49 protein-coding genes and 2 pseudogenes (2 of these 51 only partly in view) are annotated in these 57,671 nt (G+C 69.3%); 32 read left to right on the top strand and 19 right to left on the bottom strand.

Translation table 11 applies throughout. The annotated features are described in order from the left end of the window. The 10 genes from HW130_RS17290 to HW130_RS17245 form a co-directional block, all read left to right on the top strand. A protein-coding gene (locus HW130_RS17290) for a hypothetical protein (protein ID WP_177150492.1) crosses the window boundary here: on the top strand, positions 1 to 188 show its 3' portion. 244 nt of this gene lie to the left of the window's left edge; 188 of the gene's 432 nt are visible here — the last part of the coding sequence; its start codon lies beyond the left edge, outside the window; its stop codon occupies positions 186 to 188. Continuing rightward, entirely contained in the window at positions 185 to 1,369 is a 1,185-nt protein-coding gene (locus HW130_RS17285; RefSeq protein WP_177150491.1) for a hypothetical protein, read from the top strand. Before HW130_RS17290 ends, HW130_RS17285 begins: the two co-directional genes overlap by 4 nt. Positions 1,370 to 1,396: 27 nt before the next feature. Next, positions 1,397 to 1,924 carry a hypothetical protein gene (locus tag HW130_RS17280; protein ID WP_177150490.1) on the top strand — a complete coding sequence of 176 codons (528 nt, stop codon included), beginning with the start codon at positions 1,397 to 1,399 and terminating at the stop codon, positions 1,922 to 1,924. Positions 1,925 to 2,029: 105 nt separating this feature from the next. Further along, positions 2,030 to 4,258, top strand: a complete 2,229-nt coding sequence (locus HW130_RS17275; protein WP_177150489.1) for a hypothetical protein — start codon at positions 2,030 to 2,032, stop codon at positions 4,256 to 4,258. Between the two features lie 218 nt (positions 4,259 to 4,476). Further along, complete coding sequence (locus HW130_RS17270; protein WP_177150488.1) at positions 4,477 to 4,698, top strand: hypothetical protein; 222 nt, start codon at positions 4,477 to 4,479, stop codon at positions 4,696 to 4,698. A gap of 91 nt (positions 4,699 to 4,789) precedes the next feature. After that, complete coding sequence (locus HW130_RS17265) at positions 4,790 to 5,200, top strand: hypothetical protein (protein WP_177150487.1); 411 nt, start codon at positions 4,790 to 4,792, stop codon at positions 5,198 to 5,200. Positions 5,201 to 5,284: 84 nt separating this feature from the next. Next, positions 5,285 to 5,470: a hypothetical protein gene (locus HW130_RS17260; RefSeq protein ID WP_177150486.1), complete on the top strand. Its 186-nt coding sequence runs from the start codon at positions 5,285 to 5,287 to the stop codon at positions 5,468 to 5,470. 90 nt (positions 5,471 to 5,560) lie between these two features. Further along, the gene (locus tag HW130_RS17255; RefSeq protein WP_256356141.1) at positions 5,561 to 6,175 is read left to right on the top strand and encodes a hypothetical protein; all 615 of its coding nucleotides are present in this window, start codon (positions 5,561 to 5,563) and stop codon (positions 6,173 to 6,175) included. A 436-nt stretch (positions 6,176 to 6,611) separates the two neighbouring features. Next, positions 6,612 to 7,178 (top strand): hypothetical protein, encoded by a 567-nt coding sequence (locus HW130_RS17250; RefSeq protein WP_177150485.1) that lies wholly within the window; start codon positions 6,612 to 6,614, stop codon positions 7,176 to 7,178. 76 nt (positions 7,179 to 7,254) lie between these two features. Next, on the top strand, positions 7,255 to 9,231 hold the full coding sequence (locus HW130_RS17245; protein WP_177150484.1) for a YfjI family protein: 1,977 nt from the start codon (positions 7,255 to 7,257) through the stop codon (positions 9,229 to 9,231). A 917-nt stretch (positions 9,232 to 10,148) separates the two neighbouring features. Here HW130_RS17245 and HW130_RS17240 read toward each other — a convergent pair. Next, on the bottom strand, positions 10,149 to 12,962 hold the full coding sequence (locus tag HW130_RS17240) for a helix-turn-helix domain-containing protein (RefSeq protein ID WP_218183624.1): 2,814 nt from the start codon (positions 12,960 to 12,962) through the stop codon (positions 10,149 to 10,151). A gap of 125 nt (positions 12,963 to 13,087) precedes the next feature. Between HW130_RS17240 and HW130_RS17235 the strand changes: the two genes are divergently transcribed. The 5 genes from HW130_RS17235 (at position 13,088) to HW130_RS17220 (ending at position 18,619) form a co-directional block, all read left to right on the top strand. Continuing rightward, a complete protein-coding gene (locus HW130_RS17235) occupies positions 13,088 to 13,285 on the top strand; it encodes a hypothetical protein (RefSeq protein WP_177150483.1) in 198 nt (65 codons plus the stop codon). 267 nt (positions 13,286 to 13,552) lie between these two features. Further along, positions 13,553 to 14,344, top strand: coding sequence for a hypothetical protein (locus tag HW130_RS17230; RefSeq protein WP_177150482.1), 792 nt, complete (start codon positions 13,553 to 13,555; stop codon positions 14,342 to 14,344). A gap of 1,719 nt (positions 14,345 to 16,063) precedes the next feature. Continuing rightward, entirely contained in the window at positions 16,064 to 16,678 is a 615-nt protein-coding gene (locus HW130_RS17225; protein ID WP_218183623.1) for an ABC-three component system protein, read from the top strand. Next, positions 16,645 to 16,929, top strand: coding sequence for an ABC-three component system middle component 6 (locus HW130_RS36990; protein WP_375256544.1), 285 nt, complete (start codon positions 16,645 to 16,647; stop codon positions 16,927 to 16,929). Before HW130_RS17225 ends, HW130_RS36990 begins: the two co-directional genes overlap by 34 nt. Further along, the gene (locus tag HW130_RS17220) at positions 16,919 to 18,619 is read left to right on the top strand and encodes an ABC-three component system protein (RefSeq protein WP_177150481.1); all 1,701 of its coding nucleotides are present in this window, start codon (positions 16,919 to 16,921) and stop codon (positions 18,617 to 18,619) included. Before HW130_RS36990 ends, HW130_RS17220 begins: the two co-directional genes overlap by 11 nt. 222 nt (positions 18,620 to 18,841) lie before the next feature. Here the strand turns inward: HW130_RS17220 and HW130_RS17215 are convergent, their stop codons facing one another. From HW130_RS17215 to HW130_RS17205, 3 genes and pseudogenes are all read right to left on the bottom strand, one after another. After that, positions 18,842 to 19,183 carry a hypothetical protein gene (locus HW130_RS17215; protein WP_177150480.1) on the bottom strand — a complete coding sequence of 114 codons (342 nt, stop codon included), beginning with the start codon at positions 19,181 to 19,183 and terminating at the stop codon, positions 18,842 to 18,844. Positions 19,184 to 19,299: 116 nt separating this feature from the next. Then, positions 19,300 to 20,502, bottom strand: a pseudogene (locus tag HW130_RS17210) (IS110 family transposase). Positions 20,503 to 21,111: 609 nt separating this feature from the next. Continuing rightward, entirely contained in the window at positions 21,112 to 21,465 is a 354-nt protein-coding gene (locus HW130_RS17205) for a hypothetical protein (RefSeq protein WP_218183622.1), read from the bottom strand. A gap of 479 nt (positions 21,466 to 21,944) precedes the next feature. On the opposite strand from HW130_RS17205, the gene HW130_RS17200 reads away from it, so the two are divergent. The 5 genes from HW130_RS17200 (at position 21,945) to HW130_RS17180 (ending at position 26,874) form a co-directional block, all read left to right on the top strand. Continuing rightward, positions 21,945 to 22,211, top strand: a complete 267-nt coding sequence (locus HW130_RS17200) for a hypothetical protein (RefSeq protein WP_177150479.1) — start codon at positions 21,945 to 21,947, stop codon at positions 22,209 to 22,211. Beyond that, positions 22,208 to 22,654, top strand: coding sequence for a hypothetical protein (locus HW130_RS17195; RefSeq protein WP_177150478.1), 447 nt, complete (start codon positions 22,208 to 22,210; stop codon positions 22,652 to 22,654). Before HW130_RS17200 ends, HW130_RS17195 begins: the two co-directional genes overlap by 4 nt. A 642-nt stretch (positions 22,655 to 23,296) precedes the next feature. Then, positions 23,297 to 25,729: an N-6 DNA methylase gene (locus HW130_RS17190; RefSeq protein ID WP_177150477.1), complete on the top strand. Its 2,433-nt coding sequence runs from the start codon at positions 23,297 to 23,299 to the stop codon at positions 25,727 to 25,729. Then, positions 25,726 to 25,986: a hypothetical protein gene (locus tag HW130_RS17185; protein ID WP_177150476.1), complete on the top strand. Its 261-nt coding sequence runs from the start codon at positions 25,726 to 25,728 to the stop codon at positions 25,984 to 25,986. The genes HW130_RS17190 and HW130_RS17185 overlap by 4 nt, the downstream gene beginning before the upstream one ends. 600 nt (positions 25,987 to 26,586) lie before the next feature. Then, positions 26,587 to 26,874 (top strand): hypothetical protein, encoded by a 288-nt coding sequence (locus HW130_RS17180; protein ID WP_177150475.1) that lies wholly within the window; start codon positions 26,587 to 26,589, stop codon positions 26,872 to 26,874. 1,259 nt (positions 26,875 to 28,133) lie between these two features. Here HW130_RS17180 and HW130_RS17175 read toward each other — a convergent pair. Both HW130_RS17175 and HW130_RS17170 read right to left on the bottom strand, forming a co-directional pair. Continuing rightward, positions 28,134 to 28,841: a maleylpyruvate isomerase family mycothiol-dependent enzyme gene (locus HW130_RS17175; protein WP_177150474.1), complete on the bottom strand. Its 708-nt coding sequence runs from the start codon at positions 28,839 to 28,841 to the stop codon at positions 28,134 to 28,136. A gap of 155 nt (positions 28,842 to 28,996) precedes the next feature. Beyond that, a complete protein-coding gene (locus tag HW130_RS17170) occupies positions 28,997 to 29,647 on the bottom strand; it encodes a TetR/AcrR family transcriptional regulator (RefSeq protein ID WP_177150473.1) in 651 nt (216 codons plus the stop codon). A gap of 81 nt (positions 29,648 to 29,728) precedes the next feature. Here HW130_RS17170 and HW130_RS17165 point away from each other — a divergent pair, with 81 nt between their 5' ends. Continuing rightward, positions 29,729 to 30,136 carry a RidA family protein gene (locus tag HW130_RS17165; protein WP_177150472.1) on the top strand — a complete coding sequence of 136 codons (408 nt, stop codon included), beginning with the start codon at positions 29,729 to 29,731 and terminating at the stop codon, positions 30,134 to 30,136. 63 nt (positions 30,137 to 30,199) lie between these two features. Here HW130_RS17165 and HW130_RS17160 read toward each other — a convergent pair whose 3' ends face one another. The 7 genes from HW130_RS17160 to HW130_RS17130 form a co-directional block, all read right to left on the bottom strand. After that, positions 30,200 to 30,844: a dihydrofolate reductase family protein gene (locus HW130_RS17160; RefSeq protein ID WP_177150471.1), complete on the bottom strand. Its 645-nt coding sequence runs from the start codon at positions 30,842 to 30,844 to the stop codon at positions 30,200 to 30,202. Positions 30,845 to 31,129: 285 nt separating this feature from the next. Continuing rightward, positions 31,130 to 31,705: a hypothetical protein gene (locus tag HW130_RS17155; RefSeq protein WP_177150470.1), complete on the bottom strand. Its 576-nt coding sequence runs from the start codon at positions 31,703 to 31,705 to the stop codon at positions 31,130 to 31,132. A gap of 354 nt (positions 31,706 to 32,059) precedes the next feature. Then, complete coding sequence (locus HW130_RS17150) at positions 32,060 to 32,830, bottom strand: DUF2637 domain-containing protein (protein ID WP_177150469.1); 771 nt, start codon at positions 32,828 to 32,830, stop codon at positions 32,060 to 32,062. 488 nt (positions 32,831 to 33,318) lie between these two features. Beyond that, a complete protein-coding gene (locus tag HW130_RS17145) occupies positions 33,319 to 33,645 on the bottom strand; it encodes a GYD domain-containing protein (RefSeq protein WP_177150468.1) in 327 nt (108 codons plus the stop codon). Between the two features lie 175 nt (positions 33,646 to 33,820). Next, a complete protein-coding gene (locus HW130_RS17140; RefSeq protein WP_177150467.1) occupies positions 33,821 to 34,585 on the bottom strand; it encodes an adhesin in 765 nt (254 codons plus the stop codon). A gap of 179 nt (positions 34,586 to 34,764) precedes the next feature. Then, positions 34,765 to 36,669: an MFS transporter gene (locus HW130_RS17135; protein ID WP_177150466.1), complete on the bottom strand. Its 1,905-nt coding sequence runs from the start codon at positions 36,667 to 36,669 to the stop codon at positions 34,765 to 34,767. A gap of 181 nt (positions 36,670 to 36,850) precedes the next feature. Further along, a complete protein-coding gene (locus tag HW130_RS17130) occupies positions 36,851 to 39,868 on the bottom strand; it encodes a D-alanyl-D-alanine carboxypeptidase (RefSeq protein WP_256356140.1) in 3,018 nt (1,005 codons plus the stop codon). Between the two features lie 245 nt (positions 39,869 to 40,113). Here HW130_RS17130 and HW130_RS17125 point away from each other — a divergent pair, with 245 nt between their 5' ends. The 3 genes from HW130_RS17125 to HW130_RS17115 all read left to right on the top strand — a co-directional run bounded on the left by HW130_RS17125 (position 40,114) and on the right by HW130_RS17115 (position 42,332). After that, positions 40,114 to 40,842, top strand: coding sequence for a GPP34 family phosphoprotein (locus HW130_RS17125; protein WP_177150465.1), 729 nt, complete (start codon positions 40,114 to 40,116; stop codon positions 40,840 to 40,842). 233 nt (positions 40,843 to 41,075) lie between these two features. Then, the gene (locus HW130_RS17120) at positions 41,076 to 41,957 is read left to right on the top strand and encodes a helix-turn-helix transcriptional regulator (RefSeq protein ID WP_177150464.1); all 882 of its coding nucleotides are present in this window, start codon (positions 41,076 to 41,078) and stop codon (positions 41,955 to 41,957) included. Positions 41,958 to 42,122: 165 nt separating this feature from the next. Beyond that, positions 42,123 to 42,332, top strand: coding sequence for a DUF397 domain-containing protein (locus tag HW130_RS17115; protein WP_177150463.1), 210 nt, complete (start codon positions 42,123 to 42,125; stop codon positions 42,330 to 42,332). 110 nt (positions 42,333 to 42,442) lie between these two features. On the opposite strand, the gene HW130_RS17110 is transcribed toward HW130_RS17115, so the two are convergent. Continuing rightward, the gene (locus tag HW130_RS17110) at positions 42,443 to 43,285 is read right to left on the bottom strand and encodes a hypothetical protein (protein ID WP_177150462.1); all 843 of its coding nucleotides are present in this window, start codon (positions 43,283 to 43,285) and stop codon (positions 42,443 to 42,445) included. 84 nt (positions 43,286 to 43,369) lie between these two features. Between HW130_RS17110 and HW130_RS17105 the strand changes: the two genes are divergently transcribed. Both HW130_RS17105 and HW130_RS17100 read left to right on the top strand, forming a co-directional pair. Further along, entirely contained in the window at positions 43,370 to 44,152 is a 783-nt protein-coding gene (locus HW130_RS17105) for an SDR family oxidoreductase (protein ID WP_177150461.1), read from the top strand. Between the two features lie 16 nt (positions 44,153 to 44,168). Continuing rightward, positions 44,169 to 44,483, top strand: a pseudogene (locus tag HW130_RS17100) (Na+:solute symporter); the annotation flags it as partial. A 121-nt stretch (positions 44,484 to 44,604) separates the two neighbouring features. On the opposite strand, the gene HW130_RS17095 reads toward HW130_RS17100, so the two are convergent. From HW130_RS17095 to HW130_RS17085, 3 genes are all read right to left on the bottom strand, one after another. After that, positions 44,605 to 45,738 carry an ADP-ribosylglycohydrolase family protein gene (locus HW130_RS17095; RefSeq protein WP_177150460.1) on the bottom strand — a complete coding sequence of 378 codons (1,134 nt, stop codon included), beginning with the start codon at positions 45,736 to 45,738 and terminating at the stop codon, positions 44,605 to 44,607. A gap of 141 nt (positions 45,739 to 45,879) precedes the next feature. Next, a complete protein-coding gene (locus tag HW130_RS17090; protein ID WP_177150459.1) occupies positions 45,880 to 48,648 on the bottom strand; it encodes a tetratricopeptide repeat protein in 2,769 nt (922 codons plus the stop codon). Positions 48,649 to 48,653: 5 nt separating this feature from the next. Beyond that, a complete protein-coding gene (locus HW130_RS17085) occupies positions 48,654 to 51,248 on the bottom strand; it encodes a bifunctional FO biosynthesis protein CofGH (protein ID WP_256356139.1) in 2,595 nt (864 codons plus the stop codon). A 120-nt stretch (positions 51,249 to 51,368) separates the two neighbouring features. Here HW130_RS17085 and HW130_RS17080 point away from each other — a divergent pair, with 120 nt between their 5' ends. The 3 genes from HW130_RS17080 (at position 51,369) to HW130_RS17070 (ending at position 53,690) form a co-directional block, all read left to right on the top strand. Further along, a complete protein-coding gene (locus tag HW130_RS17080) occupies positions 51,369 to 51,995 on the top strand; it encodes a hypothetical protein (RefSeq protein ID WP_177150457.1) in 627 nt (208 codons plus the stop codon). A 332-nt stretch (positions 51,996 to 52,327) separates the two neighbouring features. Next, positions 52,328 to 52,948 carry a hypothetical protein gene (locus HW130_RS17075; RefSeq protein WP_177150456.1) on the top strand — a complete coding sequence of 207 codons (621 nt, stop codon included), beginning with the start codon at positions 52,328 to 52,330 and terminating at the stop codon, positions 52,946 to 52,948. Between the two features lie 217 nt (positions 52,949 to 53,165). Further along, positions 53,166 to 53,690, top strand: a complete 525-nt coding sequence (locus HW130_RS17070; protein WP_177150455.1) for a hypothetical protein — start codon at positions 53,166 to 53,168, stop codon at positions 53,688 to 53,690. Positions 53,691 to 53,779: 89 nt separating this feature from the next. Here HW130_RS17070 and HW130_RS17065 read toward each other — a convergent pair whose 3' ends face one another. Continuing rightward, positions 53,780 to 54,607, bottom strand: coding sequence for an LLM class F420-dependent oxidoreductase (locus HW130_RS17065; protein ID WP_177150454.1), 828 nt, complete (start codon positions 54,605 to 54,607; stop codon positions 53,780 to 53,782). 174 nt (positions 54,608 to 54,781) lie between these two features. Here HW130_RS17065 and HW130_RS17060 point away from each other — a divergent pair, with 174 nt between their 5' ends. The 3 genes from HW130_RS17060 (at position 54,782) to HW130_RS17050 (ending at position 57,522) form a co-directional block, all read left to right on the top strand. Further along, positions 54,782 to 56,290, top strand: a complete 1,509-nt coding sequence (locus tag HW130_RS17060) for a CehA/McbA family metallohydrolase (RefSeq protein WP_177150453.1) — start codon at positions 54,782 to 54,784, stop codon at positions 56,288 to 56,290. A 60-nt stretch (positions 56,291 to 56,350) separates the two neighbouring features. After that, complete coding sequence (locus tag HW130_RS17055) at positions 56,351 to 57,103, top strand: IclR family transcriptional regulator (protein WP_177150452.1); 753 nt, start codon at positions 56,351 to 56,353, stop codon at positions 57,101 to 57,103. 86 nt (positions 57,104 to 57,189) lie between these two features. Beyond that, complete coding sequence (locus HW130_RS17050; RefSeq protein WP_177150451.1) at positions 57,190 to 57,522, top strand: putative quinol monooxygenase; 333 nt, start codon at positions 57,190 to 57,192, stop codon at positions 57,520 to 57,522. Here HW130_RS17050 and HW130_RS17045 read toward each other — a convergent pair. Further along, on the bottom strand, positions 57,519 to 57,671 hold the 3' portion of the coding sequence (locus HW130_RS17045) for a hypothetical protein (RefSeq protein ID WP_177150450.1). The gene runs 213 nt beyond the window's last position; the window shows 153 of its 366 coding nt (coding positions 214–366); its start codon lies beyond the right edge, outside the window — the gene reads right to left on this strand; the stop codon is at positions 57,519 to 57,521. The genes HW130_RS17050 and HW130_RS17045 overlap by 4 nt on opposite strands.

Genomic DNA, 57,671 nt, shown 5'->3' with positions numbered 1-57,671 from the left:
AGTTCTACGACACCACTGCTGGTTGCCCTGCCTTCGAGAGCCACAAGGCCACGGTCGAGGTCGACGGCGTCGAGGTGGAGATCGCATGCACCCGCAGCCTGTCGGACGACGAGGCACAGACGTGGCGCACCGGCCAGGACCTGGCGAACGCCGGGGAACCCGGGGGCCAGTCGGGAGGTGCCCGGTGAGCGTCACCGAGTTGCACCCTGATCAGTCCGGCGGGTCGTACGCCGAAGGCCTGGCTCGTGCCGAGCAGCTGCAAGCCGAGGCCGAGGCCCAGCGCATCAAGAACGAGGGTGAGCGAGTCCGCCAGGAGCTGGCGAACGAGCGCGCCCGGGCCAAGGCGCAGAAGGACATCCAGCGCGACCTCGACGACGCGGCCGAGGAACGCCGGCGCCGCGAGGAGACCCGCAGGGAGGAGGCCGCCGCCAAGGCCAAGGCCGAGAAGTCGGCCGCGACCTGGCGGAAGGCCGCGAAGACCATCGCGATCGTGTGCGTCGTCGTCAGCCTGCCGATGCAGGTCATGGCGTTCTGGGACCCGCACGCCTGGTTCCTCGTCGCCGCGCCCTTCGTCCTGGAGGGCGTCGCCTGGGCGCTGCTGTGCGGGGCGCAGGCCGCCATCGACGAGGGCCGCCCGTCCTGGCACTACCGGCTCGGGGCCCTGGTCCAGGCGCTCATCGCCGCCGGCATCAACTTGGCGCACGGCAGTGCCGAGTACGGCATCGCCACCGGAATCGGCGGCGCGCTGTGCTCCGTCATCGGTCCCGCGATCTGGGACCTGCACGAACACGGCCGGATCACCAAGCGCGAGGGCCGCACCCCCCGCTCCGTCCGCCGTGCCGAGCGCCGTACGGCCCGTGCCGAGCTGCTGCGCCTGGACGCGGTCAACGCCGCCCGGGCCGCCGGGGACCCGGCCGCGTGGGAGCGGGCGATCGACCTCGCGACCGCGCTGGGCGAGGTCCGCCCCGGGCGCCGCCGGAGCCCGTTCGGACTGCGACGACCGGAGGGGCCGGAGGTCATCCCGAGCGAGAAGACCTACGCCCGCGCGTGCCTGGAAATCCACGGCGCGGAGCCCGGCTCGACGGCCGACCGGATCGCCCACATGCGGGCCGCCAAGCGCGCCGTCCGCCTCGCCCAGAACGGCCCCCTGGACGCCCCCGAGAAGGACGCAAAACCGCAGGTCGATTCCCAAACGCCCCCCGCCGCCGACGAGCCGTCCACGGCCCGCGTGCAGGCGTCGAAGAAGCCCGGCGAAGACGGCCGCAAGCGCAACGGCGGAACCCCGCCCCGACGCCGCCCCGGCACGGTCAAGTACCACCCCGCCGCCCGCCGCCAGATGGCCGTGACCGCCTCCCGCCCCACCGACTGACACCGCCCCGCGAAGGAGAACACAACCATGGCCCGCACCATCCGCACCCTCGCCCTGACCGGTACCGCCGCGGCCGCCCTCCTGGGCACCGCCGGGACCGTCCACGCCGACACCCCGGAGAAGGCCACCACCGTCGTCCAGGCCGCCGTCGACCGCGCGGCCGGCGCCCCGGTCACCCTCCCGTCCGGCAAGACCGTCCACATCCGCGGCCTGGACACCGCCGCCTACCGCGCCGACGCCGGACACCGCACCACCATCGTCCAGCTCGCCGCAGGCGGCGTCGGCTCCCCGATCCAGCAGCAGCCCGGCTACAACCCGCAGCAGGTCCATACCCAGGCCGGAGACGGCGCCGCGCTCGGCACCGGCGCCGTGCTCGCCCTGGTCCTCGGCATCGTCCTGTTCTTCGGAATCAAGGGCGGCAAGGTCTCCAAGGGCTGGGCCTTCACGTCCATGGCCCTCGGGATCGTCCTCGCCGGAACGTTCGTCGGCCCGCTCGTCACCCAGCTCGGCGGCACCGGCGTGACCGCCTTCGGGAACATCTTCGGCGGCCTGTAGCCCCGGACTGACCACCGAACTCCAGTGATACGGCTCGCACGAGTGCGAGGAATCGCACCCGTGCGAGCCGTGAGACCCGTCGCACTTCAACCCTCGGAGGACACCATGGCCCTTGAGGTCAGCAGCACCCCGCCGGTCAACGACGGCGGCATCGTCGACGCGGAGGAAGTCGGCCGCCTGGAGCAGCTCCGCGGCGTGGCCAAGGCCCGCGCGGCGCAGGCCGGTGTCGTGCTGGAGCGGCAGCGCGCCAACGTCGCCCGGCGTCTGGGCGAGTGGTTCACCACCGCCGACGTCACCGACGAGCACCTCGCCCGCGAGATCGAACATAAGCGCCGCCAGGCCCAGGACCAGGGACAGCGGGAACTCAAGGGCCGCATCAACGTCCTGCGCTCCCAGCTCCGTACCTCCGAGGGAGACACGGCGACCGGCATCGCCATGCAGCTCGCCGGACTTGAGGCCCAGCTCCAACTCCGCCAGGGAGAGGAAGCCGACCGGATGAAGGTCGCGGGCAAGGACCTCATCCGAGCCCGCTGGACCAAGAAGGCCAGCCGCGCCGGCGCCGTGGCGCTCGGAGCCGTCGCGTACCTCAACGGCGTCGCCGTCGAGCCGCTGCTCGCCCTCGCCTCCCTCGGGGCCGCCCCCGTCTCCTGGTGGTACCTGGGCCGCGACTTCGCCGCCGACGAAACGCCCGCGGCCGCCGTCGTCGTCCCCGGCCAGGCCACCAGCCCCGAAGCCGCCGACCCCACCGCGCCGTTCGTACCGGACACGCTCGCCGCCATGGGCCGCGTCAGCCTCATCAAGCCCGAGTCCGGCCGCGTCCAGGGCGAGAAGGACCTCGTCACCGCGCTCATCAAGGCACGGATCATCACCGAGGCCCAGCGGGATGAGACCCACCTCGCCGGAGTCATCCAGCCGTCCGGGCCCGGCTGGACCGCCACCGTCGAACTCCCCCGGGGCGTCAAAGCATCAGCCGCCGTCAGCCGGGTCGAAGAGCTCGCGTCCGCGCTGCGCATCAAGAAGTCCCGCATCGAGATCGCCGCCGACACCAGCAACGACGGCCACGACGGCCGGTTCGTACTCTGGGTCGCCAACGAGGACAACCCCTACGGCAGCCACAAGACCCCGTCCCGGCTCATCGAGATGGAGCGCTGGGACTTCTGGAACCACGGCGTCCCGCTCGGCGCCGACGCCCGCAACACCCGCCACGAGATGCACCTGCTGTGGTCTTCGCTGCTGATCGGCGGCCTCATGGGCTACGGCAAGAGCTACATGGCCCGCCTGGTCGCCGCCGCCGCGGCGCTGGACCCGACCGTCCGCATCATCGTTGTCACCGGCAAGACCGGCCCGGACTGGGCCCCGCTGCGGCACGTCGCCCACCAGTGGATCGCCGGGGCGACGCCCGACATCATCCGCCGTGTCCTCCGGGTGATGGAGCGGACCATCGGCGAGATGCAGGACCGGGGCACCGAGCTGGACCGCCTCTACGAGGAGGACCCGGACACCGTCCCCGAGGGGAAGATCACCCTGGACCTAGCGAAGAAGGGCATGGGCCCGGTGCTCCTGGTCGTCGACGAGCTCCAGGAGCTCCTGGACGGCGCCGCGCTGGTCCAGGTCGCCATCGAGGACGAGCCCGAGGGCGGTGGCCGGCCCAAGTCCCGCTCCGGCCGCGACCTCATGGTGGAGGCCTTCGCCCGCTACGTACGTGTCACCCGGTTCGTCGGCGGCATGGGCGTCTTCATCACCCAGCGCCCGGACGCCGACTCGGTCCCGACCAAACTCCGCGAGGTCTGCGCCAAGCGCGCCAGCTACCGGGTCAAGGGCGACAACAGCGCCAAGATGGTCCTCGGTGACGACGCGGTGGCCAACGGCGCCGCCCCGCACCTGCTCACCGAGGCGTCCAAGGGCGTCGTCGTCCTGGACCAGGGCGGCGAGCAGGGCCACGTCACCCTCAAGGCCGACGTCATCGACCTCCCTGACTTCCGGGAGATCTGCCTGCGCGGCCGCCAGCTCCGCACCGACGCGGGCACCCTGACCGGCGATGCGGTCGAGTACGGCAAGGAGGACGCGGCCGCGGCCGCCGTCGCGCAGCTGCTCGAGGACTGCGTCGCCGTCCTCGACCAGGCTGGATTCGACCGGGCCCGCACCGAGGTCCTCCTCAAGCTCCTCGTCGACCACCGCCCCGCCCCTTACGGGGAGATGACCACCGCTCAGCTCCAGGCAAGGCTCCGCGACGCGGGCGCCGGCCGCACGCAGAAGCTCGGGCCGTGGGACGGCATGGCCAACCCCAACGGCTACCTCCGCGACCAGCTCACCGCCGCCCAGACCGATAAATAGGGCCATACCAACCCAGTCGGCATCCCGGTCACCCCCCGGTCGCCGCCCATATTGCACCGGTTTGTCCTACGGTCGCGCGGACCCCCGACCCGGGCGGCAGACCACCCAGACCGCCCGCGCGACCACCCGGCAAACCAGGACAAACGCACCGCCCACCGGGGGCCACCACCCCTCAAACCGCCCCTCGAACCCTCACAGACCGACCAGCAGGAGGACCGATGCCGCAGAGGACCGGCAGCCGCTACCGCACCGCTGGCGGCCGCACCGTCACCGCCGTTCTCGACCTCCCGCTCCTGCACAACGGCCACCAGTGCGACGACTGCTGGCACACGCACTCCGAGATCGGAGACCCCGAGGGAATCGACGAGAAGGCCCGCGCCCACGCCGCCGCGTGCACCTGGACCGGTGCCACCCGCCGCCCGACGTACTGGGGCCTGTAGCCCAACTCCCCAGGGGCGCTCCCTCCGCCTGGACAGCACGGAAGCGCCCCGCCCGCCCAACCACCGGCACTACCAACCAGGAGGACCCGTCATGGCCAGGGACGTCTACCAGCGCACCGCCAGCGACGCCAAGCGCGCCGGCCGCGAGCTGAAGAAGGGCGACCGCTTCTACGTCGTGCGCAGCGTCGCGACCAACGTCGCCCCGTACGAGGACGACCGCCTCTACAGCGAGTTCACCGTCACCGGCCAGCACCCGCTACTCGGTGGCGCGATGGTCGGCGGCATCTCCGTCGAAGGCATCTGCCTGCGCGAGGGCCCTATCCACCTCCAGCGCCCGACCGGCATCCGAAACATCGCCACCCCCGGCCCGCAGGTCGCAGGCCCCCTCCCCGCAGGCGAGGAGTTCGACCGCCCGCTGGACGCCGACGAGATTGCCCACCTGGAGAAGCTCGCCGACGAGGCCCGCCAGGCCCGGACGAAGCGCAAGTCCAACTGGTGGTGACCTAACCGCTGCCCGATCCGCCCGTCCCGTACGAGCGGTGAGGGGAGCCGGTCAGACCAACCGACTCCGGAAGGAGAACCCGAGATGGCCACCAAGGAAGAGCTCATCGCCAAGGCCGCCGACCTGGTCAACGAGTACGCGGAGAACGGCATGGCCGGTGACCCGCACAAGGTCTGCGACGCGATGAAGGCAGTGCTCGATGCGGGCGGCACCCACGAGGACATCGCCGCCTACAACCGGGCCCGCCGCCGCGAGACCCAGCACCAGTAGCAAGACCGGGGCGCTCCCTCCGCCTGGACAGCACGGGAGCGCCCCACCCGCCCACCTACCGGCACCGAGACCGAAGGAAGGCACCACGAGATGACCACGACCACGACGGCCAGAGCAAGCCGGGAACCGGCCACCGACAACCTGGGGTTGTCGATCGACGCGGACGCACTGGTCGTCGAGATCGAGCGCTACCTCGCCGCTCGCGTCCGTACGACCGCGCACCCGCTGGTCACCAAGACGACCAACGAGCTGGTCGCCGAAGCGCTCGCCCAGCTCGACACCGCCCCGCCGCCCCAGGGCGAGCAGGCACCGCGGTTGCGACCCCCGGCGCGCATCCTGCGCCGCCTGCCGGACTGGGCGCTCTCGCTCCCGCTGATGCGGGCCTGGCACGGAGGCGGCCGCATCATCCCCGCTGCGGAGAACCTGGAGCTGGTCGCGCTGCTCATCGAGCGGCACGGCTGGAGCCAGGGCACCCAGCGGGACGAGAAGGGTCGGCGCTGCATCATCGGCGCCCAGTACGCCCTCCACCGCCTCGGCTACGGCGACGTCCACACGCTCCGCGAGGCCTCCGCCCACCTGCAGGACGCCCTTGGACCCGAGGCCGGCTCCTACGTGGTCTGGAACGACCAGCCGGCCCGCACCCGCGACCAGGTCCTGCAGTTCGTACGCACCGCCGCCGCCAACGCACGGAAGGCAGGCCACTGATGGGCATCAACGTCAGTCACGGCTCCGACCTCTACGGCCAGGAACGGCGCTCAGCCACCACCATTCACAACCTCGGCAAGCACCTCGCCCACGTCCTGCCTGCCAGCGGCTGGGCCGCCATCCGTGCCCTGTTCGACGGCTCCGTCCGCACACCGGTCTCCATCGAGCCCACCCGAGCCCGAGTCATCGCCGCCGTCCTCCGCCGTGGTGCCTCCGAGTGGCGCATGCCCGCGACCGGGAACAGGGGGCGAACCTCTTCGCCGACGCCGCAGACCACGCCGCCGACGCGAACGATCCCTAGGCCTGGAGGTAACTGCGGCCTCACAAGTCCAGCCCTGCACGTAAGACGCGGGGAGAAACCGCTCACCTCCCACAGCGACGGCCTCGCCCCGCAGCACCCCTTTCCCACTGAGCGATGCGAAGGAGTACCTACATCATGTCCGTGCGCAACGAGCTCTGGACGCCCACCATGCTCACCCTCATCGATGAGGAGCACGATCACCGCAGCGCCTCAGACGGCCATTCGCGCTACGGCGCGTACCTCGGGCAGCGTCTCAACCGGTTCCACGAGTACGACCGGCCGGACCAGCCGCTGCCCGTCAACGAGTTCGCTGCCGCGGCCTGGGGAGTCGCGACCTCGCCGGTGATGTCGCCCGGCTACGTCGAGATCCGCCCCGACCTTCGTGGCATCACCCCAACGTTCGCGGAGGATGGCGACGGCAGTCTCCTTATCGACGTACACGTCCCGCTGTACCGCCAGGCGCTGCGTGCGAATCGCGACGTCCCATCCGGCTTGCAGGACTGGAGCGCCGAGCGCCACTGCCTCTCCTCGTACGCGACCTTCTACGAGCCGAGCTCGGAGCGGCCGGCCCTGCTCACCACCACGGTCGTATGCCTGGTAGTGGATGGCAGCTGGGGCCTTGCTCCGCAGGAGCACACCCGCGGTCACGACCTGGTCGCCGACGCCAAACGCACCGTCGCCGCGCTGCGAGGCAAGTCTTGATTCCCATCCGCACCGGCTGGCACGCCAGGCGCCTGGCCATCCTCCCCTTCCACACCACCGCACTGAGAGGAGCGGCGTGAGCACGCCCCAGCACGCCCACGGCGAAAACGTCATCCCGATGACGGAGGCGCCGAACAGCATTGAGGCCGAGCAGATCGTCCTCGGTGCCGTCATGGCCGACGCCGCCGTCCTGCCCGAGGTCGAGGAGGAGCTCGGGCAGGACACCGCAGTCTTCTACCTCCCCGCCCACGAGACCATCTGGCGCGCAATCCTGGAGCTCGTGGCGGCCAGCATCCCGCCAACCCCGATCGTCCTCACCGACCATCTCGCGAACTCCGGCGACCTGCAGCGTGTCGGCGGGGCGCCATATCTGCACACCCTCTACAGGGCTGCTCCAACGGCCAGCTCCGGGTTCTGGTACGCGAGGATCGTGCGGAGGCACGCGAAGCGCCGCCAGATCGCTGAGCTCGGCACCCGGCTGATGCAGGCAGCGCGTGATTCGGGCGAAGACCACGACGAGCTGCTCGCCACAGCACGCCACGCGCTCGATCTCACAGAAGCCGAGGAACGCTGGCCTGCGCCGACACCACTCGGTCAGCAAGGCCCGCTGCCCACCTTCCCAGTCGATGCCCTCCCTGCCTGGGCAGCCGAACAGGCTTACGCGGTCGCCGAGTTCACGCAGACCCCCACCGACATGGCCGCGACCATGGCTCTCGCCGTGCTCTCTACGGCCGCCGGCGGGCGCGTCCATGTCCAGATCCGCGACGGCTGGGTCGAGCAGACGAACCTCTACCTGGTCGTGGCCATGCCCCCGGCCTCCCGCAAGTCCGACGTCTTCGCCGCCATGACCCGGCCGATCTACGACATCGAAGCGGCCTTGCAGGAGGGTGCGCGCGCGTCCATCATCGAGGCCGAGGTCGCCAAGGAAGCCGCGGAAGCCCGTGCCGAAGCCATCATGACCAAGGCCCGCAAGGCCGACGACGCGACCGCTTCCACGTCCCTGGTGGCCGAGGCCGCGGGCCTCCGCATGGAGGCCGAGTCGATTGTCGTCCCGCCCAATCCCCGTCTGACCGCCTCCGGCGACGTCACCCCCGAGACCCTGACCAAGCTCCTGAGCACACACGGCCGCCTCGGCGTCCTGTCCCCGGAAGGCGATCTCTTCGACATCATCGCGGGCCGCTACAGCTCACGCCCGAACCTCGGCGTCTTCCTCCAGGGGCACAAGGGCGAACGGCTTCAGGCCGAACGCATCACGCGTGAAACCGACTTGGGTGAGAAACCTGCCCTCACCATCGGCATCACGTTGCAGCCCCCCGTCCTGTTGGACCTCGCCCAGACGCCCGGGGCTCGTGGTCGCGGCCTGCTGGCGCGCTTCCTCTTCTCGCTGCCCGCCTCGACCCTCGGCTACCGCCAAATCGTCGTCCCACCGGTCCCAGAGCAGGTGTCCCGCACATACCAGTCCCGTCTCACGACGCTGGTCCATACCCTGACGGACCTCCCCGAGCCGGTCACGATCAAGTGCTCGGGCCCCGCCGACCAGGCCGTCATCAAGCTGCAGGAAGCAATCGAGCCCCAGCTACGCCCCGAGGGCGCCCTGGCCCACATCGACGACTGGGCAGGAAAGTACGTCGGCGCCGTGGCCCGCATCGCCGGCCTTCTGCACCTCGCCGAACGTGCAACGGGCCGCTGGGGCGATCCCATCGAGGCCGCCACGATCGAGCGCGCCGTCGCCATCGGCGAGTACTACACCGCTCACGCCCTCGCGGCCTTCGACCTCATGGAAACGGACGCAGACAGCGAGAAGGCTCAGCTGGTGCTCGACTGGATCCGCCGCACGAAGACAACCAGTTTCAAGGCCCACGAACTCGTCACGGCTCGGCGCCGCGCCTTCCCCACGGTGAGCTCGGCAGCTCCGGCGCTGAGGCTCCTCGAGGAGCACGGCTACCTTCGCCGCCTCCACGAGGCGCGAGCTGGAGGGCGGGGACGCCAACCGGCTGCGGTATTTCGAGTGCACCCTTCGGCTACGGGGACCGACGACGCCTCAGTCCGATGATTCAAGGAGCTAGGCGTTGGCACGGCCCCCACCCTCTCTTCGCGAACTACGGGCGGGACGGTCGCTGAGGGCTGCCGGGCTGGCTGCTCGGCTTCTCGGTGCGGTGAGGGCCAGCGTCGGTCATCGTGGTTGCTGTACTCCGCTGGTGTACGGAACGAGCAACGGCCGCACGCTGCAAATGACGCAGCTCGAAGCGCGGGCGTACTGCACTGAGCTCGCAGGCAAGGCGTGGCCCGAGTCAAAGAGCGAAGATCCTACCCTGGACGAGCTGACCAGCTCATATACCACGACGCAGCGGGACAAGGCATTCAAGCAGTGCATGAGCGATGAGGGCTGGCCTCAGCCGTAGGCGTGTCCGTCGCCGAACGATGAACATCTGCTTTGTAAGCGTGGCGCCGACCTCAAAGCGGTCGTGCCAGGTCAACAGGCCCGCAGCGGTGCTGAACCTGTCGGCGGGTGCATGCACCTTTGATGGGGCTCTTTTGAATTCGGCCACCCTGTGATCGGCACCGCCTCACAGTTGCTCGGCTTGATTCCTCAGGCGAACCCTGCGTGGCTACGACGACGTTCAGCGGCCCCACCGAGACGGCTCCAGCTGGCCCCGTCTTGTGAAGCCTCCGTCGGGGCGGCCTGAAACGGCCCCGCCAATGAGCAGCGACGACGGCTGGATGGGGCCATCTCAGGCCAGCCTCACGGTCCTGGATCTTCACGAAACCGGGCCAGCTGGAGCCGTCTTGGTGCAGCCGGTTGACGTCGTCGTAGCCACCTGCGCCGGGCGTCATAGGGAGGGGCGCCCGATAGCAAGCCAGCACCAGGGCCGTGACGGCCCGAACGACACCAGGCACTTCCATTCGGGCGGAGCGGGTGGGGCACGGGTGGTGGGCTGGGGCAGGCATCGTGGCCGGTGGGGAGGGGGGTTACTGCCAGGGGGATGTGGGGGTCCCGTCTGGGTCCAGCCCGTAAGGCCACCGCTCTTCGGCCGGGAACTGCGTCCCGGGCCGCGTCGGGTGGGTGAGGCCGACATTGGCGGCCTGGCGGTAGAGGGTCTCGGCACTCTCCGCGTCCCCCGCCCTCTCCCGCATCTCGGCCAGGTTGATCAGAGCGTAGGCGTCGCCGACGTCGGCGGCTTGGCGGGCCATGGCTTCGGCCCCTTCTCGGTCCCCCGCCCTCTCCCGCATCTCGGCCAAATGGATCAGGGCGATGGTGTCGCCGGCGTCGGCGGCCTGGCGGTAAAGGGTCTCGGCGCCCTCCCCGTCCCCCGCCCCCTCCCGCATCTCGGCCAAGCCGATCAATGCGGCGGAGTGCCCGGCGTCGGCGGCCTCGCGGTAAAGAGCCTCGGCACCCTCCCCGTCCCCCGCCTCCTTCCGCATCTCGGCCAGGTTGATCAGAGCGTAGATATGGCCGGCGTCGGCGGCCTGGCGAGCCATGGCCCCGGCACCCTCGCCGTCCTCGGCCCTCTCCCGCATGTAGGCCAAGAAGACCAGGGCTTCGGGGTGACCGGCATCGGCGGCCTGACGGGCCGTGGCCTCGGCGCCTTCTTGGTCCCCCGCCCTCTCCCGCATCTCGGCCAGGTAGATCAGAGCGTAGGTGAGACCTGCGTCGGCGGCCTGGCAGGCCATGACCTCGGCGCCCTGTCGGTCCCCTGCCCTCTCCCGCATCTCGGCCAGGCGGTTCAGAGCGTCGGCGACGCCAGCGTCGGCGGCCTCGCGGTATAGGGCCTCGGCACTCTCCGCGTCCCCCGCCATCTCTCGCATCTCGGCCAGGTAGAACAGGGCGGTGATGTCGCCGGCGTCGGCGGCCCGGCGGGCCAGGGCCTCGGCGCCCTCCGCGTCCCCGGCCGTCTCCCGCATCTCGACCAGGTAGAACACGGCGTGGGTGTCGCCGGCGTCGGCGGCTTGACGGTAAAGGGCCTCGGCAACCTGCCCGTCCCCGGCCGTCTCCCGCATCTCGACCAGGGAGAACACGGCGTGGGTGTCGCCGACGTCGGCGGCCTGGCAGGCCATGACCTCGGCGCCCAGTCGGTCCCCTGCCCTCTCCCGCGTCTCGGCCAGGCGGTTCAGAGCGTCGGTGTCGCCGGCGTCGGCGGCTTGACGGTAAAGGGCCTCGGCAACCTGCCCGTCCCCGGCCGTCTCCCGCATCTCGGCCAGGTAGAACAGGGCGGTGATGTCGCCGGCGTCGGCGGCCCGGCGGGCCAGGGCCTCGGCGCCCTCCGCGTCCCCGGCCGTCTCCCGCATCTCGGCCAGGTAGAACAGGGCGCCGGGGTGCCCGGCGTCGGCGGCGCGGTAGCGGAGGTGGTGGGCCCACTGGAGGCGATGCCGGTCGTCGGCTGCTCGGGCGAGGTTGTCCAGGTCCTCGGGGCGGGTGAGGTGGGTGTGGGCGGCGTGCCAGAAGGATGCGGGCGGGCACAACTGCCCTCGCGTGGTGCGGCCATGTTGTTCGAGGTAGTCGGCCAGCCTGAATACCGGGCCTGCTGGCGGACTGGGCGGCGTGGGGGGTGGTGGTGTTCCTGGCGGGCGCCGTGTGGGGCGGGCGGTGGTGTGGCGCATGGGCGCTTGCTTGCCGTGGACGGTCTGGGCGAGCTCGGCGAATGCGGCCTCCGCCCAGTTTTCGGAGAGGTCTTCGTGGTCGGTGTCGTTGAGGTAGTCGGGTGCGGCGTCGGTGAGAAAGGAATGGGGCAGGTGCAGGCCGACGCCGAGACGGCGGGCGTCCATCGCCGCCTCCAGCAGCGCCCGGGCCGCCGGGGTGCCGCATGCGTAGCGGCGTAAGAGTTCGGGAGCACCGGCCAGGTCTTGTGTCACCTGTCCGTGGGCGCAGGCCCTGGTGAGGGCGTCGGCCAGCAGGCGGTCCCCGTCCTTCGCCAGGGCGGAGGCGGCGCGCAGCGCCTGCGCGTCGAAGCTGGACGGGATGTAGAGAGTGCGTCCGGCCAGGAGCTCGCGTACCCGGCTGTGTGGGTCCGGCTCGCCGGGCGAGGGCAGCGCCGTGAACTGGCGGTCGTACTCGGGCCACAGGGTGCCCAGCACCACGACTGGCCCCCGCTCCGGATCGGTGAGCAGCGCGTGCAACGCGGCGGCGATCCGCTCGCCGGCCCGGGCGTCGCCAAGGTAGTGCTGGGCCTCGTTCAGCCACACCACCGTCCGCGGCCGGACACGTTCCAAGTCGTCGAGAGCGGCCTCAGCCCGGGTCGGGTCGAAGGGGTGCCACAGCCGCCACTCGAGCTCGGCAAGCGGCTGGACTGCCTCCCAGCAGGCCCTCGTCTTCCCCGTCGAGGAAGTGCCGACCAGGACCACCATCCGGCTACCGCCCGCCTGGGCGTCCTGCACCGCCTGCGCCAGCACCCGGTCATGCGCCCGCCGCACATAGCCTGGCAGCACCCGCTGCCGCGACGAAGGCAGGGCGGGCCCGGCCGGGTGGACCTCCAAGTCATGCGGCTCCCACTCGCCGATCGGCTTACCCGGCCCCGGATCGTCCTGCACAACCGGACCCGCCGCGGCGCGCCGCAACGCCAGCAGCTCCTCCTGTGGCAGCTTCAGCACACGGGCCAGCGCCGCCACCGTCTCCGCCGACGGAACAGACCCATCGGGCCGAAACGCCTCCGACACGGTCGTCCGCCCCAGTCCCGTCTGGACGGCGAGTTGCGACTTGTTCAGTCTGGCGCGTGCCAGCCCGTCGCTCAGCCTGTTGTGCAGTTCGATCATCGCCGCACTGCGGTCGCTCCGCTCGTCGTCATGCACGTGCTCGTCCCCCCGGGGCGGTGATGTGTTCGCCGGTGTTCATCTTCCTCCCGGCGAACCCCGACGCACACAAATTCCGCGACCTTCGACCACGTCAACACCCCTACCTTTCCAGGGAGATTGCCGTGTCAGTCGCCATCGTTCTGCTCACCACCGCTCTGACCTTCGTGGTCGCGCTGCTGGCCGCTGTCGGCGCGGGCAAACTCGCCCGCCTGGACGGCGCCGGCTACCCCGCCGCCCTCAAGCAGGCGGCTGCCGCCTTCGCCGCAGTGATCACCCTCGCTGCCGCCGTAACGGCCGCCCTCGCCGCAGTGTGCTCCTGAACCCCCTCTGTTGGCCGTGACCGATCTCGCCGAGATGCCCTGCACCCCCACCACCCACACACGTGAGCGGCGCCGCAGGCGCATCTGACAGGCCAGGCCGGCCCAGCACTGATCGAGCACCTTCCCGCGCCCCAACTGACCGTGAATGACCGCACGATCTGGCACGCATCTGGCACGTGACTACGGTCGGTCCCCGGATCGCCAAGTGGTAGGGTCACGCTCTTCGCCAGGCTCTCCCTGTGCGGAGTCCCCGCGGTAGGTCGTGCCATGTCCGATCCTCTTGACCTCGATCTGTACGCAATGTGGCGGCACGCGCTCGCCGAGGCTGACCGAGTCTTCGCGTCACCTCCCGAACTCGACCGCCCGGTGGACGGCTGCACGTACTGCACCCCGGAGTCGGAGCTGCACATTCTCGGTGGCGATCCCGCTGCCGTACCGGATGATCTCCTCGGGCATTTCATGCGCGAAGTCGTCAGCCACTGGGACGCGGACCAATACCCCGTCCTGTGGCGTCGCCTCATGCCCCATGCGCTGCGCTATTGGGGGCCCGAGGGCCATGGCGTCGATCCATCCCGGGAAATCGGTCATCTCGGCCAACACGGGGCTAAGTTCGTTGACTGGCCCGCGCCCGAACGTGCCGTGGTAGAGCAGGCCTTCCGAGCGCTGCTGGCCCTCGCCCTGGTTGATGGCACTCCCGGGGACATCGCTGAACTCTTGGAAGGAATCGCCCACGCAACAGGTGATCTCGAGCCGTGGTTGGAGCACATTGCCGGGCTCTCCGGCTCCGAGGCGGACGCGGGCCTCGTCCGCCTCGCCTTCGACTGGGCCACCGACCTTCTCTGGGAAGAGCTTCAGTTCACGTGGTGGTACGACGGCGACCCCCAGGTGATCGCTGCCTGGCTGCCCACCCAGCGCGCCCGCATCGCCACCTTCGCCACACAGCACCCGCGCTGCAAGACCGCGGCGGACGCGCTGATCGCGATCGACCGACTCCAAGCCGGTGGCCACAGCCCATGGCTGTACCCGTACGGCATGAACGTCCTCAGACTGGCCCCATGAGCAAGGCCGGTCGATGTTCTCAGCACAGACGACATAGGCCCCGCGTACCCCCGCTTTAGGAGCGAGGTGGGACGAGCTGGGCGCTGACCTGGGCAACGCGGACTTCGGCGCCTGCGGCCTCTCCGCCCCGATGGCGGCCACAGTTCCCCGTGAGTCCCCGACCCATCTGGCACGCCTGTGGCACGGCTCCGGCGGGTCGGTCGCTGAAGTCCGCTCGGTTGTTCTCGTCTCGCATGGGGTCGACAGAGGTTCCCAGTCCAGGCGAGCAGTGACACTGGACCACATTGGCGCCTGGATACGCAGCTACGTCGGCGGCGATTCAACGCGCAGCCCACCAACCCCGTGGCACAGGACGCAGACTGACAGCATGACTCTCTTATGGAGTGCGCTGGTAGCCCCTGCTGCGGCCGTGCTAACCACACTGATTGGTGTCTTCGCCGGCAGTATGGTCAGCAGGCGAGCCCAAGACCGGCATTGGGCGCGAGATCAGCAGACAGCAGCCTGTGCGCGTGTACTGCGCGAATCGGCCGCCGTGATGGTTGACCTCGGTGAGATGGACGCCGCGCGCCCGCATGGTCTCCCACAAGGTGTCCTCATTCCCACGAGTGTCGACTGGCGCCCGTGGAACGAGGCCATCAGTATGGTGAATCTTGTGGCTGATCAAGACATCGTTGAGGCCGCTCATGCCCTCGATGAGCAGATCTGGCGCATGCACATTGCCATCCGCCGCGGTCCGACTACTGCCGAGGGCTGGGTGGTTATGCGATCCCGCGTTGAATCGGCACAACGTGACTTCGTCACTGTCGCACGGCGCCGACTCTCAGTGGCAGGAGATGGGCTCCGGCGGCTCTCGGGTCGTCCGGAACCAGCAGACCCAGTGTGGAGCGCATATGACGCTTAACGTGAGCGTGTGGGCCGCTAGCATGCGCTGAGGGCTGCTTTGTAAGCCTGGCAGCGCCATCTCAGCCTTCACCCCAGCTCATCCTGCCTGTGCGCGGCGACGGTAGTCACGGGCGTGTGGAAGCTGCTGTGCTCCTCAATCGACCGTGGCTGACCGCTCGATCTGGCACGTATCTGGCACGCGTGTTCAAAGCTCAACGCGCGCCCGCACAACCTCGTTGGCAGGCTCTCAGTAGCGCAGCACGACGTGTGCCGGCCGAAAGGGGAGCGCGCGCAAGCTCAAGCCAGGCCGAGCACGCGCAAGCACCTCCCGATTGGCCCACTAACCATCCTCCGGCACGTACGCGCCTGCTAACGAAGGACTCGAGCTGAGCTGCAACGACCCGCCCGGAGGCAGCGCTTGGTGTCTGGCCGCGTCAACGGGGGCATGAACGAGGTGACCGTCGAGCAGCTGTCCAGCTCTGCCGCACGTTAGTAGGGTGAGCGGCGCTGAGACTGCGACAGTTGGGGGGCAAAGTGTCAGTAGATCAAGACCGTGCCTGGTTTCACAGCCAGTTCCTAGCCCTGTGCATCCGCAAGACTGGCTTTGAGTGGCAAGATTTCGTGACTGACCTTATGCACATGAAGCATGGGCCAAACTTCGTGCAAATCGATCCGTCCGGAAGAGGGGACAAGGGCTGCGATGGTTGGGTCAATGGACTGATGCTGGCATGCTATGGAGCGAGCAGTCCAACCGAAAGATATGTAGCCAATAAGATACGGACAGATTACGAAACCGCGGAAGCACATTGGGGTACTCACATGGAAAGGTGGGCTTTCGTGTATAACAACGCGACGGGTCTGCCTGCCATGGCTGCGGCCGGCATCATGGAGTTGAGGAAGAGTCGACAAGATTCTGCGATCAAGATAGAGAACTGGCCTCCCCAGGTCCTTTGGGATAATTGCGTAGGGGAGGAGATTGAACGAAATAAGCTCTCTCTCATTCTTGGAGCTCCGCCTTCCGAGCATCCTGCCGGCATGTCGTACATCGCTAGATGCGTCGAAACCCTTGCCAGGACTCGCCTGCAAGGCGGCCAGGATGAAGTGCTCGAAGTCCCTTTCGGGAAGATCGAGCATAACAACTTCGGCCCGGAGGTCTCTGACTTACTGAAAACGTTCAAGACTCACACGGGGCATGTCCGGTTCTATTTTTCGCAGGCTTCTCCGGGAGAGCAGGCCCAAGTGTCGGAGAATCTGCGTGCAAGGTACGACGGTCACCGCGCGCGGCTTGAAGAATCTGACGCTGTTTTTCATGCACTTTGTGACGACCTAGTTTCCGAAGCGTTCGGCGGCGGCGGCTTCGGAGACGCGAACCAGCAGCGGAGTGCAGCCATGATGGTTGTCACCCACTTCTTTGAGACATGCGAAATCTTCGAAGCTCCGGTAGGTGGGTGATGCTACTTCCGAGCAAGTCGATTCCCTCCGATCAGGCAATGATTGCAGTAGGCGCGCAGATCCTTGTTCAGCTGGATGAGCCTGGAACAGTCAGTGCCGTTTGGCAGCGTCTTATCGCCTGGCGTCAAGCGCGGTCAATGCCGTCAGCCATGCCATTCTGGTGGTTCGCTCTTTCACTTGATCTGTTGTATGCGACTGGCGCGGTGTCTATTCGGGATGGGGAACTTACGAGGGGCGAACATGTTTCGTAGTCTTTCTAGCGATCTTCCTGACTTCAAGACGGCATCCTTTCGCCCCGGCCTCAATATCGTTGTGGCTGAGCGTACGAAGACTGCCCGTAGGCAGGACAGTCGGAATGCTGTTGGCAAAACAAGCTTTATTCGCGTGCTCGACTTTTTGCTGGGGGCTGACGCACGACCTGACCACATTTTGCGGAGGCCAGAGCTCGAACAAGCTTCCTTCGAGCTTCAGTTGGAGTTGTTGGGTCGTGAAGTCACCGTAAGGCGGACTGGTTCCGATCCGAGCAACGTCGAGGTTGACGGAGCAACGTTCAAGAACACCGCGTGGAGACAGCAGTTGGCTAAGGGGCTCTTTGCTCTTGCGGGGAAAAATGGCGAGCCCTCCTTTCGCTCGTTGATCGCTTTCTACCTTCGCGATGTACAGAACGGCGCGTTCGACAACGCTACTGAAGTGCACAGGAAGCAGTCTGCTGCTGCTTCACAATCTTCTCTGGCGTACCTCTTTGGGCTGGACCTATCTCTGCTTGAGCAGGCGAAAGAAGTGGCCACTGCGGAGAAGAGCCTGAGGGATCTGCGGAAGGCAGCCAAGGATCCTGTCCTGGGAATGACACTGGGCAAGGCGCAAGACCTGGATGCACAAATTCGCACTCTTGGGATTCAGGTGAGCAACCTTGAGCAAGAAATCGGCGAGTTCAAGGTCGTAGATCAGTACGCTCAGCATCGCGCGCGAGCTGATGAGCTCAGTAGGGTAATCCGCAAACTCAATGACTCACTTGTCATGGATGAGCGTCGCCTTGGAGACATTGAGCTTGCAATCAATCAAGAAGACGAGAGCCAGCCAGATCACTCGTACGTCCAGGAGATGTACGACCAGCTGCAAATCACTCTACCTGAAAGCGTGATTCGTCGCTTCGATGAGGTTGCGGCCTTTCATCGTTCGGTCGTGGAGAATAGACGCCGGTACCTCCAGGGTGAGCGCGCGGCCTTGTTGGATGGTCTCGACGAAAAAAGGAGGGAACTGCAGCAAGTCGACACCGAACGCTCTGAAGTGATGCGAATCCTAGATGCGGGAGGCGCCCTGGAGACCTATAAAGAGCTCCAACTGGAGCTGGTTCGTGTACGCGGCAGGATGAATGAGCTGCAACAGCGGCGCGAGACTGTCGACAAATGGGAAAATGCGAATCGCCATTTGCAGCTTCGCTCTGCCGAAATGGAACTTCGGTTCAGTATGGACCTAAATGATCGGCGAGCCCAGATTGACGAAATTGCGCAACTCTACTCCTCGTACGCCTATGAAATTTACGGCAGTGGGCGACCCGCCTCTCTGAGTGTCGAAGCTTCAAAAACTGGTTACCACTTCGTTCCAACAATCGGAGGGGACAGGAGCAAAGGGGTGAAGAGCATGGCCCTTTTCTGCTTCGATTTGACCATGGCGATCACGGCTCGCCGATACGGACGTGGCCCAGATTTCCTTGTGCACGATAGCCATCTCTATTCAGACGTCGAAGGTCGCCAGATGGCTAGCGCCCTGACTCTTGCGGCACGGGTTGCAGAGCGGGAGGGTATTCAATACGTCGTCACTCTCAATTCGGACGACCTGAAGAAGGCTCAGGATGAGGGCTTCCGAGTTGATTTCCATGAATGCGCTCGCCTTACAGATGCCTACGAAACAGGTGGGTTGTTCGGCATCAGGTTCCACTAACGCAACGTGCTCCGGCTGACGTCGGCGGCGTGTGTCGACTACCGAGTGAAGCGTGGCCGGCCTTAAGGTGTGGAGCACCAAGTTTGGAAGACCACGTATGCGGATGGCCGCTGACCTGCGGCGTTGCTGACCTGCAGGGAAGCGACCGTATGGCCGTGGTTCCCCGTGGTTCCCCGCTTGTCTCCGTCCGGTCCGGCACGGATGGGGCACGCGGCAGGGCGTTCAGCCGGGGTAGTCGGTTCGCCAGGGATAGTCGAACGCTGCGACGCCGCCGAACCGCGCCACTGCGGCCCAGAGCCCATCCTCCCCTCGCGAGACCGTGCGCTCGAGCTTGCTCATGCCGTCGCCCTCAGCCCAGCAGAGGTCGTTGGCTATGTAGTGGGGATGCCACTCGCGGACGACCCAGATCAGGTCGAGGTGAGGGTTCCGCACTCCAGGGCGATCTTCGAGGCGGGTTGCTGAAGTCACAGCGACCCATGCCTTCCACGTAGGTTCCGCAGCAGGGCTGGCGGCGACCACGGTGGTTCCACGGCGGAGAGCAGCTAGGAACTCTACGGCGTCCATCCTGGGCTCCGAGCTGGGGGACGGTTGATTGAGGACAGCAGGTTAGAGCCATCGGGGGGCCGACGTCCCAGATGAGGTCGGTGGAATGGCTTTGGGCGGGAGTCTCAATGACGATGTCAAGCCGCTTGCGTGACCGGCGGGGCGGCGGTGAAGGCCCGTCCGTCACACAGCAGCGCCCACAACACGCTCGCCCGTCGGCGGGCAGAGCGATTACGGCCTGGACGTGCTTGCAGCCCTCGCCGCGCTTCTTGAGGTAGAAGTCCCGGTTCGGTCCTTCGCGGATGATGCTGGTCTGCGCGGAGAGTTAGAACACCCTGCGCAGTCGGCGGCTGTAGCGCTTCGGACGATGAAGGTTGCCGGTGCGGCGGCCGGAGTCGCGCGGGACCGGCACCAGCCCGGCCGCGGAAGCTAGGTGACCGGCGTCGGCGTAGGCCGACAGGTCGCCTGCCGCGACGACGAACTCGGCCCCGAGTATCGGGCCCATGCCGGGCAGGGACTCGATGATCTCCGCCTGCGGGTGGCTGCGGAACGTCTCGCGGATCTGCTTGTCGATCCGCTTCAACCGGTCGTCCAGGGCCAGGATCTGCGCCGCGAGGTCGGCGACGATCTGCGCGGCGACGTCCTCCCCAGGCAGCGCGGTCTGCTGGGCCTGCGCAGCCTCCAGCGCGGTTCGCGGCGACCGCGTCGGCGCTTCGGACATTGCGGTTGGTCAGCCAGGCCGTCAGTCGGGCACAGCCGCGGCGGCGGATCGCGGCCGGCGTCTGGTAACCGGTCAACAGCACGAGTGCACCCTTCTGCGCGCTGTAATCGAAGGCTCGTTCCAGCGCGGGGAAGATACCGGTCAGCACGTCCCGCAGGCGGTTGATCATTCGCACCCGATCGGCCACGAGGTCGGTGCGGTGGGCGGTCAGCAGCGCGAGGTCGGCGGCCAGTTGGGCGGGCACGTCAATGGCGGCGAAGTCCCGGCGGTGACGCGCAGTCTCGGCGATGACGTAGGCATCGCGAGCATCGGTTTTTGCTTCACCGCGGTAGGCGCCCGCCATACGGTTGACCGTCCGACCGGGCACGTAGACGGCACGCTGGCCATGGGCCGCCAGCAGGGCCAGCAGCAGCGCGGACGACGTCCCGGAGATGTCCACCGCCCAGTAGACCTCGTCCGCCAGGTCCAGGATCTCGACGAGCGCGGCCAAAATTACCGACTCGTCGTTGTCGATCTTCTTTGACCACAGCGTGGCACCGACCTCGTCGACCACCGCAGCCCAGTGGTGGCCCTTGCCTGCGTCGATCCCGGCCCAGACTCGGGCCCGCCGCTTGCTCACTCGCCCCTCCTCGTTCCGCGCAGCATGCCGTCGGCCCGAGGAACACCCCGCTGTCATCTCCGTAAACAGCGACTACAACGCACATCTCAATCAGCAGCCAGGGCGCCCCGAAGAGCCGGGCGGCCACTCCTGCCGAGTCACACAAGACAAGCTGCCATCAGCCACACCCGGCCCTCCCGGGCCGCCCAACAACTTACGGAGCTGCCATGGGGCGAGAGATCGGGGCCCGTAAGCTTGCCGCGAATCGGGCAGTCTCTAGACCTGCCCGGTAAAGCCTGATGTGGGCCCCGATCTTCGAGGCTCGCCCCATGGTGGCTGCCTAAAACCGTGGAGCCGACCGGCCCCAGCCACAGCGGGCTACCGTCCACAGCATCAGCGGCGCTCGCTCTAGCCGCGCGGCCGGCGGGGCCGGGGCCCGGAGCGGGGCGGAGACAGGAGCGTCGGGGCCCGGCGCTGGAGCCGGGGCCGCGCGCGGCGAGCGGAGCGAGCCGCCTTGAATGAAGTAGAGAAACTCGTACCGCATCAATGGGCTGGGCGGATTCATTTGGATCGCAGGGGGACCAGGAGGATGCCTGCGATGCGGAGTCCGGCCTGGTAGATGGTCGCAGCTCACGACCTCAGGGATTCGTCCTGCGGGTCATAGCAGACGAGTCCGTGATCGCGAGCCAGCGAAGCGGCGTACTCAGACACTTCCCCGGCCTTGCTGTAAGACATGAGCAGATACACGATCGGCCCTGAGGCTTCGTCGATGACTGGTGGCGACGTCCAGACGACGTTGCCGTCGATGCCGTCCGGATATTGCTCGACGAGCGCCTCGACATAGGCCACGATGCGCTGCGTCGGAGGCACGACGACATCGTCCGACTCCAGGTAGCGCTCATAGAGCTCGTCATAGACCGAGCCCGCTCGGCGGTCGTCAAGTGGAGGCTCACCGTCCCACACAGCAAGGTCGTAGCTCACCATCGAATCTTCGCAGGCAGCAGCTCGCCCGCAGCCAGCAGGCCGTGAGATCGAGCAGCTTCCAGGTGATCGATTAGAGAGTTCCTAGCCGTGCTCTTAGCCGTGAAGCACAGACGAAACCTGCACGCCTAGGCACTCAAGATGCCATCCTGGAGAGAGAAGATGCAGGTAGGAGCCACTGGCTACAGATCCTGTTGCTCTCCTAAAGCGGGTGTCGCAGGTTCGAATCCTGCCGGGGGCACAACGCGTTACCGCTCTGACCTGGGTTTCTCCCCCAGGGAGGCGCTCTACTCGGCCTCGGACTCCTCGTCCGGGGCCGTTTGCGTGAGCGGGCGGATCGCCAAGACCCACGCCCGCCGCAAAGTCTCTACGCCCCTCACGCCCTGGCTCCGACCTTCCCGGGCAAAGCGTGAAGCGGCTACCGAGGATGGCGGCAGCCGAGGCACCCACCCGCAACACACAGGACATGGCATACTTGAAGTATGGCAACTCGGAAGATCACTATCACCGTGCCGGAACAGCTGGTGGAATCGATCAAAGAACGTGTCGATGCGCGCGGGGTGTCCAGTTACATTGCGGCCGCCGCCGCTCATCAGGACGCCATGGACCGACTGCGCGAGCTGGCTGAACGCCTCGAAGAAGAGCACGGCGCCGTGACGGACGACGAGCAGCAAGCGGCGCTGGACCGTATCGCCGAGATTGACGGCTGGCACGACGAGCAGCACTCGCATTCAGACGAGGCAGCGTGAACCGCACCACCCGAGCGAAAATGCACCGGCCGCGACAGCGCGTCTTCGTGTTCGACTCCGAGGCCCTCTCCAAGGCGGTTCACGGCGATCGGGAGATGGCCGCGCTGATCAAAACGGCTCCGCGGCTCGACATCCCGATCATCACGTCGGCGCTCACGACCTTGGAAGCATGGGACCCTCGCGGAACGTCGAAGCAGGCGCTGTGGAACTGGACGCTGTCCCGGATCCGCGTCGTGCACACGGACGACCAGGTGATCGCCATGGCGCGCGACATACTGAAGGCAGCCGGTCTACATGGTCACAAGTACGCCATCGACGCCATCCTGGCGGCTGTGGCAGGGCGGGAAGCCGTGCAAGGAGCTGAGGCAACCGTCTTCACGTCCGACACCGACGACATGGCTCAACTCCTCGCGGGACACTCCGTGCGAGTCGAGAAGGTCTGACGAAACGCCGCCCGCACCTCACTCCGACGACTCGCCGGCTCCCCCGACTGACCACTGGCCGTACGCCGATGGGATCCTCCGTTACCTGTGGTCAAGCCGACCGCCGGGACGAAGAAGCCACGCGCTCTCCACAAGCCGCGGGGACACGAGAACACCGGTCCGGAACCAGCCGTCACCGGCCTCGCCGAGGATGGAGGATAGTGGACAGTCGGTCGCGCCGCCGTTACCCCGCAGGCGGCTCCGCGTTGTTGACGGAGGCGATCAGATACGGATCGATCTGAAGCCAGAAGGCGTCACCGTCCCGTTGGACCGCTCCGTCGAATCCCATCGCAGCAGCATGACGCGTCCATGGTCATCCGACAGGGACGAGGCAGCGCCTTGCCTGGCAGGGCGGCACACACGCGCGCGTGAGCGAACAGGCTCGCCCCAACACCCTCTTCAAACGGTGAGCGGCGAGCAAGGTCTCTGAGATAGCGACTAGATCACCGCCACAGGGCCCACGATCCGCCAACTCCCGTAGCCCTAACAGCTTTGGAGAGGATTGCGCACTCCAGGTGCGCAGTTGCTCAGCGTGGCCGCGCACTTCTAGGCTCACTCTCCATCAACCATTTCTCATGGCGCAGTTGAGGGGGCCCCGAGCTCATGTCGTACCCGCCGACCGGTGAGGATCCGTTGCTCGGACGAGCGCAGATTGCCACGCTCGCAGGCGTAGGCCGACCAACCGTAACGGCCTGGGAAAAACAGGAGACCGACTTTCCCTCTCCTCGGCGCTCCAACGGACAGGACTACTTCCGGCAGTCGGAAGTCATGGACTGGCTGGACCGACGGCCGGTGCCGTCCGGGCGGCTCGTCGAAGGGGAGCCCGTCGGCACCACCTACGGGGACCGTGCCAGGCAGGGGCAAGGAGCCGACGCCGCGCGGCACCGTCTTGGCACCGGGTCGTCGTACCGCATGCCGACCGGCGCTGTCGATGAGCCCCGCCCCGAGAACCGGCGGATCGTAGCCGATCTGATGGGCAGCCTCGTCGACCGCGTACGGGGGGCGGCCAGCGTGCTGGACTATCTGAACCTGCTTCTCTGCCTCCACTATCTCCGCGGCGCTGCCCCGGACCGCTTCGACACATTGGCCGCCCGCGCCCGCGCCCTCAGCAGTCTCGACGAGGCAGCCCAGTTGCTCCGGGACGTCGGCCGCCTGGCCGACGAGGACATGCGTGGCCTCGGTGTCCATTCGAGCATGCAGGAAGCATTGGGGCGCCTGGAGCCACGAACTGCTCGTGACCTTCGCAATGTCGTGGATGCGATGAGCCGCCTCACCGAGGACGTATTCGGGCTGATCCTCGACGAGTACGAGCAACGAGCCGCGCTGGGCAGCGGCGAATTCTTCACTCCTCGCCCTGTGGTCCGGCTGATGACGCGGCTGGCCTGCTCAGAATTCGGTCCCGGGGAACCGGAGTCCGTCTACGACCCCTACGCCCGCGACGGCGGGTTCCTCATCGAGGCGATGGCCGCCTGCGCATTGGACAAGGACGGTCTGCCGCGCAAAGAGACGTTGCTGACGTACGGCGAGACCCGGCGCGCCGACACGTGGCGACTGGCGACCATGAATCTCCTCCTTCATGGTGTCTCCCCGGTTCTCGACCTCAAGCGCACAGCCCCCTGGCACGACGGCCCGGAGCGGGCTCCGTTGGAGTCGTTCGACATCGTGCTCACCAACCCACCGTTCAACATGAGCGACCCCGGCCGCGAAGGACGCCGCGAGGGGCAGTGGGCGTACGGGGCTCCGCCGCTCGACAACGACAACCTTGCCTGGGTCCAGCACTGCTTGGCCACGCTGCGCGAGCGGGGCCGAGCCGGGATCATCATGCCCAACAAGGCGGGCAACTCCGGTCACAAGGCCGAGCAGACCATCCGGCGAAACCTGGTGGAGAGCGGAGTCGTCGACTGTGTCATCGCCCTGCCGGCCCAGTTGTTCACCGGCACCGCCGTACCCGTCTCGGTATGGATACTGCGCCACCCCGACAACCCGAGCGACAACACACTTTTCCTCGACGCACGGCACATGGGATCGAAGAACGGCTCGCGCCGGGTCCTCAGCGCCCTGGACGCCGAATCTCTACTCGACGCCTACCGCGCTCACAGGAGCATGGGCGCGGCCGCTCCTCTCCCCGGTTCGACGACTGCGGAACCACACGTGCCCGCCGCCTTGGTATCTCGGGAAGAACTGCGGCGCAACGGCTACTCGCTCAACCCACTTGACCATGTCGAACGTCAAAGTGGCGGAAGGGACGGCTTCGAGCACGAGTTCGTGTCCGCCCAGGAGCGACTGCTCAACGCCGAGGAGCACCTACGGGACATACAGGATGCTGCCGCCCGGCTGCCGTTCGTCGGGGACCATGGACCGCTGCTCCGGAGGAACCAGCCGACATCCACGGCCAACCTGGACTCACTGTGCGAGATTCAGGCCGGACCGTCTTATTCCGTGCTCGGCAAGAAGCAGCGCAGCACCAACGGCCCGGTCCCTGTGGTGTTCCCACGGCATCTGAAGGACCGGCGCATCAACGACGGGGCGGATGAGCGGGTGACGGAGGAGACGGCCCGTCGCCTGAGGAACTTCGAGCTGCGGCACAGGGACATTGTGTGTGTCCGCTCCGGTGCGATCGTTCCGCCGGCGCTGGTGCAGCAGCATCAGACCGGCTGGCTGATGAGCCCCAATGTCATCCGGCTCCGTGTGCCCGAGGAACAGGAGGACCGGGTGCTGCCGGAATACCTGTTCCACTACCTGTGCCTGGACGAGTCCGTCGCCTGGATGCGGGACCGGGCCGCGGCCACCGCAGCCCCGTCTCTTCGGTCCGAATCTCTCGGATCGCTGCAGATTCCGCTGCCGGGCCTGGTCGAGCAGCAAGAAATCGTAGCCGCGCTGAACGGCCTTGACGAGCTGGACCGCGCGCATCTGGCTGTCGCTGCCTCAGTACGGCACAGCCGCATCGCCCTGGCCGGTGCGCTTCTGGGCAAGTCTTCGGAACCCGCCCCTGGTACCTTCCCCCGCCACCGATTCGAGAAAGAAGCGATGCTGTGAACACCCGGCGCCAACCGTCTGCTCCGACGACCCAGCCCACGTTGGCCGCCGAGCCCACGAACAGTGCCTGGATCCCCTGGCTGCTGGTCATGGTGTTGTCCTCTGCCCTCGTCGCGGTATGCGTCGGATTCCTCAAGGTCATCGACGGCGCCCCGGTTTCCGGAGCCCTGCTCTCGGCAGGTGCAGCGTTCGGAGGAACCGCGCTGCTCTGTCTGGCCGTGGTGCCCGTGGTGCAACAGCTGCGTCAGCGCGGCTAGTCAGCCCTTGTAGATCTTGCTGGGCTCGCGTGCGCCCCACCGTATGAGGCACGCCGACGCATGAGCGGTGCGTGAGCGGACCGTCCGGGCTGACGACGGGGGGCCAATCGAGCTGTCCGACTTCAACTCCGTCCGCCTGGACGAAGTCCTGCCCGACGAGGCCGGATGCAGTCACGAGCTGAAACTGACGACCGCCACGGTACGCATAGTGTGCGCGGACCTCAGGGCTGAGTGGGCAAGCGTCGGTGCCTGAGGCGTGCCCCTCGCGTGCCCGATCCGCTGGGGGCGAGGGGGGGAACCACGGGGAAAAGCGGAGCAACCATCGCGCCCTCAGGTCAGCGGACGTACAGGTCAGCCACAGTCCGCATACGCCGTCTTCCAAACTGGTGCTCCAGAACACCCGCGCCCACCGCGACTGACTCTGAGGACGCCCGGAGTTGAGTGCGGCGACTGCGGCCGCGGGACTTCGACCCGAGGGGAGCGATGAGCTCCCGGCGAGGACACCCAACTCCGCTTGGTCGTTAATAGGCAGTTAGCATGCGCGCTCGACAGTACTGGAATCTTCACGCTCTCAGCTCTCGAACCACCGAGGAACTCCACATGGCTAAGATGCCCGATCTCCGTTCAGGCGCCTCAAGAGAGGACTGGTTCACCCAAATCCGCAATCTTCCCCTATGGCAAGCCATACTCACGGCCCTCCCCTTGGGTCTGCTCCTTGTCGGTGGATTGATCGGCGGCCTCATCGGCGCGCTCGGCATGGTCGTCAACCTTAAGATCGCCCGCGCCGCACTGGCCCCCACCTGGAAGGTTCTCTCCATGGCGGGAGTCATCCTCGGTGTCGTGATCACTTACCTCTCGATCGCTGCTGTGCTGGCGGCGGCGTTCTAAGGCATCATCACCCCCAGCAACCTCACCGACACATATCGTGACGGGAAAGGAGTACAGCAACCAATATCGCAACCCCGCCAATCGTTCCCGCCCCCCAACGTCCCTCACAAGCTTCGTATCACCGCTGTGACCGTCCCTGCCCCAACTGCATAGAGCAACAAATTAGAAGGTCCCCGTGCCACAACCGCTCCAGATGGGGCGGGGACTCACGGGGAACTGTGGTTGCCACTGGGGGCCGCAGCCAGCAGACGCCGAAGTCGCTATCCCGCAGGTCAGGCCTCAACTCACCCCACCTCGCTCCTAAAGCGGGTGCCAGCCCACCTGGCCCGGCTCCAACGGGCTGGCTCCCTCCACAACGGGCCGGTGCTGTGGGTCTACAGCTGCCGGCCGACGCAGGCACGGGGATCGTAGAACACGGCGAGCACTCCCGCGCCGACGTTTCCGCACGACCGGCGCACCATAGAGCGGGGAACCGCGATCAACAGCGGTTCAATGCGAGCATACAAAGCAGGGTCCCCGCGGGCCGTTACGCCTGTTCAGAGCCCCAAAGCGCTGGCATCGCCCGTGATTCCCAAGCTCAGAGCCTTGTCGCCTCGGGCCAAGATAGGTTGCGTCCCATGTCAGCGGCCACACGTACATTGTCCCGAGTGCACCCAGACGATGATGAAGGCCGGCGGCCTTGTCTTGTCCGCCCGGGAAGATGATGGCGCGAGAACCTGCCGCATGCTGTGGCGCTGCCCCGCTCAGCACGTCTGGTGGAAGTGGGCGGACCGTCCAGACGACCCGCTGGAGCTCTGTCCGCACCCCCAGCTCTTCCGGGCCTGACATCCACAGCTGACATCAACGAGGGCGCACAGCCGCATCCGCGAACGACCCCACACGGCGGCCGGCCGCCCCGGCGTGCGTGTGGCGCGGCGCCCTTGATCGAACCCCTAAAGCGGGTGTCGCAGGTTCGAATCCTGCCGGGGGCACAACGCGTTACCGCTCTGACCTAGGGCTTCTCCCTCGGGGAGGCGTTCTACCCGGCCCCGGACTCCTCGTCCGGTGCCGTTCGCGTGAGCGGTGGGTGAGCGGATGGGGAGTCAGGCATGGTCTCGACGGTCGGGCCGGAGGCGGACGGATCCCACCAGACAACGTCGGCGCGCATAGCCATCTTTCCTTTCATGAACAGAGTGCCGGCTGACGGCTGCTGCAGGAGTCGGCCGTGCCCGCAGCTCGGCAAGATCGGCAAGTCCCTCACGCCGTGCCTGGTGAAGATCTCAGGTGCGGTTCTGTCTCTGCGGCGGGTGGGGCGGCCAGGGCCCAAGAGCAGGTAGTCCCTGCGCCGCTACCGGTGAGACTGCGGGCGTGCGTCCGGCCAGCCAGGCCGCCAGGTCGCGCACCCGCCCGGTGACCACCGTGCCCGGCCGGTCGCCGACGGACCACTGGCGGCGCACGTCTTCGGCGCCTACGCGCGTGCCTGCCGGTAGACGGTCAAGGAGGAATGCGATGGCGTGAGTTGCCAGACCCTCGGGCCAGTCGTCCGACCGTACGCCGAGGTCCAGGTCGACCATGTGGATCCATGCCTCGCGCCAGCGTGCCCAGACCGTCGCGGCCAGGTCGGCGTTTCGGAAGGTAACCGGACGTTTCCAGTCCTCGTCGCCGGCGTGTGCCCAGGCTGCCTCCAGGCGGGCTGAGTGTGCGGCGAGTTCGGCCCGGTGCTCGGCGGCGCTGCGGCCGGTGGTGGCCTCGTTGATCGCGTTGCGCTCGTCCACGCCACCGTCGTAGGCCGTCACCAGGTCCCCGCACAGGGCATGCTCCGCGAGACGGGCGAACATCCTCGCGTTGTCGGTGAGATGCGCCAGTACATGGCCACGGGACCAGCCTGGAAGGGCGGATGCTTCGGCGAGCTGCTGGTCGGTCACTCCGGCGACGAGTCGTTCCAGGGTGCCGTGGGCTTCGATCACCGCTGCGACAGGTGGTTGCATGGGCAGCCCTTCTACGAGGCGGAAAGTTGATTTACGACTGCGGGGGCCTCGGCGGCGAGGTGTTTGAGGGGCTCACCGCTGAGTCGGCATACCCTGCGAATCTGCAGCCCGTTCGAGCTCAGGTGCGACAGCCGTCGCACCGATCGGTGATCCAGTCAGGGCCTGTCGCTCCGATCACGGGAGCCGGGCCCGGCTGGGGGCATCCGTCCCCAGCCGCGCTCGACCGACCGGCGACATCGGCCGGGTTCGTCTCCTGCGCTGGTGAACAGTGCGGTCAGCATGGGCACGCCGTGAGCGAGTGTCTGGTGCGGCAGGGGTCCGGTGGCGACGAGCGAGGCGAGACCGTGGCCGATGGTCCAGCTCTGCGTTGCCAGTTCCAGCGGGTCGACCTCGCCGCGGAAGCGGCCGTTCGCCTTGGCCCGGTCGATGGCGTGGACGAGGCGGTGCAGGGTTTCGTCCGCGGCGCCGGTGTCTTCGAGGTCGAAGCCCGCATCGAACATGACGCGGTAGAGATCGGGGTTCTCCAAGGCATTCGCCAGGTAGGCGGCCCCCAGTGCGGCGAGGTCGCGTACCGGGTCCGCGGACGTTTCGACGGCCGCGAGTTTGGCGGCCAGGCGCGTGAAGCCTTCTTGCCGCAACGCCTTCCACAGGCCGTCCATGCCGCCGAAGTAGGTGTAGACGGCCATCGTCGACACGTCGGTTCCAGCGACCAAGGAGCGGAGCGTGACCGGTTGCCGCATCCGCAGCATCTGTGCGGCTCGGTTGAGGAGCAGGGTGCGGACCGCTGGGTCTCTCGTCCTCGCCATGGCCCCACAATACATAGCACCGCTATGCTTTCAGGAGGTGCTGATCTTGCCGTCCCAGACGCTAAGAGGAAGAGGCCGTTCATGTCCGTGACGCTGGTCAATCCCGACGGGTTGCCGAAGCCCGAGGTCTACCGGCAGCTGTCGGTAGCCACCGGATCGAAGCTGGTGTTCCTTGCGGGGCAGGTCGCCCGTGATGCCGACGGCCGGCCGGTGGGCGAGGGCGACTTCGCCGCTCAGGTCGAACAGTGCTATCTCAATGTCGCCACTGCTCTGGCCGGGATCGGCGGTTCCTTCGATGACGTGGCGAAGCTGACCATCTATGTCGTCGACTGGAGTCCCGCGAAGATGCCGCTGCTGGGTGAGGGCGTGGGCCGGGCGGCAGCCAAGCTGGGCATCGATCCGGTCAAGCCGATCACCCTGCTGGGCGTTGCGGCGCTGGGGGAAGCGGATCTCCTTGTCGAGGTCGAAGCCACTGCGGTCATCGAATAGCCGTATCGCTGCGAGCAGGGAGACCGTGTGTCCGGCGCTGACATCCCCGAGTGGGCCCTCGCGTCACCTTCGCCAGAACAGGTGGTGCGTCACGCCGCTCGGGCTGGGCACGACCTCCAGGTGGAACCGGTCGAGCAGCTCATCGGGGGACTCCCAGAGTCGTAGTCCGGATCCGAGCTTTACCGGCGAGACCGCCACGTGCATGGTATCGACGAGGTCAGCATCAAGGAACTGCCGGATGGTGGTGACCCCGCCACCGAGTCGGATGTCCTTGCCCTCCGCCGCTTCCCGCGCCCGTTCGAGAACCGTGGCCGGGTCGCCGTCGACGAAGTGGAACGTGGTGTCGGAGAGCATGAACGACGGACGCTTGTAGTGGGTCATGACGAACACCGGCGTGCGGAACGGGGGCTCGTCACCCCACCAGCCGCGCCACTCATGGTCCTGCCAGGGCCCGCGTTGGGGCCCGAACTTGTTGCGGCCCATGATCTCGGCACCGATGTTGCGTGCGAAGTCTCGCGTGAAGTAGTCGTCGAGGCCCCGGCTCCCCCCGGGATCCGTGCGCATGGGCCAGCTCGCCGTGGCTCCGGCCCAGGCGAACAGCCTCTCGGGATGGTCGTGGCCGAACGGCCGCTCGAAACTCTGGTGCTCACCGGCACCGATCCCGTCACTCGAGACGTTGAAGTTCATGACTCTCAGCAGTTGATCCACGTGTTTCCTCGTCAGGTCCTGTCGTGTCGTCGTGTGGCGAGGCGCCGCACATCATCACGTCGAACGGGACGTGGCCGGATCGACAGCGGCCCGTAATTTTTTTCCAGACGGTGTCCTTGAGGTGGACGCGGAAGGCATCGAGACGGCCACGACAAGACATTCGGCAGAAAGCGGGCGTCGCAGGTGGGAATCCTGCCGGGGCACAGCTTCTGACGTGCGTCGGAGCGTCGGACACCCCCTCGGAAGTGATCTTCTGAGGGGGTGTCCGGCAGCCTCACAGCGTGCTCACTCGACGGACATGTCGTCGACGCCGCACTTTCCGTTTTCACACGTCGCCCCGACCTGGAGCACCTTGACCACCAGGAGCAGGTGAACCAGGCCCTCCCGCGCCTCGGGCACCCTCACCGGGCTGGCGTTGAGGAGGCCGAGCAGAGCCTCCAGCCGTTCCCTCAGCAGCTCGAATTGCGCCACGCACAGGCACTTGCCGTCCTCCAGTGCCGCCAGCCTACGGTCGGCCTGCGAAAGAGCGGTGCGTGCGGTTTCGAGGTCCGGAGTCGTGCCGTCGAACGAATCGAGCCCCAACTGCAGCCGGCCGTTCAGCTGGGAGAGAAGCAGCTTGCAGTTCTTCTTTTCGTCGCCCTTGTCCTTGTCCTTGTCCTCTTCCGTGACGACCACGGCGGACGGGGCGTGCTTCGCGTCGGCCGAGACTGTGGGGGCCGCGAACATGGTGGCGGCGGCGACCGCCGCGGTGACGGCCATGATGGAGCCGCGGATCTTGGCAGATATCATCTCGTGCTTCTCCTCAATGCGCTCTGATGCGAGATGAGACGAGCCGCTCCGGATGGAGCGCTTGAGTTCCAAAGAACCCATACTGACTCAGCGCGCAACCGCGACTACTGTCCGTATCGCCGGCCGTTGAGGTCTCACCCTGCGAGAACCGAAGGTCAAGGGCCCAGAAGACCTCTTCAGACCTCGTGGCGCCCTTGTCGTGCAGATCAGTGACGCACCGACCGCCGAGGAGCGACGGCTGAGCGGTCGGGCTGACGTCGCGGTGCGGTCCGGCCGGATCCGGCGGAACGCCACGTGCGGTCAGGAACGACGACGGCCCCTGATCCACCTTTCGGCAGATCAGGGACCGCTTCATCTCGCGCTCGCAGCACTCATGGGGCATATACGCCTAGAGCCGTTGCACCCTTCCTGACTTCAGAAGTGACGCTACTGGCGGTGGCGGGGCGTGCCCTGTCGCGGTGGCAGAGTCAAGGTGATTTGCCGGACGAGTTGCTGGAAGCAAGCCAGGGACGCGACGGGTGGCAGGACGGCTGCAGCGACGGCCGTGAAGGTCCTTTCGGCCTGAGCTACGCACAGCATCACCGCGACCGAGGAAAACAGCAGCACGATGAACCATGAGTGCAAAGCTCGACGCCGATGCAAGGCAGTTCGCAGGATGGAGAGAGAGGCCACCATCCAGGGTCCGTACACGAGAAGAGGCCACCACGGAATCATCCAGCTCCTCGCATCGGACATGACGTTCTGCAGAGGCCCGTAGGCCACAATGCCGCCGAATACGCTCACCATCGCCACGATGACGGCAACAAACGCGACGATGACGAAGCTGCCGGTCTGCAACCACTTGAGTCGGGGCTCTCTGACCCGGGTCTTCCGGTGCCCGGCAGAAGAACGTCGGATGCGCGGCAACTGAGCGGTGATCTTTGTCAGGTTCTCCATCGAGCCGGTGAAGTCGGCGCCGGCCGGCGAATCGCTGCGAGGCGGCGGCACCGTGGTCGCCTGCTCTGCCGGAACAGCCTCCTGCAAGAGATAGGCAAGTTCCTCGACCGGGTCCCAGCCCGAGTCCGGGGGCACCAAGGCAGTCCCTGCGTGCAGGCCATCGACATGACTGCCGTGCCAGCCGGTACCCGACCCATAGGTGTACGGGTCGGAATACCATTCATGCCGCACAAAGGAGGGGTCCGCATAGTCGTGATTCATGAAAATCCGCCCCCGTCACGCGTGTTCCGCGTGGCGGCCGGCTTTCCCCTGACCGTTCCACCGCTGGTTGAGTTCCTCCTGCGCTGCCTCCAGAAGTGCGAGGAACTCGCGGAGCAGTGAATCAGTGACCTGGAGTTGGACCCGCGCGCCGTCCCCGTGCAAGGTGCCACGCGCATCGAGCGCCCACTGTGCCACACCAGGCGTGTAAGTGTATTTTCCCGCTGTCACATCACGAGTGGCAGACAGATTATCCTTCCTCGCGCCGCGCTGAGGCAAGCCGTGGAACCCTGCTTTCGTCATATCCCGACTAACGCCGCTCCCTCTCCTCCAGATGCGTGGCAAATGGGTGACCCTGGCGGGGGGAAACGCTAATACCATCTGCATCTCACTCTGCGCGTCATGAGTCGAGCGGTTGTCTTCCTGCCGGGGCGCCGGCGCAAGCCCCGGGCCGGTCGGGGTCCGGGGCCTTTGGCCTGGTCAGGGAGGCCCTAGGTGCCCGGCGCGCGGTACTGGACTTCCTCGGCCCTGCGCAAGGCGTCCAGCGTTTCGTCGACCGTCAGGAGAACCGTCGTCTCCAACGAGCTGAGCGCACCGCCCCCCGTGATCGCCAGCGCGACCGCCGCCATCGAGACGTTGTCGGGGGCCTCCCACAGGGTGCAGCCGTCGTGCCTGCCGAAGGCGTACCAGAATCCGTGCAGCTTCCCGCCGACCGACTCGATGTACGTCTGAGCGGCCCGCCTGCGGTCCTCCGGGTTGCCGATGAGCCGGGCCCACGTCTCCGGCGTGTAGCTGAACCTCGATAGATAGAGCGGCATCGGCTCCCTCTCGTCGGGCAATTCCCTACAAAATGCCGTGGAGTGCCGAACTTAACCGCTGTGTCCCCGAAGCGGGCCGCACCGCTTCTGCGTGTCATGCATCGCCCGCATTCGACGCGTCGCCACCCTCCGTCAGGGTGTGCGCAGACAGGGCGTGCCGCGCGGGCGGCGGACGTCAGGCGCGGCACTCCGCGCGCATCTGCGCCGCCGCGTGGTGTGCGCCGTCGCGGCCGTCGGCGCCCGAGTCCTGGCCGCGGTCGACCAGTCGCACCGTCAGTCGCTGATCGTGCACCGGGACCTTCTCGATGACCAGGCCCCTGCCGCGCAGTGACGTCTGATCGATCTCGAACGTCTTGACCGCGCTGCCCGGATCGTCGGGGTCCTTCAGTACGAGGTACGTGGACGGCCGGCCCGCGACGTCCTGGGCGCGGTCGCTCTCGGGGACGACGACCGCCACGGAGCAGGTCGTGTAGCCGCTGCCCACGTACCAGGACCATGTCGCGCTGTTCCCGCGGTCCTTGACCGGGGAGCCGGACATGGGGATGGCCGTGAAGCGGCCGTCGCAGCCGTCGCCGCGGTGGCCGCCCGAGCGCACGGTGTACCAGCCGTCGTCGCCGTCGCCGTAGCGCCCGTTCTCCTCGTAGCGCCCGCCGCCGTTGCAGCCGGGCCCGGCCCAGGCCGCGTAGGAGGGGCCCTTGGGGGAGCGCGGGGGACTCGGCTTCTGCGGCGGCTTGGGCTTCGGGCGGCCCAGGGAAGGAGAGGGGGAGGGCGCGGGACTCGGGATGTCGGAGGGCTGGATCCGCTGCGGGGCGCCGCCGAGTTCGTCGAGATCCTCGTCCGGACCCGACGCCTGCGCGCCGACCGGCTCCGTGTCACTCCCGAAGGGGCCGCACGCGGTAAGGGCCAGGGCCAGTGCCGTCAGGGCGACCGCACCCGTCATCAGCCGCCTTGCCGCACGGGGCGACCGTGCCGCCCTCGTTCCCGCGCCGTCGCTGCCGCATCGTTCGCACGTCATGTCGCACCGAACCCCGTAGACCGACTGATCGGTATGTCAAAACGCGTCCACTATGCACCAGCGCGACTGGGCGCATAAGTGTTAACGCGGGTAAGGCTGCGGGCCTACCGGAACTCCTCGGGACACGGCGTGCCCCGCGGGAGTCGATAGGGCGCAGCGAGCCGGTAGACGCCCGCGCGCGGTGCGAGCAGTTCGGTCCACTCGTCGCCCTGCGGGTCCTCCTCCGCCTTCAGCAGACAGCCGTGCGGGTTGTCGAAACTCCGCGACCCGTCCGCCCTCAGCTTCGACTCCTCCGTCTCCTGCGGCCCCGGCACGCTCCTGCCCTCCTCGTCGACGAGGCCGAGCCACGGCGAGTACGGGACACGGATCAGCACACGGCCCGCCGACCGCACACGGATCGTCAGCTCCCCCGCGCCCGCGTGCTCGACCCTCGCCGGCGGGTCCGCGATCGGCATCGGGTCCTTCACCGCGAACAGCTGCCAGTTCGCGTCCCCCCACACCCGGGTCAGATACGGCTGCCCCTTGCTGACCAGCTCCGCCTCGCGCAGCGCACCGCTGGAGTCCGGGCGGTCCTTGGGCAGCACGACGTAGTGCACGGCCCAACGGTCCAGCCAGGCACGGTAGGTGGCCGGAGTGAGGGCGTTCTCCTCGTCGTAGAAGAGCGGATTGCGCTTCATGTCCGCCTGGCGGTTCCAGCCGCGCGCGAGGTTGACGTACGGGGCGAGCGCGGACGCCTCGCGATGGCTGCTCGCCGGGACCACCTCCACCCGGCCGCGCTCCGCGCCCACCTTCTGCAGCCGGTCGACGAGCGGCGCGAGCTCCCGGTTCCACGACGCGGCGGGAGCGGTGCGGACGATGTCGTCGACGCTCTTGAACCCGATCCAGGCGTTCAGGCCCGCGAAGGCGAGCAGGATGGCGTACCACTTGCGCGAGCGCGGCACCGTGTACGGCAGCGCCGCGAGCAGCACCACACCCGCGAACAGCATCGGCAGCCGGGACACGTTCGACCCGATCTGAGAGTCGATCAGCCACGTCAGCAGCGTGCCGAGCGCGTACACGGCCGCGCCCGTGCGGACCGTGCGCCACTCCGTCGGCACGAGGACAAAGACGAGGACGCCGAACGCGAACGGCAGCGACGCCGACGGGAGCGACATCGGCTGCGTGCCCGAGAACGGGAACAGCCAGGCGGAGAGCGCCACGACCACGACCGGCGCGAGCCCGACCGCGTACGCGCCCGGGCGGCGGCCGTTCAGGAACAGGCCGGCGGCCACGACGCCGAGGAAGAGGCCCGCGACCGGACTTGCCGCGGTGGCGAGCCCGGCGAGCGGGGCGGCGACGGCCGCCTTCGCCCAGCGGTTGCGCCGCCAGCGGTGCGGCCAGCAGAAGACCGCGCCGACCGCGCCGAGCGCGAACATCATGCCGAGCCCGAAGGTGACCCGTCCCGACAGCGCGTTGCACAGGAACGCGAACACGCCCGCGAGCGCGCACGCGGCCGGGTTCCGGACGGCCCGCACCCGCACGAGCATCAGGGCCGTCAGGGCGGACGAGACCGTCCCCGCGAGGATCATCGTCGTCCGCACGCCGAGCACGGACATCAGGTACGGCGAGACCACGCTGTACGAGACGGGGTGCATCCCGCCGTACCAGGCGAGGTTGTACGCGGAGTCGGGGTGCCGGCCGACGAACTCCGCCCAGGCGTCCTGGGCCGCGATGTCGCCGCCGCTGTTCGCGACGAAGAGGAACCAGAGCAGGTGCAGGAAGGCGGCCGGCGCCGTGGCGAGGGCGACGGGGTGACGCGCGAGGCGGGCGGCGAGGTGGCGGAGGCGCGACGCCGGGGGCCGGTCACCGTGCCGGTTCTCAGGGGCCTCGTCGACGTGCGGGACCTCGTCGAGCAGGGCCGGTGCGGCGGACTGTATTCGCGGCCCGCGACGCCGCTCCGGGTCCGCGCCGCTGCCGTCGGGCGGGCGCGTGCTGCTGCCGTCCGCCCGTGTCGGCTCAGCGGTGGTCACTGCGGTTCTCCCCGTCTGTCCCTCTGTCCTGTGTGCCGTCGTCCTTTGGGCCTGCCGGCTCCGTCGTGTGCCGTCCGTACGAGAGGACGCCGTCCCCGCGCCCTCAGTTGCCCCGGGACGCTAACACGTGGGCGCCCCGGCCGCCCGGGACGCCCACGTGTGCCGCATGGCCCTTGGGCCCTCAGCCGATACGGGTCAGCCTGGCGCCGAAGCCCGGTTCCGCCAGATCGTGTTGGAGTGCGACGGGCACGCTGACGGTGCCCGCGCCGGAACCGGCGGTGATGCTGCCGACGACCGTGCCCGCCTTCGCCGTGTGCGGCAGCTTCTTGCCGCCGTCGGTCATGCCGAGCTCGACCTTCAGGCTCGACCAGCCGACCACCGTCATGTCCTTGGTGGCCACGACCGGGGTGTACCCGCCGAGGCCGTCGTCGACGTGGCCGACGACGTCACCCTTCTTGACCACGGTCTTCGCCTTCAGCGCCTCGCGGGTCGCGACCAGCACCTCCTCGCTGACGCGGTTGACCGTCTCGAGGATGGACGGCTTGTGCTGGCCGAGGACCGCGCCGACGATCGTCTGCGTCGTGCCGCCGATGTCCCTGTACGCGGCGAACAGCAGGTTGCCGCCGGCCTTGGTGGTCGACCCGGTCTTGATGCCGATCGCGCCGTTGCGCGGCATCAGCGTGTTGTAGTTGCTGTGCCGCTTGCCGGACGGGTCGTACCACTCCTGCTGACGGGTGATGTCCACCATGGCCTTGTTCTTCACCAGCGCCTGACCCAGCTTCACCTGGTCGGCCGCCGTGGAGACGGTGGTGGCGTCGAGGCCCGAGGGGTCGGTGTACGTCGTGTTCGTCATGCCGAGTTCCTTGGCGGTGTCGTTCATCTTCTTGACGAACGCTTTCTCGGAACCGGCGTCCCAGCGGGCGAGCAGCCGGGCGACGTTGTTCGCGGACGGGATCATGACCGCGCTGAGGGCGTCGCGCTGGGAGATAGTGTCGCCCTCCTTGATCGTGTTGAGGGTCGACTCGTCGTTGGTCCGGTCGTAGCCGCCCTCCTTCTCGGCCAGGGCGTCGACGGGGATGGAAGCGCCGTCCTCGCCCCGCTTGAAGGGGTGGTCGCGCATGATGATGTACGCGGTCATCGTCTTGGTCACGCTGGCGATCGGCACGGGCTTCTCCTCGCCGAACTCGCCGACGACTCCCAGCCCGGACACCGCGATCTGTCCCTGGCCCTCGCCCGGCCACGGGAGCGCGGGCCTGCCCCCGTCGAAGGCGACCTCCGCGTCGGCGGTGAGCGCCAACTCCGGGTCCGGGAGCGGACGGACCATCTGCGCGACCGCAAAGACGATCAGCAGGAGCAGGACCAGCGGGGTCCAGATCTTGATGCGCCGCACGACCGTACGGACCGGGGTCTCCGGCGCCGGCGGGGTGTTCGTCAGCTCGGCGAGCAGGTCGAGCGGGGGCAGCGGCGGCATGGGCTGCTGCTTGGTCCGCTCGGCCTCGGTGAGCGAGGCGGGGGGCAGCGGGGCGGCCGCGGCCTGCGGCTTCTGGGGAGCTGCGGCGTGTGCGTCGTCGCGCCGCAGGGGGACGAAGGTGCTCGAACGCCCGGCGCCGACCGCCGGCTCTTTCGCGGACCCGGTCGCCGGCTCCGACGCGGTGGCCGGCTTGGGCAGCGGCGGCAGCTTGAGCGCGGTCGTGGGCTGGTCGACGGCCGGGCGGCGCAGCGCCTTGAACGTGGTGGTCGGCTGGTCGACGGCGGGCCGCTCGGCCGGGCCGTCGTCGTTGGTCGCGTCCGCCTTCGCGTTCGACTGCTCGTCGGCGTCGGCGTCGGCGTCGGCGTCGGCGTCGGCCTTCGCAGATGCGGAGGAGTCGGCTTCGGAGCCGTCGCCGACCGCGGCCTCAGCGGAAGCTTTCTCCGCCGGGGCGTCGGACGGGGCCGAGTTCACGGAGGACTCCGCGTCGTCGGTCTTCCCCACCCACGCGGCCACCGCGGCACGCAGCCGCGCGTCTTTACCGCCCGGCTCGGCGTCGCCGTCGCCCTCGGCCGCCTTCGGGGCCGTCTGAGCCGCGTCGGACGCCCCGCGGGCGGGCAGCGTCCGGAAGACCGCCGTCCGCTCGCTCGGCGGCGGCTCGGAGGCCTCGGCCGCATCGGGGTCGTCGGCGTCGTCGGCGTCGTCCACGGCGTCCGTCGCCTCGGCCGGGGAGGCCGAGTGGCCGGACGTACGGGACCCGCCCGAAGCCGCGGCTGCGCCGTCCGCCGGGACGGACCCGGTCCGGGAGGCGGCCGCCGTCTCACGGTCGCCGCCCTCCGCGTCCGCCGTGCCGGCGCCGCCCTGGGTGGCAGCCCCACGGGGCACGTCCGCCTCGGCAGCGCCGTCCTGCGTCGCGCGCGACGCGTCACCCTGTCCGGACGGCGTACGCGCTGACGCCTCGTCGGCCTCCGCCTCACCGTCACCCGAGCCCGCGCCCGCCTCGGCAACGGCTCCGGCCGCGACGGCCGCCTCGGACAGCGAAGCCGAGGTCGCGCTCGCATCGCCCCGTCCAGACGACGTACCCGCTGACACCTCGTCGGCCTCCGCCTCACCGTCACCCGAGCCCGCGCCCGCCTCGGCAACGGCTTCGTCCGCGACGTCCGCCTCGGCCAGCGAAGCCGAGGTCGCGCTCGCATCGCCCCGTCCGGGCGGCGTACGCGCTGACGCCTCGTCGGCCTCCGCGTCACCGTCACCCGAGCCCGCGCCCGCCTCGGCAACGGCTTCGTCCGCGACGTCCGCCTCGGACAGCGAAGCCGAGGTCGCGCTCGCATCGCCCCGTCCGGACGGCGTACGCGCTGACGCCTCGTCGGCGTCGGCCTCCGCGTCACCCGAGCCCGCCCCCGCGTCCGCCTCGGCAACCGCCTCCTCGGCAGCGTCCGCGCCACCCCGGGCAGCAGCCTCACCGGGCACGTCCGCCTCGGTCGGGGCGTCCTCCACCTCGGCGGCCTCGGCCGCCCCCCGCGGGGGCAGCGCCCGGAAGACCGTCGTCCGCTCGTCCAGCGGCGGCTCGGCAGCCGACGCGGACGGCTCGGAAGAGGCCTGGGAACCCTCGCGGAGCACAGCGAGCCGCGGGTCGCGTTCGCTCCCCGTCGCCGCCCCCGACGACTTCCGCTGCTCCGACCTGTCGGGGGACTCGCCCGCCACCGTGCCTCCTTCATGAGTCATTGCCATGCGCCATGCGTATACCTGGTGCCGTACGCGCAGCCGCGTACGGCACCAGGAGTGTCACGACGAGCCCCGAAAACAGCGAGCACCCGCCGTGTCCGAACCATCTACCAGTGTCCTGTGTGAGCGCTTGGCTCCGGTGCTAGACGAGAACGACATACCTATCGGTTCCCTAACAAAGCACCCAGGCGCTCTCGACAGACCAATGTGAGAGGGGTCACCCTGTCATTCATCCACGCGGGGAGGCATGGATGGGCAGGAGCCGCAGAACACTTCCGGAGGAGCTTCTGCTGCTCGCTCTGGACCCGACCACGGGTACCACAGCGCAGCCGCAGTCGCTCGACCTCGGCCTGGCCGGGGCACAGCTAGTAGAGCTGGCTCTGGCAGGACGGATAGCCCCAGACGGGGATCGTATCGCCGTGGTGATGCCACGGCCGACAGGAGATCCGACTCTGGACTCCGCACTGGAACTGCTGCGCCGACGCGGCAGTCCGGTCCGGGCGGTCCACTGGATCGGCGGGCCCCGACTGGGGCTGCGCCAGATTTACCTCTCGCATCTGGAGCGGTGCGGCATGGTGCATGCCGTGGCGGGCCAGATGTGCGGAGTGCTGCCGACGACTCGCTACCAGGCGACGGACACGGCGATCAGCCGGGACATCAGGTCCCGGCTGGACAGTGCGATCCGCACCGGTGTACCGCCGGACCCGCGGACCGCGGCGCTCGCCGCGCTGGCCCACGCGGTCGGTCTCGGCAAGCACCTGTACCCCGGGAACGAAGGGCGTTCCTCGAGGTCCCGGCTGCGGGACCTCATCCGGCACGACCCGATGGGCGGTCTCGTGGCGCACGCCGTCATGGACGTCCAGAACGGTGTGGCCGCCCAGCCGCGCCGTAGCCAGCCGGCCGGCGGCACCAGCCGTCAGCCGGGCCCGGTACCGATGCAGCCACGCCGCAGCGGCATGGCCCGCGTCGCCGCGCACTGAGCGCGCCGCCGCACCGCGTACCGCAGCACCACCGCTCGGGCACACGCACCATCCGCACCATGCCGCACCGACGTCCCCAAGACCCGGTTCGGGAGCCGCAGAACGCGCGGGGCAGCATCCTTGCTGCCCCGCGCGTTCGCGTGTGTGCCCATTCGGCAGCGCAGGAAGGCCGATTGGTGGCAGTCTGCTGAACAGTAGATACGCAGAGCAACGCGGTCGGAGGTGCAGTTTCCGTGGCGTCCAACGTCAATCCCACTGTCCGGAGACGCCGATTGGGCCAGGAGCTGCGCCGGCTCCGGGAGCTGAAGGGCATGACGGCCGAGGAGGTCGCGGAGCGCCTGCTCGTGTCCCAGTCCAAGATCAGCAGGCTGGAGAACGGCCGCCGTTCCATCAGCCAGCGCGACGTCCGTGACCTGTGCGGCGTGTACGAGGTCGAGGACCACCGCATCGTCGACTCGCTGATGCAGATGGCCAAGGACTCCCGGCAGCAGGGCTGGTGGCACGCGTTCGGCGACATCCCCTACAGCGTCTACATCGGCCTGGAGACGGACGCGGCGAGCCTTCGGGTGTACGAACCGCAGGTCGTGCCGGGACTGCTGCAGACACGGCAGTACGCCGAGGCGCTGATCGCCGGCGCCCTGCCGGAGAGCGGGATCACGGACATCGAGAAGCGGGTCAGCGTCCGGCTGCGCCGTCAGGAGCGCATCAGGGACGCCGAACACCCGCTGCGGCTGTGGGCGGTCATCGACGAGGCGGCGCTGCGACGCCGGGTCGGCGACCGGCAGCTCATGCGCGAGCAGTTGGAGCATCTGGTGGAGCTCTCGCACCAGCCGCACGTCACCGTGCAGGTCCTGCCGTTCGACATGGGCGCGCATCCGGGCATCAACGGGCAGTACGCCATCCTTGAGTTCCCCGACGCCTCGGACTCGAGCGTCGTCTACATCGAGGGCGTCACCAGCGACCTGTATCTGGAGAAGGCCAACGATGTGCAGAAGTACAGCGTCATGTACGAGCACCTGCGGGCCCAGGCACTGAACGTGGAGCAGACGCGGCAGTTCATCGAGACGATCGCGAAGGACTACGCACGGGAGACCGCGGGACGCTTCGACGGCTGAAAGCGTCGCACGGTACACCACCGGACCGGGTGACGGAAGAGTCGCCTGGTATATGCCATCCGGTCGAGTGAATGCCTGTCTCGCGCTCCCGGCGCGGCGAGTAGCGTCGATCACGCCAGCAAGAACGTTGGCGCACATCACATCACTTGCCGAAGCGGAGCGATCATGGCAATCATTCAGGGCGCCACGGAGACCTGGACGAAGTCCTCGTACTCCACGGGTAACGGTGCTTGCGTAGAGGTCAAGTCCCCGGTGGTCGACGCGGTTTCCGTGCGCGACTCGAAGGTCGCGGCGGGCCCGACGATCACCTTCGTGCCCGACTCGTGGAATGCGTTCGTGAACGAAGTGGCGCAGAGCGCGTTCGGTCGCGACTGAGCGCGCCGCCACGCATCACCAGCGAGTTCCAGCCACAACCGGGCAGCACCGACAGGAGCCCTCTCGACTGGTTCGCCGTCCCGGCCGAGGGGGCTCGGCCTTCTCCTCGGTCACTGGCGGAGGAGATCGACGTAGCGGTCGGTCCCGGGGATCGTCGGGACGAAGGGAGCGACCAGTTCCACGCGGCCGAGCCCAGCCGCCTCGACCTCCCCGTCGAGCCCGCGGAACGTCGGCTCCCAGCTCTCCCTGGGGTCCGCCTCCAGGAACCACAGCAGAGTGAGCCGGGTGTCCACACCCTCCACCTGCTTCACATAGGTCATCCGGTCGCCGGGCAGCGGCATCGGCCGGAAGACGGTCACCATCGCCGCCGGCGAACCGGCCAGCCGCTTCGGCAGATGTCGCGAGCACAGCCACTCCAGCAACTCCCCGCGCTGTTCTGTGCTCTGCGCGTCGACGACTTCCAGGACCAGACCGGTGTACGGGTGATCCAGTGCGTGATGGTCGCGCGGCCCCGCGGCTCCGTCGCGGTAGACGGTGGCCTCGTGGTCCTGGAAGGCCGTGAAGACGTGCGTCCGCTGCTGATGGACCCGTCCGTCGCGGTGGAGACGCTTGTTGATGGCGACGGTCCACTTCATGTGGTCGGCGTACCGGCCCTCGGTGATCCAGTACGTCGAGAGATAACACCCGGCCGTCACGGGCTGCGCGACAGCGGACTTCTCGGGATAGCGCAGCAGTTGCAGGTCGCGGGTCGCCACCCAGCGCCGCCCCGCGTACATCCAGGGCATCGCCATCGCGCCCGCGTAGTAGTGGTCGTCCTCGTACCAGCGGTTGTACACGTACTCATGGCCGGGATGCGGCTCGACCATGGTGATCAGGGCGTGGCCGGGGCGCACCCCGTAAGGGCCGACGCCCGCCAGCTCCGCGTACACCTCGCTGCGCGTCTCCTCGTTCACCGTGACCGCTCCCTTCCCTCCTTCGCCGGACCGACCTACTCTGACGCTCCGTCAGGTAATTGGCCAGAGTCGGGAGGCGCCGGGATGCTGCTGCGGGACAGAACCGTCATCGTGTCCGGCGTCGGCGCGGGGCTCGGGCACCAGGTCGCGGCGACCGTCGTCCGCGACGGGGGGCACGCGGTGCTGGGGGCGCGCACGGAGGCGAACCTGGCCGCTGCGGCGCGCGAGATCGATCCCGGTGGCACGCTCACCGCCTACCGCGCCACCGACATCACCGACGAGTCGCAGTGCGAGGCGCTGGCTGCGCTCGCGCTGGAGCGCTTCGGCCGGATCGACGCGGTCGTTCATGTCGCCGCCCGGGACAGCTGCTTCGGCGGACTGGAGGACGCCGACTTCACGACCTGGCAGGAGGTCGTCGACGTGAACCTGCTGGGCACCCTGCGGATGACCCGCGCCTGCCTGCCGGCGCTGAAACGGCGGGGAGGTTCGGTCGTCGTCATCGGTACGCAGTCGTCCGTCGCCGCGCCCTCGCAGGTGCGCCAGGCGGCGTACGCCGCGTCCAAGGGCGCGCTGACCTCGGCGATGTACTCGCTGGCGCGCGAGCTCGGCCCGCACCGGATCCGCGTGAACACCGTGCTGCCCGGCTGGATGTGGGGACCGCCGGTCCAGGCGTACGTCCGCATGACCGCCCACACGCAGGGAGTCCCGGAGGACGAGGTGCTCGGGCGGCTCACCGGCCGGATGGCGCTGCCGGAGCTGGCGACCGACGCCGACGTGGCCGAGGCCGTGGCCTTTCTCGCCTCCGAGCGGGCACGGGCCATCACCGGTCAGTCGCTGCTCGTCAACGCGGGCGAGCTGATGCGCTAGAACCCGCGTCCGCTTCCTCCGGCTGGGTCTGCTGCCGTGGTTTCGCAAGAGCGGCCCCACGGCGGCGCTGCTCGGCTGGGGCGTCGGCCTGGTCGCCTTCTGGCTGGTCAACCATCCGATCAGCTGGAACGTCGAGGGCGGAGTGCCGCTGCAGTACCAGGTCTCGGTGCCGCTCGTGGTGTCGCTGGTGCTCTACGTCGTGGTCGGCTGGATCAAGCCGGAGGCGACGCCGGAGCGGGATGAGGTCCTGTCGAAGATCAACTCGGACGGTCCGTCGGGGGCGGGTGGCGCGGAGGCGGGCCTGGTCCCGACTCCGGCAACCACGGCGGACTGACGCGGGCGGCGACGATGTGCCCGCCCCCACCAGCGTCGCCGCGCGTATCGCGGGCGGCTGCACGCCGGTGGTCGTGCCCGGCCTGCGGGGCAATTGCCCTCCCTGGGCGCAGACGGCCTCAGGCCAGTTCCGGTGCCGTCGCGCGGGGATAGCGCGCGAGCCAGCCCGGCACCGTGGACGTCGGGCTGTGCAGCGCCGGCCCCTGCGTCATCTCCATCGCGAAGTCGTCCGCGATCTCCAGCAGCGTCCCCCGCCCCTCCAGCTCGCACAGCCACGCCGGCGGCAGCGCCGTCTCCCCGTGGAGCGCGCCCAGCAGCGCCCCGCACACCGCGCCCGTCGCCTCCGACGGGCCGTCGTGGTTCACCGCGAGGCGCAGGCCGTGGCGGATGTCCTCGCCGACGAGCGCGCAGTACACCGCGATCGCCAGCACCTCCTCCGCGTACCCGTTCTCGCCGAGCGCGGCAACACGGGTCGGACTCGGGATGCCCTGGCGCACGGAGCCCAGCGCCTGCTTGAGCGCGTCCGTGACGGGCTGGTGGCCGGGGCGGGCCGCCAGCTGCGCGAGGGCGCGCTGCACCGCGCCGTCGAGGGTCTCGCCGCGGGCGAGCCCGTGCACGATCACGGCGAACGCCCCGGCGGACAGGTACGCGGTGGGGTGCCCGTGGGTCTGCGCCGCGCACTCCACCGCGAGCTGGCACACGAGCTGCGGCTCCCAGCCCACCAGCAGCCCGAAAGGCGCCGACCTCACCAGCGCGCCCGCGTCGCGGGCGGTGGGGTTCTTGGGCGCCTGCAGGGTGCCCATGGTCTCGTCGCCGAGACCGGTCAGGCATTCGCGCGAAGGGCCGCGGCGGGCGTAGAGCCATTCCTCGCGCGCCAGCCAGCCGTTGTCCTTGCGGCGCTCGTCCGGTCCCCAGTCGCGCTGGGTCGCGGCCCACCGCAGGTACGCGCGGTGCAGGTCGGTCGGCGGATGCCAGGCTCCGGTGTCCCGCCGTACCTGGGCGCGGATCAGCCCGTCGACGGAGAACAAGGTCATCTGGGTGGCGGCGGTCACCCTCCCCCGCCGCCCGTCCACCGGCACGATGTCGACGAGCCCCTCCGGCCCGTGGGCCGCGCGCAACGCGTCGAGGCCCGCTCCCGCGGCCCCCGCGCCGAGCGCGTCACCGATCGCACCGCCGAGGAGCGCGCCGCGTACACGGGCCCGGAAGTCCTGCTGCTCGGCCCGGCCCCACACGGCCGCGGCTGCTGCACTCACCGTGCCCTCCACGACGTCGAACGAACACTGCCCGGCGCAGCACTGTAATCGAACGGGAACAGGGTGCCCGGGACGCGCAGGGGGATCGCACAGGTATGTCGCCAAACCTGTCGGGTGTCGCTTTTGACCGTGCGGGGCGGCTTACAGATAGCCGCCCGAGTCCTCGAAGCCTCCGGGCCGGCGCGCCACCAGGTCCACCGGCAGGTCCACCGGCTCCGGCGGTCCGCCATCCGCCCCGGCACGCGGCAGCCTCGCGAGCTCGGTCAGGTCCTCCAGCACCTGCCAGGGGCGCCCCAGTGCCAGGTTCGTTCCCACCCGCGCCCACAGGGCCGGCCGGTGGCCGGGCGCCAGCCTCAGCGCGCGGTCCAGGTCCGCGAGCGCCTCCTCGTGCCGGCCGGCCAGCCCGTGCGCCGCGCCGCTCGCCGCCAGCTCCCCTGCCTCGCGGCCCCCCGTGGTCGTCTCCGCCCGGGCCAGGTCGGCACGCGCGCCCGCCGCGTCGCCGAGGCGCTCGCGGATCTCGGCGCGGCGCAGCAACGCCCACCCGTAGTCCGGCTCCAGCGCGATGGCGCGGTCCAGGTCCGCGAGCGCCTCCTCGGACCGGCCCGCGCATTCCAGGGCCATGGCCCGGCTGCCGAGCGCCCAGGCATACGTGGGGTCCAGTTCCAATGCGCGGCCGTATTCGGCGAGCGCCTCGTCGTAGCGGCCGGTGAAGCGGAAGGCGTCGCCGCGCTCGCCCGCGATCCACGCATTGGCGGGGGCAAGGGCGCCCGCGCGGGTCAGATCGGCGAGCGCGCCGGTGGTGTCGCCGCTGTGGATGCGGGCACGCGCGCGGCGCAACAGTGCCCACACGTAGTCCGGTTTGAGCTCCAGCGCCCGGTCCAGGTCGGCGAGGGCGTCCTCGGTCCGTCCGAGGCGCAGCAGGGCGTGCCCGCGGCTCGCGAGCGGCCAGTGGTGGTCGAGCCCGCCACCGACCGCGCGGTCCAGGTCGGCGACGGCCTGCGCGTAACGCCCGGCGAGCCGGTGCACCTCGCCCCGTTCGGCGAGCGTCCAGGGGAAGTCGGGCTCGAGCTCCAGGGCGCGGTCGAGGTCCGCGAGCGCCCCGTCCAGGTCCCCCAGCCTGCGCAGCGTGCGACCGCGGCCGTGCAGCGCGGCGGCACTCGCGGGGTCGAGGCCGAGGGCGCGACGCGAGTCCGCGAGGGACGCCTCGTACTCCCCTGCGTTGTGCAGGTCGCGCGCCCGCACCACCAGTGCCTCGACCCGCCCCTCGGGGTCCAGTTCGGCCCTGGCGAGCAGAACGGCGAGCAGGTCGATGCCGAGCCGGGTCTCGTCGGCGAGGGCGGCCAGGCAATCCCGTCCCCAGCCGCGCAGCAAGGCGCTGTCCGTGTCCTCACCGGCCTGTGCCAGCATCCGCGCCCAGGCACGGGCCGCGGCGGTCCCCTCCCGGCAGGCGCCGATGCCGTCGCGCAGCGCGGTGGCGAGCGCGGTGCGCGACTGGGCGCACAGCCGGTGGTACGTCTCCTCCAGCCGCAGGTCCCGCCAGTTCTCGGCCGCCCACAGCCGCTCGGGGTCCACTCCGGCGGCGGCCGTCGCGCCCCAGCGGGCGAACGCCTCCGCCAGCCGCTCGTGGCACGCGATCCACCGCTGCGGGGAGCCGGACCTGCGCAGGCGCAGCATCGGGGCACGTACGACGTCGTGGTAGACGGCGAGGCCCGCGCGTTGGTCCACGAACGGCATTGCGCGCAGCCAGGCGAACAGCGTGCCCGAGTCGTCCTGGACGGCCTCGGCGAACACGTCCTCGTTGAGCCTGCGCGGCAGCGCCGCGTCCAAGGCAGCGGTCCGGCGCACCGGGTCCTGCTCACCGCTGAGGAAACGTTCGACGGCGGTGGAGCTGGGGTCGTCGACGGCTCCGGCCGCTGTCCCCGGGTTCGCGGCGAGCGTGGTCAGCAGGACGGGCAGCCGCCCCGACAGCCGCAGCACCTCGCGTACGACGGGCTCGTCCACCACGCCCCTGGCCGTCAGCAGTTCGCGCGCCTCGCCCTCGGTGAACGGCCGCAGTGGTATCTCGGCGACGAGGTCGATGCTGTCAGCCCAGCGCACCCGGTCCAGGGGCCGCTGTCCGGCGGTGGTGACGACGAGACCGGCGGGCGGCTCGCCGTACCGGTCGACGGTGAAGAGGGCGGCGAGCCACGGGTCGAGGAAGACCCGCGTGCGCTCGTAGCTGTCGAAGAACAGCGCGATCCGCGGCTCGCCTTCGCGGCCGGACGCGGCCGCCTGCTCCAGTTCGGCGAGGAACACCGGGGACAGGACGGGCAGCGGGTCCATCACCAACTGGACGTCGTCCTGGCGGAAACGGGAGCTGAGCCGGGCCCGTATCCTCTCGGTCCCCTCGGCGACGTGCGACGGGTCGACCGCCCCGGCGAGCGCGCCGACGCCGGGGATCAGCCCCAGGCCCGCCAGCCCGGCGCGCGCGACAGCCAGATGTCCCGCCGAGGGCCCGGTGCCCACGGTCGCGACCTGGTCCGGGTCGTCGACGACGGATGCCGCCTCGTGCCGCCGCTGGCGATAGGCCGCCATGAGCCTGTCGAACTCCTTCAGCCGGTGCCCTTGCCGGCCGGCGTCCGCACTGATCGCGGCCATCGCGTCGGGGACGCTGTTGACGGCGTCGTCGACGTACCCGGTCAGCGCGCCACCCGCGCGCGCCGCCGCCTTCAGTCGCTGCACCAGGGAGGTCTTGCCGACCCCGGCGCTGCCATGGACGTGGAAGACGAAACGGCGAGCCGGGTCCTCCAAGGGGAGGTCGAAGTTCCGCCAGTATCGGTCGAGTTCGTCGGCGCGCCCCACGAACTGGGCACTCCGGCGCTCCTCGATCACCTTCCGCAAAGACTTCCGCGTACCCCCGCTTCCGCTCATGCCGGTCAGTCTGGCAGGAGCGGCAGCAGCTCCGGGAGGTGTCCGTCGGACGCCGCGGCCGCCTCCTGCCGCTCCTGCGGCACCTCCCCGTACAGGGTGGTCCGCGGCTTCGCCGGCCGGCCCGCCGCCTCGGCGATCGCGGTGAGGTCGCGCACGGACCGGTACGAGCCGTAACCGGAGCCCGCCATCCGGGAGATGGTCTCCTCCATCAGCGTGCCGCCGAGGTCGTTCGCACCGGAGCGGAGCATCTCGGCGGCGCCCTCCGTGCCCAGTTTGACCCAGCTGGTCTGGATGTTGGTGATGTGCGGGTGCAGCAGGAGCCGGGCCATGGCGGTGACGGCCCGGTTGTCGCGGTCCGTCGGGCCGGGCCGGGCGATCCCCGCGAGGTACACGGGCGCGTTGGTGTGGATGAACGGCAGCGTCACGAACTCCGTGAAGCCGCCGGTCTCCTGCTGGATGCGGGCGAGGGTACGGAGGTGGCCCAGCCAGTGCCGGGGCTGGTCCACGTGGCCGTACATCATGGTGGAACTCGACCGGATGCCCAGTTCGTGCGCGGTCCTCACGACCTCGATCCAGGTGGCGGCGGGCAGCTTGCCCTTGGTCAGCACCCAGCGGACCTCGTCGTCGAGGATCTCGGCGGCGGTGCCGGGGATCGAGTCGAGGCCCGCCTCCTTCGCGGCCGTCAGCCATTCCCGTATGGACATGCCCGTCCGGCTGGCGCCGTTGACGACCTCCATGGGCGAGAAGGCGTGCACGTGGATGCCGGGCACGCGCTCCTTCACCGCCCGCGCGATGTCGAAGTACGCCGTGCCCGGCAGGTCCGGGTGGATGCCCCCCTGCATGCAGACCTCGACCGCGCCGACGTCCCACGCCTGCGCGGCGCGGTCGGCGACCTGGGACAGGGAGAGGGTGTACGCGTCGGCGTCCGTGCGCCGCTGGGCGAAGGCGCAGAAGCGGCAGCCGGTGTAGCAGACGTTGGTGAAGTTGATGTTCCTGGTGACGATGTACGTCACCTCGTCCCCGACGACGTCCCGGCGCAGTTCGTCGGCGATGCGGGTGAGCGCGTCGAGAGCGGGCCCGTCGGCGTGGAGGAGGGCGAGTGCCTCGTCGTCGGTGAGCTTCGTCGGATCGCCCGCCGCCCGGCTCAGTGCCCGGCGCACATCCGTGTCAACGCGCTGCGGCGCCATGCCGGGCGCCGCAGCCTCGCGCAGCGCGTCCCAGTCCCCGTAGACGTGGTCGAAGTCGTCGCGCCGGTCGTGCGTGCGGCCCTCGGAGTCGATGGTCCGGTGCAGGTCCGTGCGCCCGGTGGCGGTGAACCCTTCGTCGGGCTCCTGCCAGGGCAGGCCGGCGGGGATCGCGTCCTCGCGCGCGAGCCCGGTGCGGGGGTCGGCCAGCGCCTGGACGTGCGGGAACAGCCGGGGGTCGAGCCACGGCTCGCCGCGCTGCACGAACTCCGGGTACACGCAGAGTCGTTCACGCAGCTCGAACCCTTCGACCGCCGACTTCTCCGCAAGCTCGTCGATCTGTGGCCAGGGCCGCTCCGGGTTCACGTGGTCGGGGGTCAGCGGGGAGACCCCGCCCCAGTCGTCGATCCCGGCGCGGATGAGCCGTGCGTACTCGGCGTCCACCAGGTTCGGCGGAGCCTGCAGGCAGGCGGACGGCCCCATGATGTGCCGGGCGACGGCGACGGTGGCGACGAGCTCGTCCAGCTCGGCGTCGGGCATCCCGCGCATGGCCGTGTCCGGCTTGGCGCGGAAGTTCTGCAGGATGAGCTCCTGGATGCCGTGGTAGGCGCGGGAGACGCGGCGCAGCGCGAACAGCGACTCGGCGCGCTCCTCGTACGTCTCGCCGATGCCGATGAGCAGGCCGCTGGTGAACGGCACGTTCGACCGGCCGGCGTCCTCCAGGACGCGCAGCCGCACGGCGGGCTCCTTGTCGGGGGAGCCGTGGTGGGGCCCGCCCGGCTCCGACCACAGGCGGGTGGCCGTCGTCTCCAGCATCATGCCCATGGACGGGGCGACGGGCTTGAGCCGCTGGAAGTCGGTCCAGGACATGACCCCGGGGTTGAGGTGGGGCAGCAGCCCGGTCTCCTCCAGGATCCGGATCGACATGGCGCGCAGGTACGCGATCGTGTCGTCGTACCCGTGGGCGTCCAGCCACTCCCGGGCCTCGGGCCAGCGGTCCTCGGGCTTGTCCCCGAGGGTGATCAGCGCCTCCTTGCAGCCGAGTTCGGCCCCGCGCCGGGCGATCTCCAGGACCTCGTCCGGGGACATGAACATTCCGTGGCCTGCGCGGCGGAGCTTGCCGGGGACGGTGGCGAAGGTGCAGTAGTGGCACTTGTCGCGGCAGAGGCGGGTGAGCGGGACGAAGACGCTCTTCGAGTACGTGATGACCCCGGGGCGCCCGGCGGCTTGGAGCCCCGCGTCCCGCACGCGCCCCGCCGAGGCGGCCAGGTCCTCAAGGTCGCTCCCCCTCGCCTGCAACAGCACGGCGGCTTCGGCGACGTCGAGGGCCACCCCGTCCCTGGCCCGCTTGAGCGCGCGCCGCATGGCGTTCGCGGTGGGCCGTCCCGCGTCGTGTCCGCCCTGGTGATCGGTCATAGCTGCGAGCATACGAGCGCGGGCTAGCGGGCCGGCCGGGGCGGCTGAGTACCAGCGCCTGTTCGGCCTGGGGTCGTCTGCGGATACGCGCGGGTGCGGGCCGCGCGTAGCGTCCGGTCCATGATCGACGACCTCGAACGCCCTCGCGTCCCCCTGCTCCGGTGGCTGGGGATCACCCTGGCCCTCCTGATCGGCGCGCCGGTGCTGTTCGTGCTGGGCCTTTTCGTGACGTACGGGATCGAGAGCGCGACCCCGGAGGACTACCCGGACGTGGCCCCGCAGGAGATGGCGGACCGGGCGGCGACGCGCTCGCGGGAGGCGTACGAGGTGGCCGGCTTCGACGCGGTGCTGCCTGCGGGCCGGGACAACGGCTACTCCGCCGGCTCGTGCTACCCCGGCGGCCTGGAGGGCATGGCGGACACTCCGGTGGAGAACGCGTACGCGCTCTCCCACAGCTGGCAGCTGAACGACGTCCCGCGCGACGAGGCACTGCCGGCGCTGGCCCGGCTGCGGGACCGGCTGCAGGCGGACGGCTGGGACATCACGTCGTACGAGCAGCAACAGGCGTCCGAGGACTGGATCCTGCGCACGGAGCGCGGCAACGGTGAACGCCAGGTCTACGAGTGGATGTCGCAGGGCGGCCGCTTCTTGGGGGGCGTGCACATGGAGTGCGCGTACGCGCCGGCGGGCGAGGAGGGGGACGTGGAGACGGAGCTGGTGCCGCCGGCACTGGGGGCGGGGGCGTGAGGGTCGGACGGCGGGCCGGGGCCCGCCCGTGCGGCCTGTGCCCGCGACTGGTTTCCCACCTGGGCCACTGCACGCTGACGTAGCGTGTGATCATGACCATGCCTCCGCCTCAGCAGCCGGCCGGGCCGTACGGATCGCCGCCGACCCAGCCGAACCCGTACGGGCAGCCGTATCCGCAGAGTCACCCCCAGCCTTATTACGGGCAGCCGTCCGCGCCTCCGCAGCCGTACTCGGCGTATTCCGGAGCCCCCGGACCCTGGGGGCAGCCGCCGTCAGGACCGCCGCCGCGCAAGAACCGGACCGGTCTCGTCCTCGGCATTTGCTTCGGCTCGATGGCCGCCCTCCTCGCCCTGGTCTACTTCGGCAACCGGGGTAGTGACGCCGCCGACGAAGCCGCCAGGGAGGCCGCGAATCCGTTCCCCGCGGCCGAGTACCGGCTGACGGTGCCGAAGACGCTGCTGGACGGCGAGTACGACCTGATCAAGGACGGCTCCTCCGAGGCGAACGCCGATGCGGAGAAGAGCGGCTACGGCGCCGGACCGGACGCCCGCAACGTCAAGGCGGTCCTCGGCTCCTACAACGGCACCAGCACAACAGGCAACAGCGGGCTCGTCGTCACCGGCATGTACGGAGAGTTCCGGAATCCGGCGCAGCCCCGGGACAGCCTCCTGGACGGGATGCGCAAGGCGGAGGGCATGAGCGAGCCCAAGCCGGCAAGGACCATCACGCCCCCGGGCTCCGACGTCGACCTCGAGTGCACCGTGATGCTGTCGAAGGACGAGGACGGCACCGCCACTGTCCCGGTGTGCGCCTGGGGCGACGCAAACACGGCCGCGTACGTCGCCTTCCTGACCCCGGCGGACGCCGCGCAGGACCCCGACTCGGTCGACCTCGACGCGATCGCACAACAGGTCGTGAAGGTCCGGGAAGAGATTCGGCAGCCGATCAACTGACGTTGTGATCGGCCCGGGCTGCTCGACCAAGCCCAGTCCCGGCCCGCAGGGGATTCTGCCGGAATCCACCACCTGTGTGCGTGGCAGCCTTCATGGTGCCGGCACACGGCGGTGCTGGTGCCGTTAGACGCGCCCGGGAGTCTGTGTAACCGGATGAGTCGGCGGGTGAACTCGGGCGCCGTCAAATGGGCTGTGACCACGGATGGAGATTGTGGCCATGAGTGACCTCTCGGGGTGGTCGCTGGAAGGTCTGGAGCGGCGCGTCCACGAGGGTGGTGCTGCAGACGGAGTGGAGGACTGGGAACAGATTCGCGAACTGAGTGTGGGCAGGATGCAATCTGCCGCATACCCTCAGGAAATACGGATCCGATGGGCACACCTCGCCTTGGCTGCCATCGCGGGCAAGTACGCGTCACCCCTTGAAGATCCGAAGAAGCCGGTGGCTGAATCGGCTCATGTGCGCTCCTTCATGATCCGGGAGTTCGGCGAGAGTGAGACGGACGAAGCCCGGCGGATTGGTGAACTCTGCGCGGATGTGGAGGCACATCTCGGCATGACACGCGAAGAGGCGCTTCAACTAGCTTCAGAGTGGCGGGGCGCTCCACGTGAGCAGGTACTTCACTTGAGGCGTATCAAGAACATGCTTACACCGTTGGCGGGGATCCAGGACCTTTTGCGTGAAGAGGATCCGATTCAGCAGGACATCACCGAGTGGTTAACCTTGATCCCCAGACTTCCGTAGGCGCGCAATAGTCCGACCTGAGGACGCAGCGTCGCGGACGAGTGAGGATCCTGCGCTGGGCCCGGGCCGTAACCGGCGCCCGCAGTGGCTCACAAATACCGCGCGTACTCGTCCAACGCCCGCAGTACCTCCAGCTCGCCCCCCGGCGGCAGTTGCAGCACCACCTCCGTCACCCCCTGGTCCTCGTAGTGCGCCAGCTTGCCCGGTGACGGGCGGACCGCGTACGGGACCACTTCCAGGGACTTCGGGTCGCGGCCCGCCGCCGTCCACGCGTCGCGCAGCTTCGGGACCGACTCCCCCATCCCGCGGCCGCCGACCGGCATCCAGCCGTCCCCGTACTCCGCAATGTGCGCGAACAGCTTCGGGCCCGCCGCGCCGCCCACCAGCGTGCGCGGGGCTCCGTCCCGAGGTTTGGGGTGAGCGAAGGAGGCGCTGACCGACGCGTGTTCGCCCTCGAAGGCGCGCGGCTCCGGCGACCACAGTGCCCGCATCAGGCGCATCCTGTCCCGGACCAGTTCCCGGCGCGTCGACCAATCGACACCGTGGTCCGCCGCCTCCTCGACGTTCCAGCCGAAGCCGACGCCCAGCGTGAACCGGCCCCCGGACACGTGGTCCAGGGTCGCGATCCGCTTCGCCAGGGCGATCGGGTCGTGCTGGGCCACCAGCGTCACGCCCGTGCCCAGCCGCAGGGTCGACGTGACCGCCGCCGCCTGGGCCAGCGCCACGAAGGGGTCCAGCATGCGGCCGTACTCGGGCGGGAGTTCGCCGCCCGCGCCGTACGGGGTGGTCCGCGCCACCGGGATATGGGTGTGTTCGGGGAGGTAGAGCCCGGCGTAGCCGCGCTGTTCGAGTTCGCGGGCCAGCCGCACAGGGGTGATCGTCTCGTCGGTGAGGAAGATCGTGGTCGCGATCCGCATGGGGACAAGGTAGGCCCAAACGACAGGCCGCGTCGTCGTCATGGCCGCGTCATCCGCCGATCTCCTGCCAACCCCCTTCCCTTGCACCCGCGTTCACGGCTCAATACCAGGGTTCGACTGCACCGACGCGCCACCGCACCCCTCCTGTCCCTCGACATCCCGGGAGCCGACGGCATGTGCAACGACGACGAACACGCCCTGGGCAGACGCGGTCTACTCGTGACGGGAGCCGCCGCCGCCCTTACCTTGGGCACCGTGAGCTTCGCGAACGCGGCACCACGCACCGGCGAAGGGGCGACGGAGGTCGTACGCGGCACACTGCCGCCCGGCGCACCCGACTTCGTGTACCTCCCTGTGGAGATCCCGGCGGGCGTCAACCGGATCCACGTCTCGTACAGCTACGAGAAGCCGCCCCAGCCCGCCGGCACCGCGGGCAACGCCCTCGACATCGGCATCTTCGACGAGCGCGGAACCGCCCTCGGCAGCAAGGGGTTCCGCGGCTGGTCGGGCGGTGCCAGGGCGGAGTTCTTCATCCAGGCGGACGACGCGACCCCGGGCTACATCCCCGGACCCGTCCGGCCCGGCCTGTGGCACATCGCCCTCGGGCCGTACACCGTCGCGCCGCAGGGCCTGACGTACGAGGTCCGTGTCACGCTCACCTACGGGGAGCAGGCCGAGCCCCGCCCGGCGGTGTACCCGCCGGAGCGGGCCAAGGGGCGCGGGCGCGCCTGGTACCGGGGCGACTGCCACCTGCACTCGTGGTACTCGGACGGCAGGCGCACCCCCGCCGAGATCGCCGCCCTCGCCCGCGCCGCCGGGCTCGACTTCATCAACTCCTCCGAGCACAACACCCATTCGGCACATGCCCATTGGGCCGACCAGGCCGGTGACGACCTGCTGGTCCTGCTCGGGGAGGAGGTCACGACCCGCAACGGGCACGTGGTGGCGCTCGGCACCGACCCGGGGACGTTCGTCGACTGGCGCTACCGCGCCCGCGACAACCGCTTCGGGCACTACGCCCGCGCGATCCGCCGGGCCGGGGGCCTCGTCGTCCCGGCCCACCCGCACGCCACCTGCATCGGCTGCAACTGGAAGTTCGGCTTCGGCGACGCGGACGCGGTGGAGGTCTGGAACGGGCCCTACACCCCCGACGACGAGGTGTCCCTCGCCGACTGGGACAGCGCGCTGGCCGTCGCCGCGCGCACCGGGAAGCGCTGGACCCCGGCCATGGGCAACAGCGACGCCCATCGCCACCCCGACCCGATCGGCACTCCGCAGACGGTCGTCCTCGCCGACGATCTGACGCGCGAGGCGATCCTCGAGGGGATCAGGGCCGGGCGCAGCTATGTCGCCGAGAACAAGGACGTGACCGTGGCCTTCTCGGCGGCCGGCGGGCGGGGGCAGCACGCGGGGATCGGCGGGCGGCTGTCCGTGGACGACGACGACCCGGTGACCGTACGGGTGGAGGTGGCGGGCGTGCCCGACTGCACGGTCCGCATCGTCACCGACCAGGGTGTCCTGCACACGGCGGCGGTCTCGGCCTCAGGGGCGGGCACGGTGGAGTGGCGTACGACGGCGCAGTACGCCACATACGTACGCGCCGAGGTGCGGCACGCGCCGGTCGTCCCCGGGCTCCCGGGGCCGCTGGCCGCCTTCACCAATCCGATCTTCCTGGGCGGCTGACCGGGCGTTCCGCCCACGTACGCTCGGGGGAACCCGAGAGACCGTGGAAGGAACGTGATCATGCGCAGCCCCGCCTCCGGGCCGCAGTCCGTCGACCGCGCGCTGGAGATCCTCGACGCCGTCGCCGACGCGCCCGGCCCCCTCGGGGCCAAGGCGCTCGCGCGGCGGCTGGGGTGCTCTCTGTCGACCGTGTACCACCTGCTGGGGCCGCTCACCGCGCGCGGGCATCTGGTCAGGACCGGCGACGGGTACGCACCGGGACCGCGCGTGGCCGTCCTGCACCGGTCGTTCCAGCGGCATCTCGGACTCGGGCCGCATCTCGCCGAACTGCTGCCGCGGCTGCGGCGGGCGACCGGCGCGGAGGCGTACGTCACGGCGTACCGGGACGGCCGGATCGTCATGCTCGACAGCACGGTGCCGGTCACGGACAGCGAGCACCCCTTCGTGCCCGGCCCCGAGACGCGGGCACACGCGACCGCGCACGGCAAGGTGCTGCTCGCCGCGCTGCCGAGGGCGGCGCGCCGGCGGTACCTGGCCGAGTACGGGATGGCCCGCTTCACCGACCGTACGATCACCGGCGCGGAACGCTTCGAGGCGGAGGTCGAGCGGGTGCGGGGCCGGGGGTACGCGGTGTCCGTGGGCGAGGCCGACCCGGCGTACACCTGCCTCGCGGCGGCGCTTCCGGAGCAGGGCGCGGACGGTGTGGTGCACGCGCTGTCGTTGTCGTTGCCGACGGCGGACTTCCGGCGCCGGCACGGCGAGCTGCGGGCGGCGCTGGTACGCACGGCACGGCATCTGCCACCGGCCGGCTGACCGTACGCCGGCCCCGGTTTCCGACGGCGTCGGAATGCGGGGCCGCCCCAGTGGTGCCGGTCCGCCGCGCGGCCGACCCTGGAGGCATGATCTTCATCGCCGTCAGGTTCACCGTCCGCCCCGAGTACAGCGACCGCTGGCTCGACATCGTCGACGACTTCACGCGCGCCACCCGCGCGGAGCCCGGGAATCTCTTCTACGACTGGTCGCGCAGCGTCGACGATCCGCACAAGTTCACGCTGCTGGAGGCCTTCGCCGACGCGGAGGCGGGTGCGGCCCACGTCGCGTCCGACCACTTCAAGGCCGGCATGGAGGCGATGGCCACCGCGATCGCGACCAAGCCCGAGATCATCAACGTCGAGGTGCCGGGACAGGGCTGGAACGAGATGGCCGAGCTCGAGCCCGCCGCGCGGCACTAGCCCTTCTTCTGCGGGAACAGCGGGGTCCACGGCAGCGCCGTGCGCCACGCCTCGCCGTCGCGCATCCAGTCGTCGATCACCTTCGCCACCGGCTCGGGGCCGATCACGGGGCCCTGCGAGGGCACATGGGCCTGGAAGTGCAGCTCCTC

It is taken from the genome of Streptomyces sp. PKU-EA00015 (assembly GCF_013387495.1).
Classification (GTDB): Bacteria; Actinomycetota; Actinomycetes; order Streptomycetales; family Streptomycetaceae; genus Streptomyces.
The sequence above is the reverse complement of the archived record's forward strand: the minus strand, read 5'-3'. Positions and strand labels throughout refer to the sequence as shown.

Bases quoted from the DNA above. Each gene is read 5' to 3' on its own strand.
- HW130_RS17280 (WP_177150490.1), top strand. From the start codon at position 1,397: ATGGCCCGCACCATCCGCACCCTCGCCCTGACCGGTACCGCCGCGGCC.
- HW130_RS17275 (WP_177150489.1), top strand. From the start codon at position 2,030: ATGGCCCTTGAGGTCAGCAGCACCCCGCCGGTCAACGACGGCGGCATC.
- HW130_RS17270 (WP_177150488.1), top strand. From the start codon at position 4,477: ATGCCGCAGAGGACCGGCAGCCGCTACCGCACCGCTGGCGGCCGCACC.
- HW130_RS17265 (WP_177150487.1), top strand. From the start codon at position 4,790: ATGGCCAGGGACGTCTACCAGCGCACCGCCAGCGACGCCAAGCGCGCC.
- HW130_RS17260 (WP_177150486.1), top strand. From the start codon at position 5,285: ATGGCCACCAAGGAAGAGCTCATCGCCAAGGCCGCCGACCTGGTCAAC.
- HW130_RS17255 (WP_256356141.1), top strand. From the start codon at position 5,561: ATGACCACGACCACGACGGCCAGAGCAAGCCGGGAACCGGCCACCGAC.
- HW130_RS17250 (WP_177150485.1), top strand. From the start codon at position 6,612: ATGTCCGTGCGCAACGAGCTCTGGACGCCCACCATGCTCACCCTCATC.
- HW130_RS17230 (WP_177150482.1), top strand. From the start codon at position 13,553: ATGTCCGATCCTCTTGACCTCGATCTGTACGCAATGTGGCGGCACGCG.
- HW130_RS36990 (WP_375256544.1), top strand. From the start codon at position 16,645: ATGCGAAATCTTCGAAGCTCCGGTAGGTGGGTGATGCTACTTCCGAGC.
- HW130_RS17220 (WP_177150481.1), top strand. From the start codon at position 16,919: ATGTTTCGTAGTCTTTCTAGCGATCTTCCTGACTTCAAGACGGCATCC.
- HW130_RS17215 (WP_177150480.1), bottom strand. From the start codon at position 19,183: ATGGACGCCGTAGAGTTCCTAGCTGCTCTCCGCCGTGGAACCACCGTG.
- HW130_RS17205 (WP_218183622.1), bottom strand. From the start codon at position 21,465: ATGGTGAGCTACGACCTTGCTGTGTGGGACGGTGAGCCTCCACTTGAC.
- HW130_RS17200 (WP_177150479.1), top strand. From the start codon at position 21,945: ATGGCAACTCGGAAGATCACTATCACCGTGCCGGAACAGCTGGTGGAA.
- HW130_RS17190 (WP_177150477.1), top strand. From the start codon at position 23,297: ATGTCGTACCCGCCGACCGGTGAGGATCCGTTGCTCGGACGAGCGCAG.
- HW130_RS17180 (WP_177150475.1), top strand. From the start codon at position 26,587: ATGGCTAAGATGCCCGATCTCCGTTCAGGCGCCTCAAGAGAGGACTGG.
- HW130_RS17175 (WP_177150474.1), bottom strand. From the start codon at position 28,841: ATGCAACCACCTGTCGCAGCGGTGATCGAAGCCCACGGCACCCTGGAA.
- HW130_RS17170 (WP_177150473.1), bottom strand. From the start codon at position 29,647: ATGGCGAGGACGAGAGACCCAGCGGTCCGCACCCTGCTCCTCAACCGA.
- HW130_RS17165 (WP_177150472.1), top strand. From the start codon at position 29,729: ATGTCCGTGACGCTGGTCAATCCCGACGGGTTGCCGAAGCCCGAGGTC.
- HW130_RS17150 (WP_177150469.1), bottom strand. From the start codon at position 32,830: ATGAATCACGACTATGCGGACCCCTCCTTTGTGCGGCATGAATGGTAT.
- HW130_RS17145 (WP_177150468.1), bottom strand. From the start codon at position 33,645: ATGCCGCTCTATCTATCGAGGTTCAGCTACACGCCGGAGACGTGGGCC.
- HW130_RS17140 (WP_177150467.1), bottom strand. From the start codon at position 34,585: ATGACGGGTGCGGTCGCCCTGACGGCACTGGCCCTGGCCCTTACCGCG.
- HW130_RS17130 (WP_256356140.1), bottom strand. From the start codon at position 39,868: ATGGCAATGACTCATGAAGGAGGCACGGTGGCGGGCGAGTCCCCCGAC.
- HW130_RS17125 (WP_177150465.1), top strand. From the start codon at position 40,114: ATGGGCAGGAGCCGCAGAACACTTCCGGAGGAGCTTCTGCTGCTCGCT.
- HW130_RS17115 (WP_177150463.1), top strand. From the start codon at position 42,123: ATGGCAATCATTCAGGGCGCCACGGAGACCTGGACGAAGTCCTCGTAC.
- HW130_RS17105 (WP_177150461.1), top strand. From the start codon at position 43,370: ATGCTGCTGCGGGACAGAACCGTCATCGTGTCCGGCGTCGGCGCGGGG.
- HW130_RS17090 (WP_177150459.1), bottom strand. From the start codon at position 48,648: ATGAGCGGAAGCGGGGGTACGCGGAAGTCTTTGCGGAAGGTGATCGAG.
- HW130_RS17085 (WP_256356139.1), bottom strand. From the start codon at position 51,248: ATGACCGATCACCAGGGCGGACACGACGCGGGACGGCCCACCGCGAAC.
- HW130_RS17080 (WP_177150457.1), top strand. From the start codon at position 51,369: ATGATCGACGACCTCGAACGCCCTCGCGTCCCCCTGCTCCGGTGGCTG.
- HW130_RS17075 (WP_177150456.1), top strand. From the start codon at position 52,328: ATGGCCGCCCTCCTCGCCCTGGTCTACTTCGGCAACCGGGGTAGTGAC.
- HW130_RS17070 (WP_177150455.1), top strand. From the start codon at position 53,166: ATGAGTGACCTCTCGGGGTGGTCGCTGGAAGGTCTGGAGCGGCGCGTC.
- HW130_RS17065 (WP_177150454.1), bottom strand. From the start codon at position 54,607: ATGCGGATCGCGACCACGATCTTCCTCACCGACGAGACGATCACCCCT.
- HW130_RS17060 (WP_177150453.1), top strand. From the start codon at position 54,782: ATGTGCAACGACGACGAACACGCCCTGGGCAGACGCGGTCTACTCGTG.
- HW130_RS17055 (WP_177150452.1), top strand. From the start codon at position 56,351: ATGCGCAGCCCCGCCTCCGGGCCGCAGTCCGTCGACCGCGCGCTGGAG.
- HW130_RS17050 (WP_177150451.1), top strand. From the start codon at position 57,190: ATGATCTTCATCGCCGTCAGGTTCACCGTCCGCCCCGAGTACAGCGAC.